The organism is Epibacterium sp. Ofav1-8, from assembly GCF_022348185.1.
In the GTDB taxonomy this organism is placed as follows: domain Bacteria; phylum Pseudomonadota; class Alphaproteobacteria; order Rhodobacterales; family Rhodobacteraceae; genus Epibacterium.
The window spans coordinates 1-56862 of sequence record NZ_JAKRFD010000013.1; the positions used below are offsets into that span (position 1 = coordinate 1).

The window sequence follows — 56862 nt, forward strand, 5'->3', positions numbered from 1 at the left end:
GGCGGGTTTGATAATCACCGCGCAGCCCGCAGCCAGGGCGGGCGCGATCTTGCGGGTGCCCATGGCGGCGGGGTAGTTCCAAGGCGTGACCAGAACCGCCAGCCCCGCCGGTTTGTGCTGCACCATGATGCGCGCGCCCGAGGCGGGCGCATGGGTGAGCATCCCGTCGGCGCGCACGGCTTCCTCGGAAAACCAGCGGAAAAATTCTGCCGCATAGGTGGCTTCTCCCATGGCATCGGCGCGGGCCTTGCCGTTTTCCAACGTGATGTAATGGGCAAATTCCTCCAGCCGCGCGTTCATCAGCTCCCAGGCCTTGCGCAATACCTCGGACCGCTGGCGCGGGGTGCGCGCGGCCCAGTCCTTCATGGCGGCTTCGGCGGCGTCCAATGCGGCGTCGGCATCGCTGATTTCGGCAGAGGCGACCGAGGTGATCACCTCTTCGGTGGCGGGGTTCACCACGTCAAAGCGGGTCTTTTCGGCGCCGGGCACCCATGTGCCGTTGATGTAAAGATCGGTGCATTCCATGACAGTCTCCATGGCTCAGAGCAGATGGCGGACGGGCTGTTCCATCCGCGCTGCAAAATTGGAAAGAAGGGCGACAGCCTCGCGCGCGGTGAGGCTGTGGGCAGCGCATTCCAGCGTCACCACCAGCCCAAAGCCGTCAGCACAGAGCGTCAGCGTTGGGCAGTCCTCGGGTCCGAGGTCAACGCCGCTGATCCGGCTCAGACGCAGATCGCGCAGGCAGAGATCCGGGGGGCTGTCGGGATCGGCCTCGGTGACATCCCCCAAAGGCCCTCGCGGCACCTGATAGAGGCGCTGCGCGCTCAGGGTCTCCACCGCGACAATGGCCGCACGGCCAAGGCTCGCCCCGGCAAAGCCCGCAAGCAGCGCCGCCGCATCGCTGAGGCCCGCAGAGTCTCGCGCCCAGGCGGCAAATTCGGAGAACCCTTCGCTGGCGAGATCGGCGGTCAGACGGCGGGCGCTGGCGGCGGCAGGTTCGGGTGCCTTGGTGGGCAGGGTGCGCAGGGTCTCAAGATCCGCGACGTGATAGGGTTGCGGATGGCCGGCCTCTGCCAGGCGCGCAAAATCAAGGCCCTGCTCCAGCGCCAGCCGCCGGGCCTTGGGCGAGGCCAGAATGCGCCCATCAGTGGCGGGCTCCGGTTGCGCGGGCGCCGAGGTTGGCGCTTCAGTTGCGGTTGGAGCGGCTTTGGCCTCTGGCTCTGCCGGTTGGGCCACGGCGGCGGGTGCCGGGGCGTCGCCGAGGGCGCTGCGGCTCAGTTGCACGGGGGCGTTTGGCTTTTCTTTGGAGATCACCGCGATCACCTCCCCCACCGGGGCCTCTTCACCCGCTTCGGCCAGAAGGGCCGCGACAAATCCGTTTGTATCGGCCTCGACCTCGACGGTGGATTTGTCGGTTTCCACCTCAAAGAGCACATCACCAGAGGCGACCTCATCGCCGGGGCCCTTGTGCCAGGCGACGATCAAGCCGGAGTCCTGGGCCATACCAAGCGCGGGCATGATGACGCCGTGGCCATCGGGGATTTCCTGTGCCTGGGCGGCAGCGTCAGGGGACGGCGTGCTGGCAGCGTCCCCATCGGAGGGCGCGGGCGCAGTGGCCTCGGCAGAGGTGCCGATCATCGCGATCACCTCGCCCACGGGCACATCGGCGCCCGCCTCGTGACGCACCTGACTCAGAACCCCATTGGCCTGTGCCTCGACTTCCATCGTGGCCTTGTCGGTCTCTACCTCAAAGAGCACGTCGCCAGCCGCGACCTCATCACCGGGCGCCTTATGCCACGCCACGATCAAGCCGGAGTCCTGAGCCATGCCAAGCGCGGGCATGATCACCTCATGCGGCATGGATCATCTCCCCCGACATCAGCTTGCGCGCCTTCTCGACCACGGCCTCCGGGGTGGGCACGGTAAGGTCCTCGAGCGCGGGCGTGAAGGGCACCGGCACATCCATCGCGCCCATGCGCAGCACCGGCGCGTCCAGGTGATAAAAGGCCTTCTCGTTGATCCGCCCGGCAATTTCGCCGGTGACGCCATAGCTCTGATGGCCCTCGTCGACGACGATCACGCGCGAGGTCTTCTTGGCGGAGTTGATCAGCGTGTCCTCATCAAGCGGCACAATGGTGCGCGGGTCGATGACCTCGGCGCTGATGCCCTCCTTGGCGAGGATCTCGGCGGCGGCCTCGCAGACCTGCACCATGGATGACGTGCCGATCAGGGTGATGTCGGCGCCCTCGCGCAGGATGTTGGCCTCGCCAAAGGGGATCAGATATTCCTCTTCGGGCACCGGGGCCTTGTCGTTGTACATCAGCTTGTCTTCGAAGATCACAACCGGGTTGTCGTCGCGGATCGCGGTCTTCATCAGCCCCTTGGCTTCATAGGCGGAAGAGGGCATGGCCACCTTCAGCCCCGGAATATGCGCCACTAGCGCGTGCAGCGATTGCGAGTGCTGCGCGGCCGAGCGCCGGGTCGCGCCCAGATTGGTGCGCAGGACCAGAGGCGCGCTCATCTTGCCACCGGACATGTAATGGGTCTTGGCAGCCTGATTGCAGAGCTGATCCATGATCAGATAGATGAAATCGCCAAACATCAGGTCCACAACGGGGCGGGTGCCGGTCATCGCCGCCCCCACGGCAAGCCCCATGAAACCGGGCTCTGCGATGGGGGTATCGACCACGCGGCTGGTGCCGAATTCCTCGACCAGACCGCTCAGCACCTTGAAGGGTGTGCCCGCTTCGGCCACGTCCTCGCCAATGATGAACACGGTCTCATCGCGGCGCATTTCCTCGGCCAACGCCTCGTTAACGGCTTGGGATAGGGTAATCTCTCGCATGTCGCTCTCCTCAGGCCAGCGCGTGTTTGACATCGGTGAAGACGTGCATGTCGACCTCGGACTCGTCGGGGTACCTGGCCTCCAGCGCGTAAGTCACCGCCTCTTCGGCATCCTTGCGCACCGCGTCATTGAGGGCCTCGATCTCGTCTTCGGTGGCGATGCCCTGCTCCACCAGCCAGCCGCGGAATTTGATGATCGGATCGCGGTTTTCCTTCCAATCCTTCTCTTCTTCCTTGGAGCGGTAATATTCGCGGTTGATGTCGCCGACGTGGTGGCCGTGATAGCGATAGGTCATCAGCTCCATGAAAAACGGCCCCTCGCCTTTGCGGGCGCGGGCCACCAGTTGTTCGGTCAGTTCATTGACGGCGAGCACATCCTGCCCGTCCACCTGATGCGCCTCGATGCCAAAGGCCTCGGCGCGGGCGGTGATGGAGCCAGCCGCGATTTCATCGGTGCGGGTGTATTCCGAGTAGCCGTTGTTTTCGCAGGCATAAATCACCGGCAGCTTCCACAGCGCGGCCATGTTCATGACCTCATACATCAGCCCCTGCGCGGTGGCGCCATCGCCAAAGAAACAGACCGTCACATCGTCTTTGCCCAAGAGTTTCGCGGTAAAGGCCGACCCCGTCGCGATCCCCATGGAGCCGCCGACAATCGCGTTGGCACCGAGGTTGCCATTGGACTGATCGGCGATATGCATGCTGCCACCCTTGCCACGGCAATAGCCCTCTTCCTTGCCCAGAAGCTCGCAGAACATCTCCTTGAACGCGGCCCCCTTGGCGACGCAATGGCCGTGGCCCCGGTGGGTCGAGGTGATCTTGTCGGTGATCTTCAGCGCCTCGCAGATGCCAACGGCCACGGCCTCTTCGCCGGAGTACATATGCGTGAGCCCCGGCATTTTGGCCGAAAGGTACAGTTGGTTGGCGTTGTCCTCAAACGTGCGGATGCGAACCATCTGGCGATACATGCGCAGATAGTCTTCGGTGTTCGATGCTGTCTTGGCGGGACTCATGGGATCTCTCTTTAGAAAAAGTGCCCGGACCCGCAGGCCCGAGCAGTCTTCGGGGGAGGTTAGTAACGGTTGGCGATCGGCAGCTCTTCGGCGGGGAAGAGCGAAATCACCTCGCAGCCGGTGTCTGTCACCACCACCTCTTCTTCGATCCGCGCGGCGGAATAGCCGTCGCTGGCCGGGCAATAGGTTTCCAGCGCAAAGACCATGCCGGTCTGGATCTCCATCGGGTTGTCGAGGCTGACCGCGCGCGAAATGATGGGTCGTTCGTGCAGCGCCAGACCCAGCCCGTGGCCGAATTGCAGACCAAAGGCCGACAGCTCGTCCGGGAAGCCAAACTCCTCGGCCTTGGGCCAGAGTTTGGCAACCTGATCGGTGGTGACGCCCGGTTTAATTGCTTGGATCGACGCATCAATCCATTCGCGCGCCTTGACGTAGGCATCCACCTGCGCGGGCGTCGATTTGCCGATGTTGAAGGTCCGATAGTAACAGGTGCGATAGCCCTGATAGCTTTGCAGGATGTCAAAGAACGCCTGATCGCCGGGGCGGAACATGCGGTCGGTGAAGTTATGCGGATGCGGGTTGCAGCGCTCGCCCGAAATGGCGTTGATCGCCTCCACATCGTCCGAGCCCCACTCGTAGAGGAGCTTGTTGGACATGGCGACAATCTCGTTTTCGCGCACGCCGGGTTTCAGCTCCTCGTAGATCATGTGGTAGACGCCATCGACCATGCTGGCGGCCTGCGTCAGCAGCTGGATCTCGTCCCAATTCTTGATCTCGCGCGCCGAGAGCATGATCTGCTGGCCATCCACCACATTGATGCCGGCCTCTTTCAGGGCCTCAAACATGGCGGTTTCGGCATAGTCCACGCCCACCGGCATGCCTTTCATGCCCGCGTCCTCAATGAGGCCCGCGATGTCTTCGGCGTATTTCTTCATCAGGCCAAAGCTCGGCGGGATGGTGCCGCGCATGCCGACAACGCCCGCGTGGCAGTGATCCGGCACCAACCAGTCGGAGTATTTGCGATGATGCACCGCAGCAGAGCCAAAGTCCCAGACATGCGGCGCGTCATCGCCCGTGAGCAGGGCGAAGCGGCACATCTTGTCGCGCTCCCACTCGCCGATCTTGGTCGAGGTCACATAGCGGATGTTGTTGACATCAAACAGCAAAAGCGAGCCTGCGCTGCTTTTCCTCAATGCCTCGCGGGTGCGGCTCAGCCGGTAGCGGCGCAGCCGGTCGTGATCGACGCGGCGCTCAAAATCCACTTGTGTCGGGCCCCATGCGGGCAGGCGGCCTTCCCATTGCCAATTGGGCTCCAGGTCCTGTGGTGTCAGGACGTTCGGGGTCAGTGCGCGAGACATAGCTCCTCCTTCGGGTATGCGCTCGCACACCCGTTTATCGCGTAATTTCAGTTTGTTAGTGTGTTACTGGATGCACCAGCCGCCATCGATGTGGATCATCTGACCGGTCATGTAGTCGCTGTCGTCCGAGACGAGGAAGGACGCGGTGCCGACGATATCCTTGGGGTAGGACACGCGTTTGATCTGCAAGGCATCGCGGGCGATGTCGTCATAAGCCTGACCTTCGCGCTCCTTGAAACCGATCTCGACCAGATCCTTGTCGAGCTGCTCCCAAAGCGGCGTCACCACCACGCCCGGCGCATAACCGTTGACGGTGATATTATGCTCTGACAGGCCAATCGCCCCGCAATGGGTCAGCGCCAGACAGCCGTATTTCGAGGTACAATACACGGTCACATCCACCAGCGGTTTGCGCGACGCGATGCTGCCCACGTTGATGAGCTTGTAGGGGTGATCCGCCATCGGCCCTTGCGCGATCATCTGGCGGGCGGTCTCCTGCATGCCCAGCCACATCGCCTTGGTGTTGACGTTCATGATCATGTCCCAGTTGTCCTCATCGATATCCATGAAGAACCGGGGCTTGTTGAGACCAGCGTTGAACAGGCCGACATTGATGGAGCCAAAGGCATCCACGGTCGCCTTGACGGCGGCGGCGTTGTCCTCGCGTTTGGTCACATCCATCCGAATGGCGATCGCCTTGCCGTTTCCGGCGGCGTTGATCTTGTCGGCCAGCACCTGCGCTTCATCGCCGTCGAGATCACCGATGCAGACATTTGCCCCCTGCGCCGCAAAGGCTTCGGCATTGGTCGCCCCCATGCCACGGGCCGCACCCGTAACAAGAATATTTTTACCTTTCAAGCGGTTGGGGTCCATGATCTCTCCTCCTAAAGTCGCTATGTTCTTTGTGTTGCAATCAGGGCATCGGCCCGTGCCTGTGCCTGTCGCAGGGCCTCGCGCGGGGGGATGACCCCGCGCAGCATGTCGTGAAATTCCTCGCCACAGATGCGGATGATCTGGCCGATTTCCGGCACCGGCGGGCGCGGCCAGAATTGCAGCTCATCACGCCAGGACATCGCGTCGACCGCCTCAAAGATCTGCGAGGTCCGCCGCACCTCAGGGTCCGAACCCACCGAGTACCGCGGATTGGTCCGGCTGCCGTGCTGCACAAAGAGCTTCTGCGCCTCGGGTGAGGTAAACACCATCAGCGCCTCGACAGCGGCAGGAATGCGGTCGGGCGCCAGATTGGCTGGAATGCCCATGACGTAGCCGCCCACCGGGGCAATCGGGTTGCCGCCCGCACCTGCGGGATGCGGCAGATAGCCGGTCTGACCATAAGCGGGCGAGCTTTCGTCCAGTTCGAAATATGGGGCCAGCAGCGTATAGCCGTAGGCCATGGCGATATTGCCCGCCGCATAGGGGCGCACCCGCTCGTACCAGGACATCGACAGGATGTCGGGCGGCGAATATTGCAGCAGTTCCAACAGGTATTCCGCCGCCAGAAGCCCCGCAGGCGTGTCGATGGTGGCGCGGTACGTCCGATCCGCCAGCCCGTCGGTGTCAAACCCGCCGGCGTTGGCAGGCAGGTCCAGAACCGGTTGGCCGAAATCCGCCATCGTCATCAAGGCCGTATGCCCCAGCGCCGTGCCGCGCGCCGCATTCCACGCAATGCCATAGCGGCCATGGCGCGGGTCATGCAGCGCCCTTGCGGCGTGTAACAGCGTATCGGTGGTCGCGGGGGGCTCCAGCCCCGCCTCGGCAAAGAGGTCGCGGCGATAGAACAGCAACTCCGGCGTGGTCTGCGCGGGCACCCCATAGGCCCGCCCGCCCCAATGCGCCGCCGTCCACCCCGCCGTGTGGAAATCCGCCGTATCCAGCCGGGCCACATCCATCACCTGATCGAGCGGCATCAGCACATCTTTGGTGGCAAACTCTCCGATCCAGGGCAGATCGACAGCGATAATGTCGTAGCGGCTGGCGGCGCGGTCCGCATTGCGCAGGGCCTCTTCGCGCAGCCGGTCGATGGAAAACGCGCGCTGGCTGATCTGAACCCCGATCACCTGTTCAAACTGGCGCTTCAGGTTCTCCATCACCATAAAGGTCGGATCCCCATGCACCAGCACCCGCAGGCCGCCCGACACTTTCAACGGCTCGCTGCGCACCCGCATCGGCAGGATCGACTGCGCGGCGGAATAGCTGCCGCCAAAGTAATAGTCCTTGCTCTCTTGTCCGCGATGACGCCCGCCGTAGCGGCCTTCGGCCATGCGCTGCACCCGCCCGGAGAGCTGCATCCACTGGTCCAACAGCTTGTCGCTGGGATGCATCGAGAAACTCTTGCCGGATTTGGTGCGCGGGCGCTGCTCGATAAGGCCCGCCTCCACCATTTCCTTCATCCGGCGGGTGGCGGTTGCATAGGGCACCCGGCTGGCCCCGATCAGCGACGTAGGCGTGATGGTCTTGGCCTCGAAATGCCCCTTGATCAGATGCATCGCCATGCGCAGATGGGCATTTGGCACGTAAACATCGAGCGTATCTTCCAGCTCGTCGCTCAGCTCTTCGAGCAGCGACAACGCCCCAAGCGCCTCGGATTTCGCCTCAGGCGACACCGGGCCGGTCTGGTCATGTCTGGCGAAGGCATTCATCGGCGCGGTGGACCTTTTGCGATACAGAGGATTGCGGGGTTTCGTGATTTTATCCGGATTGGATGATGCGGAGTCGCTCACGGGCTTTCCTTTCGAAGATGTCCAAACTGACACATGCAGCGTAGCGCGAAGGTATCCAGATTGGATATCGAAACATCCAGATTGGATATTTTCGCTACATTTTGGATGACGCAGACTTGGCATTGTGCTCGAAGTCATCCGGTCGTCCGGGTGGTCCATTGGCGTCCGGGAGGGGCGCTCGGGACTGGAGGAAGTCTCGGGAAAAAACGGGAGGAGATCAAAATATGAATATTCGAACCATGCTTGCCGCAAGCACCGCGATCCTGCTGGCGGGTGCAGCATCCGCCGACACCATGAAGATCGGCATCACCCAGAACAACGTGGGTGTGGACAGCTATCAGACCACATACGAGAAGGCCTTCATCGCCGCGGCCGATGCCAATGCGGATATCGAGGCCGTGGTTCTGGATGCGGGCGGCGACGTGGCCCGCCAGATTGCGCAGATGGAAGACCTGATCCAGCAAGAGGTCGATGCGATCATCATCTGGCCCACCAATGGCGAGGCCGTGATCCCCGCTGTGCGCAAGGCGCAGAAAGCAGGCATTCCGGTGGTTGTCACCAATTCCAACATTGCCGAGGCGGGCTTCGACTTCATCAAGTCCTTCTCCGGCCCCGACAACATCACCCAAGGCGCGCGCTCGGCAGAGATCATGTGCGACAAGTTCAAGGACATGGGCATCGCGGATGAGGCTCAGGTGGTCCACATCACCGGCCAGCCCGGCTACACCACCGCCATTGAACGCGCCAAGGGGTTTGAGGACCGCCTGCCCGAGGTCTGCCCGAATGTAACCATCGTCGACACCCAGCCGGGCGACTGGAACCGCGAGAAATCGCAGCAGGTGATGGAAGCCTTCCTTGTGAAATACGACGACATCGACGGCGTCTACGCGGGCGATGACAATATGGGCGTTGGCGCTCTCAACGCCGCCAAGGCTGCGGGCCGTGACGGCATCATCTTTGTCGGGGCCACCAACTTTGCCGTGGGGTATGAGGCCATGGCAGCGGGGGATTACTGGGGGTCGATCTATCAATCTCCGGTGGATGATGCCGAGGCCGCGTTGCAAACCGCCGTCGATATCCTGTCGGGCAAGGACATCCCCTTCCTGAACTACTTCGACACGCCGAAGATCACCCAGGACAATATGGGCGAGTTCACCAAACCCGTCTTTTAAGGCGCATCATCATGTGGGGCGCGTCTGCCGGGTGCAGGCGCCCCATATGGCATTTCCCAAAATCGAGATTTGGAAGGGGCACGCCTATGGGACGTGTATCGGATCGCGTCTGCCTTGTGACAGGGGCAGCGCAGGGCATAGGCCGCGCCATTTCTGAGGCGCTGCTGCGCGAGGGCGCACAGGTCTGTCTGGCCGACATCAACGGCGATAAGGTGGCCGAGGTGGCCCAGAGCTTTGCCGTGGATCATCCCGGTCGCGTCACCTCTGCCCCGGTGGATGTTACTGATCGTGCACAGGTGCAGGCGATGATCGCCCATACGGTTGTAACCTTCGGCCGGCTGGATGTGAAATTCAACAACGCGGGCGTCAACCGGCCAATGAACTTTCTGGACGTGACCGAGGAAAACTGGAACTTCATCATGGGCATCAACGGCTTGGGCTGTATGATCGGCATGCAGGAAGCTGCCCGCCAGATGATTGCCCAAGGTCAGGGCGGTAAGATTATCAACACCGCCTCGGTGGCCAGCCGTCAGGGTTTTGACAATGTTGCCCCCTATTGTGCCTCGAAATGGGCGGTGGTGTCGCTCACCCAATCGGGCGCACGGGATCTGGCGAAACATAACATTACCGTCACCGGCTTTGCGCCCGGTGTTGTGGCCACGGAAATGTGGGAGCAGGTTGATCAGGATCTGATGGAGATCGGCGCGTCCGAGCGCCCCGGAGAGGCGATGGAGACCTTCTCGGCGGATATCCTCAAGGGACGTGTGGCCACGCCCGAGGATATCACCGGAACCACCACGTTTCTGGCCTCTCGGGACAGCGACTACATGACCGGACAGATCGTCATGATCGACGGGGGCATGACCCTCGTGTGACCGGCGACAAGGCAGGAGGAGCCGATGCCCGAGACATCACAACACGCCCAGAATCCAAGGGAGGGGATGATGGCAACACTGAGCAAAGAGCAAATCGGACGTGTCCTTGCCAAGCAAGGCATCCTGATTGCTTTCGCGGTCTTTCTGGTCGCCTTTACCATCGCCAACCCCAAATTCCTGTCCGTTGATAATGTGTTCAGCGTCGTGCGTTCCTCCGCCATTCTCGGCGTGATGGCGCTTGGTGTCACCTTTGTGGTGATCAGTGGCAATCTCGATCTGTCGGTGGGGTCGATGATGTCGTTTTCCACCATCGTGGTGCTGGATCTGCACGACACGCTCGGACCATTGCTGGCGATCCCGGCGATGTTTGCGATGACGATGGCGCTGGGGGCCTTGATCGGGTTTCTGGTGGGCTATCTGCGGCTCAATTCGCTGATCGTGACGCTGGGGATGCTCTCGGCCATTCACGGGCTGACACTCACCTATTCGGGCGGGCAGAACATGGATATCGCCGATAAGGAAGGCACGTGGTTCGGCGTCTTTGGGCAGGGCAGCGCCCTTGGCATCCCGGTGCCGATCCTGATCTTTGCGCTCCTGGCGGCGCTGCTGGGGCTGATCCTCGGCAAGACCCCATTTGGCCGCAAGATCTATGCGGTGGGGGGCAATGGCACCGCCGCGACCTTCTCGGGCATTCGCCGCGCCCGGACGGTGTTCAGCTGCTATCTGATCTCTTCAGCCTGTGTGGCCACCGCCGGGCTCATGCAGGCGAGCCGCTCTCTGGGGTCGCAAAACACCGTGGGCCAGGGGTTGGAGCTTGAGGTGCTCGCCGCTGTGATCCTTGGCGGGGCGTCACTGATGGGGGGATCGGGGACGATCTTCAAAACCGTGATTGGCGTGCTGATCCTCGGGTTCATCCAGAACGGTCTGCTGCTGCTGGGCCTGCAATTCTACGTCCAGTTCGTGGTGACATGGGTCATCATCATCCTTGCTGTCTGGCTCGATATCGCGGCCAAGCGCGGCAAGCTCTGGTCGCCAATCGCATAAGAAGGGAGAGGCCCATGCAACCGGGTGCATTGTCCAAGGCGCTGAAAAACGGCGCTATCTGGGGCTTCATCGTGCTGGAGCTGATCTTCTTCAGCGTCGCGGGCGAGTTTCTGTCGCTCTCCGACAAGGCCTTTATGGATTTTGAAAACATGCTGCTTTTGCTGAAGCAGTCCGCCCCCATCGGGATCATTGCGATGGGCATGACCATCGTCATGGTAAACGGCAATATCGACCTCAGTGTCGGGGCGACCTTTGCCATCGCCGCGATCGTGCTGCTCGACAGTATGACATGGCCGATCTTTGCGGGGCTGGGCGACTGGGTGATCCCGGTGGCGTGGCTCTTGGCGCTGACGGTCGGCACGCTGCTTGGCGCGCTCAACGGGCTTATTGTGTGGAAAACCGGGGTTGATGCCTTCATCGTGACGCTGGGGTCCATGCTGGGCTATCGCGGCATCGTCTTTATGTTCAACGGCGAGAACCCGACCTCGCATCTGAACTGGACGCTGGTGGATTTTGCCGAGGCGCAATTTCTTGGCCTGCACACCGCCACATGGTTCCTGCTGGCGGTGACGCTGGCGATCTGGTTCCTGATGGCGCGCACCGTGCATGGGCGCAACGCCTATGCCATTGGCGACAATCGCGACGCCGCCGTGAACGCCGGTATCCGCGTCGGCCCGCATATGATGGTCAACTTCGCCATCATCGGCTTTCTCGCAGCGCTCTCGGCCGTGGTGTTTTACTCCGAAAGCGGCTCGGTCAATCCCAATGACGGCCAGTTATATGAGCTCTGGGTGATTACGGCCGTGGTCCTTGGCGGCACCAAGATCACCGGCGGCGCGGGATCGGTGATCGGCACCTTCGGCGGTGTCATCGCGATCCAGCTGTTGCGCAAGGGGCTGGGCCATATCGGCGCCGATACCTCCACCGTGAACCTGGTGATCGGCCTCATTCTGATTGCGGTGCTGTTTCTTGATCGTCAGCTCAACGTCAAAGGCAAAGAGGAACTGAAGGTATGAGTGATCCGGTTCTGCGTCTCGAAAACATCGTCAAAACCTTCCCCGGTGTGCGGGCGCTGGACGGGGTGTCCTTTTCGGTGATGCCGGGCGAAGTGCACGCCCTCATGGGGGAAAACGGTGCTGGAAAATCCACCCTGATGAAGGTGCTCGGCGGCATTCACCAGCCCGATGACGGCCACATCTATATGGGCAACAACAAGGCGGTGATGGCAGGCCCCCTTGAGGCCAAGGCCAAGGGCATCGTCTTTATCCATCAGGAGCTGAGCCTCGCCGAGGAGCTCTCGGTGGCGGAAAACATCTACCTCGGGGAGCTGCCGCGCAAGAGCTTTGGCCGGGTGGACTGGCCCCGGCTCGCAGCAAACGCCAATGCGATCCTGAAAAAGCTGAACGTGGGCTTTGATGCCAAGGCCCGTGTGGGTGATCTGTCGATTGCCAATCAGCAGATGGTCGAAATCGCCCGCGCGCTCACCGTGGACGCCAAGGCGGTGATCTTTGACGAACCCACCGCCTCGCTGACGGACGCGGAAAAGGTGGTACTCTTTGACGTAATCGCAGATCTGCAACGCGAGGGCGTCGGGATCATCTATATTTCCCACCGCATGGAAGAGATCTTTAAGATCACCGACCGCATCACCGTGCTGCGCGACGGGCAGTATCAGGGCACAGTCGAGACCGCCGACACCAACGAGGAAGCCGTCACCCAGATGATGATCGGGCGTAAGCTGGACCTCTCTCGCAACGCCGCGCATCACGAATTGGGCGATGTGGCATTGGAGGTGCGGGGCCTCAGCTGCGGCAAACTGTTTCACGACGTGAGCTTTGAGGTGCGCCGGGGCGAGGTTCTGGGCTTTTACGGTCTGGTGGGTGCGGGTCGCACAGAGATTGCCGAGACGCTCTTTGGCCTGCGCGACCCGTCCGCCGGGCAGATCCTGCTCGATGGGCGCGAGGTGCGGATCACCTCCCCGGTGGAGGCCATCAATATGGGCATCTCTCTGGTGCCGGAGGACCGCAAAGGTCAGGGTCTGGTGCTGGGCATGAGCTGTCGCGACAACATGACCCTGCCGCAGGTGGATGACCTGAAGGCCGGGCCATTTGTGGCCGAAGGCGCGGAAATCGCGATCTTTGATCAGTATCGCGACCGGCTCGACATTCGCACCCCCGGCTGGCGGCAGCAGGTGGGCAACCTGTCCGGCGGCAATCAGCAAAAGATCGTCATCGGCAAATGGTTGTCGATGCACCCCAATGTGCTGATCGTGGACGAACCCACGCGCGGTATCGACGTGGGCAGCAAATCCGAGATCCACAAGCTGCTGCGCGGGCTGGCCGCACAGGGCTATGCGGTGATCGTTATCAGCTCCGAGATGCCCGAGGTGCTGCATGTCTCCGACCGGATCGTGGCGATGTATTCAGGCCGCATCATGCGCAGCTTCACCTCTGAAGAGGTCACCGAGGACAGTCTGATCCAGTCAATTTCGGGCTTGGAAGGCGGTCAGGTGGCCTGAGCGCCACGCGTTCAGGCTCCGTCAATAACGGGGGCGCTGACACGCTGTCACCGGATAACATGTCCTGATCCTGTTCATCCCGGCGCGCGCTGCGGTTACCCAATTCGCGCTGATCCAAAGTGTAAGTCAGGGCATGGCCGGGCGCGGCACCGACATGACTGTGCGCCGCTTCCGCCCTGCCTGATCGCATGTCGCTGGCACACCCGTCAGCCCGGCGTGGGGCTGCATTTATTTATTCAAATAACCCGAATTATAACTTCGATAGTTGGCCAATACTCTTGCTTCGCCGGATGACATAGCTTGTCCGCAACAAGGGAAACAGCCTCATGCACCTCGATTATGTGACCATCCGGACTCGAAATCTCGCTGCAACGCGGGCGTTCTTCATTGAGGTCTTCGGGCTGGAAGAACGCCCGCGCCCGCAGGAGATCCAGCGTATTCCGGGCCATTGGCTCTATGCCGGAGACGCGCCGATCGTCCATCTGATCGGATCGCGCGGCCCGAATACGGGCATCTGCCCAGAGGCGTGGGATCACGTCGCTTTCCGCCTCAACGACTATGCCCGGTTCCGCGCCAGCCTCGCGCAAAAGGGCATTCGCTACTCCACCATGGACCTGCCCGAATTGAACGAGCGCCGCCTGTTCTTCCGCGCGCCCTGCGGTCCACTCATCGAAACCGTGTTCCGCGGGAACGCATGCCTCACAGGAGAAGAGAATGACTGATCTAACAGGAACAAAGGCAATCGTGATCGGTGGCACCTCGGGGATTGGCGCAGCCGTTGCCCAAGCGCTGGCAGAGCGCGGAGCCGCATCGACGGCGGCGCCTTGATCAACTGAACCGGAGTCTTCCGATGCCAACAGAAGCTAAACTGCCGTTGCAAGTCTGGATCTTGACCCTTTCCGCATTTGCCATCGGCACCGCCGAATTTGTCATCGCAGGGCTTCTGACCCAGGTGGCAGAGGATCTGGCCATCTCCGAAGGTCAGGCCGGGCAACTCATCACCGCCTATGCGCTGGCGATCGTGATCGGCGGCCCGGTGCTGACCCTTTGGCTGGCCCGGTTCGACAAGCGCAGGGTGTTGCTAGGGCTGATGGGGCTCTTCATCGCCGGCAACCTGCTGTCGGCCTATGCCGATGACTTCTCGACGCTGTTGTTCAGCCGCATCGTCGCCGGGTTAACCCAAGGCCCCTTCTACGGCATCGGTGCCGTCGTCGCGACCCGGTTGGTCCCGGATCGCATGGCGGGTCGCGCCGTGGGCCAGATGTTCGCCGGGTTGACGCTGGCCAATGTTCTGGGGGTGCCAGGTGGCGCCTGGATCGGCAATAGCGCCGGCTGGAACACCACGTTCCAGGTGGTGGCCGCGCTTGGTGTGGTGGCGGCTGCGGCCATTCTCGTGGCCATTCCCCGGCAACCGCGCGAGGTCCCGGCCTCTGTGCGCGGCCAGATCAGCGCCTTTGCAGATCGCAACCTGTTGGCAAGCCTCGCCTTCACCATCCTAGCCTGGACCGGTTTCATGGGGTTCTACGGCTATATTGCCCCGGTGGCCGAACAGGTGGCGGGATTTGCCCGCGCTGATGTGACCTGGGTTCTGGTCATCGTCGGGCTCGGGCTGGTGCTCGGCAATACGCTGGGTGGGCGCTCCGCCGATGCAAACCTGCGTCTGTCCCTGATCGGCTGGCCGATCGCCATGATCGCAGCCCTGCTGGTGGTCGGTCTGCTGGCGCCGGTGCCATGGGCTTTTGTCCCGGCGGCCTTTGTGTTCGGGGTGATGAGCTTTGCCAATGTGCCGGCCATGCAGATGCGCGTCATGCGTCATGGCAGCGCCGCCCCTGAACTGGCCGCAACCGCCAATATTTCCGCCTTCAACATCGCCAACGCCCTGGGCGGCATCATCGGTGCCGCAGTTGTCGACAGCACTTTGGGTGCAGCCGCCATCCCCTATGCCGCAGCGCTGGTGCCCGTACTGGGCGTGCTGTTCATCCTCACGCAGGAGCGCAGATCCAAGCCCGACACCGCCACAGGAGCCTGAGCGCTCGCGCGGCTCCCTCACCTCTTTATCATAACCGGAGACCCAAAATGACACTTCTGTTCGCCCCGACCCGGATCGGCCAACTGGACCTGCCCTCGCGCATCGCGCTGGCCCCGATGACCCGCTGCCGCACGGACCAACCCGGCAATATTCCCAATGAGATGATGGCCGACTACTACGCCCAACGTGCCAGTGCTGGCCTGATCCTGACCGAAGCCACGCAGATCAGCCAGCAGGGCCAGGGCTATTCCTTCACCCCCGGCATCCACACGGATGCGCAAGTGGCCGGTTGGCGCAAGGTCACCGAGGCCGTTCACACAGCCGGCGGGCGAATCTTCAGCCAGCTTTGGCACGTCGGCCGAATGAGCCACCCGATGTTCCATGCCGATGGGCTGCCGGTCGCGCTCTCGGCCATTGCTCCGGAGGCGACGGTCTGGGTGGTCGATGCCCAGACCGGACAGGGGGGCATGGCGGAGTGCCCGACGCCCCGCGCGCTGGAAACTGAAGAGATCCCCGGCATTACCGCCGACTATGTCCAGGCCGCGCGCAACGCCCGCGACGCGGGTTTTGACGGGGTCGAGATCCACGCCGCCAATGGCTATCTGATCGATTCCTTCCTGCGCAGCAGTTCCAACAAGCGCGACGATGCCTATGGCGGCAGCGTGGAAAGCCGCATCCGCTTTGCCGTCGAGACGGTGGCGGCAGTGGCGGCCGAAATCGGGGCTGATCGCGTTGGCATTCGGATTTCGCCCTTCATCACCCAGCGCGGCATGGATGATCCCGAAGCACCCGAGACCCTGCTGGCGCTGGCGCGCGCGCTTGGCCGTATCGGGATCGCCTATATCCATATCGCCGAGGCCGATTGGGACGACGCGCCGGAGACCCCGCGCGATTTCCGTCTGGCCCTGCGGGCCGCGTTCCCCGGCGCCATCCTGGTGGCGGGCGGCTATGACAAGGAGCGGGCCGAGGCCATTCTGGCCGAGGGGCTTGCTGATGTGGTGGCCTTCGGACGTCCGTTCATTGCCAACCCGGACCTGCCGCGCCGCTATGCCGAGAACCTGCCGCTGGCCGCATTCGACGGGGAGACGCTGTTTGGCGGCGACCGGCAGGGCTACACCACCTATGCCGCCTATGAGGACACCGCCCCGGCCTGATCCTGCGGACGACGACTTGCCAGAGGGGACACCGGCGCATTCTTTGGTCGGGGCAAATTCTGATTTCAGAAGCCGCCGATTGTTCCCCCTGGCTTTCCACGCAACCGTTGAGCCGACGCAAAAACGGGAGGACGCCAATGCTGCGCATCGTCGAACAGAACTTCACCCAAGACCTGACACCGGAACAGCGGCTGGAGGAGCTGGGCCTCGAGCTGCCGCCGGTGTCCGGGGCGGTCGGTGCCTATGCGCCCTGGATGCAGGTTGGCAACGTCATCTACACTTCCGGGCAATTGCCCTGGGTCGACGGGGATCTGAAATACACCGGCAAGATGGGTGCGGAGCTGACGGTGCAGGACGGGTATCAGGCCTTTCTTCTGTCGGCCCTCAATGGCCTTGCGCAACTGCAAGACGCGCTGGGATCGCTGAACCGGGTGCGGCGTATCCTGCGGGTCGAGGGTACGGCTCATACCACGCCGGACTTCACTGAACAGCCCGCTGCGCTGGATGGTGCGTCGGATCTAGTCAACGCGGTGTTCGGAGAGCGGGGCCGGCACACGCGGATGATCTACTCCGACACCGCCATGTGCCTGAATTGCGCCACGCTGGTGGTGCTCTGGGCTGAAGTCGATATCTGAAACGAGGTTTCAAAGACATGACACGCGCATTGACGGTCGGCCAGATCGACCTGAGTTTTCACCAGGCAGCGGCGGCGGTGGTCTGCGCGCTACTGACCCGTACCGGCCATCAGGTCGACCTGCGCACCGCCGCGCATGAAGACATGTTTGCCATGCAGGCCGCGGGCGAGGTCGATCTTGTGGTCTCGGCCTGGCTGCCCGCCAGCCACGGGCGCTACATCGCCCCCTACGAGGACCAGTTGCTGAAGCTGTCGATGCTCTACACGCCCTATTGTATCTGGGGTATTTCGGACCGCGCTCCTGCGCATATCCGCTCGGTTCGGGATCTGGCGCAGGAAGATATGGCGCGCCTTTTCAACCGGCGCATCCAGGGCATCGGACCGGGCGCCGGGATCAGCCGGTTCTCCCGCCGGATGGTGGAGGCTTACGACCTCGACGCGCATGGGTTCCACTTTGAAAACGGCACGCTGGCGGACTGTACCGCAGCGGCGCTGGCGGCAGACGAAGGCGGTGATCTGGCGGTGGTGCCGCTTTGGCATCCGCAATGGCTGCACCGGCAGTTGCGGTTGCGCCCGCTGTCGGATCCGCTGGGCCTGCTGGGCGGGCAGGATGCGGCAACGCTGGTCTTGCGGCGCGAGGCGGCGCCGCGGCTGACCCCGGAAGGCCGTGCCCTGCTCGAAACGATGCAGCTTGGCAATGACACCGTGTCACAGCTGGACTATGCGATCTGCGTCGAGGGCCACACCCCGGAGGAAGCGGCGGAGGTTTGGCTATCCGAAAACGCCACCCAGTGGCACGATTGGATCACGCCAAAGTAGCGGGGTCCGGGGTGCGAAAGGCCACCACCAGCGCATCGATCAGCGCTCGGACGCGCCGGGGCTGACTCCGCGAGGCGGGCCAGACCATTTGCAACCCCAGCGCTGGCACCTCGTATTCTCGCAGCAAGGGCACCAGTCGCCCTTCATCCAGATCCGCTTTCACATCCCATTGTGACTTGCGCACGATGCCACAGCCCTTCAGGGCCCATTGCCGGATCAGATCGCCATCGTTGGCGATGCGATTGCCTCGTACCGTGATCGCCTGGCGTTTGCCGTCGATTTCGAATGGCCAGGTTTGATCCGTATCGGTGCCAAAGCGCATCAGCAGACAGTTGTGGTGTTCGAGGTCGTTCGGGTGCCGCGGCGTGCCTGCGTGGCGCAGATACTCCGGTGCGGCACAGACGATCCGGGCACTGTCGGCAAGACGTTTCACGATCAGGCTGCTGTCGGCCAGATCGCCATAGCGCAGCGCCAGGTCGAGCCCCATCGCCGCCATGTCGACATAACCGTCGCTGAGATGCAGATCGACCGACACTTCGGGATGCTGCTCCAGAAAGCGGTCGATGATCGGCGCCAGCCGGTTGCGCCCCAGATCCGACGGCGCGCTGAGCCGGATCGGCCCGGCGATCCGGTCCACACCCAGACGCACGCGGGATTCCAGCTCTTCGGCTTCTGCCAGCAGGCGCTGCGCGCCGGCGATCAGTTCGCGCCCTTCCTCTGTCAGGCTGATGGAGCGGGTCGTGCGGTTCAGCAGCCGGGCGCCGTAGTGGTTTTCCAGCGCTGCAAGGCGTTCGGATACCGTGGCGGGCGACAGGCCCATTTCTCTCCCGCCCGCCGCCATGCCACCCTTTTCCACGATGCGCAGGAACAGCGCGAGATTGTCGAGCAGCATGGGCTTCCGTCTCCAAGTTGGTTTGGCGGAACTGTCTCAATTCCGCCGTTGCCGCGCAAGGTTGCCGATCCGGGGCCGTCGCCTGTGCAGGCCTCGCGCGGCGGGATCAGGATTTGAACTCCACGGTCACAAAGACCAGTGGAGTGGTGCCGGTATTTTCCAGGTCGTGAACAAAGAACTCTCCCGCGCCGAGTTGGAAGTGCCGGGTATCGCCTGCCGTGTAGACCGTGTCCCGCACGCTGCCGTCATGATAGTGCGAGCGCGATTTTCCCGGGCCGGTGACGGTCCAGAAATAGGTTTCCTCATGTCGATGGAACGGCGCGCGCTCCCCGGGCTGGAGGTGCAGGTGCCAGATTCGCAGTGTCTCGGTTTCCGATGCCAAATGCGACCCAACTCGGCAATTGGTCCAGTTTTCGGTGATTTCCTGCTGCAGTGTTTCGGGCCAGGCGTCGAAGCGGTCGGAGCGAGATTTATCCAGCATGATAGCCTCCTATAAGTGATCATATGAGTAATAGAATCGTCACATAGCACAATGTATGCTGAAAAATAAGGATTGACCGACGTACTGATGTCATTTTAATGATCGAGTGATCGATAAGATCCAAGGGAGGAAACGTGATGACATCCAATCTGACTCGCCGTCGGTTTTTCAGGACGGCAACTCTGGGGACCGCCGGTGCAGCGCTGGCAGCGCCGGCGCTGGCGCAGGGCGGGACTGAGTTGAAGATGCTGACCTGCTGGCCCAAGAACTTTCCGGGTCTCGGCACCAGTGCAGAGCGATTTGCACAGCGCGTCGCCGCGGCCAGCGACGGCAAGCTGCGTATCAAGGTCTACGGCGCCGGCGAGATCGTCGCCCCTTTCGAGGTGCTCGACGCGGTTGCCACCGGTGCGGGCGATCTGACCCATGACACCTCCTATTACTGGTTCGGCACGGACCCGGCCTTTGTCTTTTTTGCGGTGGTGCCCTTTGGCCTGACCGCGGATGAACACTTCACCTGGCTCAAATTCGGTGGTGGTCAGGAGCTGTGGCGAACTGGGGGCCGCGCATGGGGTGAAGCCGCTGGCGAACCTCAACACCGGCGCCCAGATGGGCGGATGGTTCAAATCCCCGATCAACAGCGCCGCCGACCTGCAAGGGCTGCGGGTGCGCTATCCCGGTCTCGGCGGCCAGATGCTGTCCCGCCTTGGGGCAACGCCGGTCAATATCCCCGGCGGGGAGTTGTTCACCGCGCTGCAATCGGGAACCATCGACGGGTTGGAGTGGATCGCACCGTGGAACGACCTCGCCTTCGGCTTTCACCGCACTGCACAGCACTATTATTACCCGGGTTTCCATGAAATGGGGCACACGCTGTCGTCTTATGTGAACGCCGACGTCTGGTCGGGGCTCAGCAGCAGCGAACAGGCGATCATGCAGTCGGCGGCGGATGCGGAATATGTCACCTCGCTGGCGGAGTACAACGCCCGCAACCTCGATGCGCTGACCACCCTTGTCGACGATCACGACGTTCAGCTGCACGAATGGCCCATCGACATCCTGGTGGAGATGAAGCGCATGGCGCCCGAGGTGCTGGCCGAAAGCGCTGCCAAGAGCCCGATGGCGACCAAGGTGCACGAGAACTGGCTTGCCTTCCGCGAGACCCAGCGCCGGTGGGGCGACATCGGCGATTATGCCAACGCGCGGCTCAAACAGGGCTGAGCGCCCCCGAACAGCTGGCCCGTCCACCCATTTGTGGCCAGTTGATCCGGTCCGGTGACCCAACCTCTGTTGCCGGACCGGATCGCAATTCTCCAGGAGATGCCCCGCGCAGCGGCCCCGTTCGGGCCGGGTGGGTGGCGTCGGGAAGACGGAAATGGAAAACACCTACACACATATGAAGGGCTCCGGCCCGCTGGCCCGGGGCATCGACTTGATAGGGCAGGTCAGCCGCTGGCTAGCGGTTGCCATGGTGCTGTTGCAATTCGCGGTGGTCGTGGCGCGCTACCTGTTCGATGCCGGTGCGGTGATGGCGCAGGAGGCGATCCTCTATCTCTTTGGCACCATGTTCATGCTGGCGATGGCGGATACGCTCGCCTCGGACCGGCATGTGCGGGTCGACATGATCTACCACGGGCTGTCCCCGCGGTGGCGGCGCAGGATCGATGCGGCGGGTATCCTGCTGTTCCTGCTGCCGTTGTGCCTGTTCATGCTGTGGACCTCGCAGGACTATGTGCTCAGCAGCTGGGCTGCGCGCGAAGCCTCGCGCGAGGCGGCGGGGCTGCCCGGGGTCTTTGTCTTCAAGACGGTGATCCCGGTGGCGCTGACCCTGGTGATCCTGCAAGCACTGGCGGTGCTTTTCCGCTGCCTGCGTGCCGGGGGGCGAGCTGATGGCTGACGTGCACACGCTCTATCTGATCGCGCTCTTCGCCGGGCTGCTGATCTGCCTGATGTCGGGGTTTCCGGTGGCCTTCGTGCTGGGCGGGGTGTCGCTGCTGTTGGCTGGGCTTGGCGTTCTGCTGCAGCACTTCGATGCGTCCTTTCTGTCGGCGATCCCGCAGCGGATCTACGCGGCGATGACCAATGACGTGCTGCTTGCGGTGCCGTTGTTCGTGTTCATGGGGGCCATGCTGGAACGCAGCGGCATTGCCTCCGAACTGCTGGACGGGATTGGTCGTCTGTTTGGCCCGCGCCGCGGCGGGCTTGGCTTTGCGATCACCCTCGTGGGGGCGCTGCTGGCGGCCTCCACCGGTATCGTCGGCGCCACGGTGACCACCATGGCGCTGTTGTCGCTGCCGGTGATGATGACCTGGGGGTACTCGCCGCGGCTGGCGGCCGGATCGATCTGCGCGGCCGGCACTTTGGGTCAGATCATCCCGCCCTCGCTGGTGCTGGTGTTGCTGGCGGACACGATTTCCTCGGCCTATCAGAAGGCGCAGCTGGCGATGGGAAATTTCTCGCCCGATACTGTGTCGATCTCCGATCTGTTTGCTGGTGCGATGGGGCCTGGCCTTTTGATGGTTGTGGTGTTCCTGCTCTATCAAATCGCCATGGCGCAGCTGAGCCCTGCAAGCAGCCCGGCCCCGCAAGAGCGCGCGGCGGAGGAAATGACCATCACGGCCCGGGTGCTGCTGGCCCGACTGGTGCCGCCGCTGGCGCTGATCCTCGGCGTGCTCGGCTCCATCCTCGGCGGCGTGGCGACACCAACCGAATCCGCTTCGATCGGGGCGGCGGGGGCGGTCCTTCTGGCGGGCTTTGGTCCCAGCCATCGCCGCCACGCCAATACGGCGCTGCTGATCCTGGGGCTGACCGTGGCGGTGAAACAGGGGCTCCTGCCCGGCCTCGACCTGCCGATCCAGACGGAACGCTACATCATCGCGGTGCCCGCACTGGTGGTTGGCGGCTATTTTGCCCTGGCCCTGGTCCGGTGCCTGCGCGCTGGCGCGCTCTCCAGCGCCGCCATCGAGACTGTGCGGCTGAGCGCAATGGTCTTTATGATCCTGATCGGGGCGGCCATGCTGTCGTTGGTGTTCCGCGGCTTTGGCGGCAACGAGGCGGTGCAGGCACTGATCTCCGGTGTGCCCGGCGGGCCCTATGCGGCCCTGGCGGTGGTGCTGGCGGTGATGTTCCTGCTCGGGTTCATCCTCGACTTCATCGAGATCATCTTTGTCATCGTGCCCACCATCTCGCCGGTGCTGCTGATGGCGGGACTTGATCCGATCTGGCTGGCGATCCTGATTTCCCTGAACCTGCAAACCTCATTTCTGACGCCGCCGTTTGGATTTGCCCTGTTCTATTTCCGCTCTGCGGCCCCGCCCGAGATCGCCACCCGCGACATCTACGCCGGGGTGCTGCCGTTCATCGGCTTGCAGGTGCTGGTTCTGATCGTCGTGGCGTTGCTGCCGGGCATTTCCACTTGGCTGCCCTATGCGCTAAGGTAAGCGCCGGAGCCCGCCCGCCGCGCCGGATCACACGCAGTGGGCGGGCCTCGCTCCGACAAGATTTCCACCAGACCGCAAGGGCTCAATGACACACGATCCCGCCGCCCCGCCTGCTGCCAAGAAGAAACGCACGCGCCTGTCACCGCAGGACCGCGAGCATCTGATCCTGACCGGGGCCATCGAATATGTCGCCGACCACGGCTTTGCGTTTTCCACCCGGGAACTGGCACGCCATCTCAACGTCAGTCAGAGCCTGCTTTATCGCTATTTCGCGACCAAGGAAGAGATCGTCGAGAAGATCTATGATCGGGTCTATGTCGGGCGCTGGAACCCGGAATGGGACGAGATCCTGCGCGACCGCAGCCTGCCGCTGTCCGACCGGCTGGAGCGCTACCTGGTGGATTACGCAAAGGTGGTTCTGCAAAAGGACTGGGTGCGGATCTTCCTCTTGTCCGCCTTTGACGATCCGGTGATCTCGCAGCGGTATACCGCGATGCTGCGGCGCCGGATCTTCGAGCCTTTGCTGCAAGAGCAACTCGCCCACATGGGACGGGGCGATCTGGTCCGGCCAGAGGATCATGAAATGGCGATGGAGCTGATCTGGGGGTTTCACGCCAGCATTTTCTACCTCGGGGTGCGGCAATGGGTCTACAAGGTGCCCAGCCAGGTGGAGATACAATCGCTGATCCGCTGCCGGGTGCGCAGCTTCCTGTTGGGGTTTGAGGATTTTCTGCACAACGCGGAAGCTGGCTAAATCTTATTTAACCCGCAGTGGCATCACCGGAAGTGTATTATCCGTGTTGTCCGTCGAATGTCGCGGAGCACTTTGCGCGGGTGATTGGGCTGGATTCCTGCCAGTGATAATGAGAAACAGAGGCTCTGATGGCAGGTGATGCAGAAAGGCCGACGCGTGGCTGAAACCAAGATACCCTTCAACCGCCCCTCTTTTGTAGGCCGCGAACTGCATTGGGTGACCGAGGCCATCAACCGTGGCCAGCTGTCCGGCGATGGCCATTTCACCCGTCTCTGCCACCAGCAGATCGAGGCCGCCACGGGGGCCGGCGCCGCGCTGCTGACCCATTCCTGCACCGCGGCGCTGGAAATGGCGGCGCTGCTGTGTGATCTGGCGCCGGGGGACGAGGTCGTCATGCCCTCCTTCACCTTTGTGTCCACCGCCAATGCAGTAGTACTGCGCGGCGCGGTGCCGGTGTTTGTCGACATCGATCCCCGCAGCCTCAATATCGACCCTGCCCGGGTCAGCGCCGCCATCACGCCCCGCACGCGCGCCATCTTTGCGGTGCATTACGCCGGATTTCCCGCCGATATGGATGCGCTGGCAGAGATTGCCCGGGCGCATGACCTGATGCTGGTGGAGGATGCGGCCCAGGCCTATGGGTCCACCTACAAGGGGCGGCAGGCGGGCACCCTGGGCGACATGGGCGCTTTCAGCTTTCACGAGACCAAGAACATCATCAGCGGCGAAGGCGGCGCGCTCACCCTGAACCGTCCGGACCTGGTGGAGCGCGCCGAGATCATCCGCGAGAAGGGCACCAACCGCTCCCGTTTCCTGCGCGGTCAGGTGGACAAATACACCTGGGTCGACCTGGGCTCCTCGTTCCTGCCGGGCGAATTGATTGCCGCCTTCCTGCATGGGCAGTTGGAACTCCAGGACGAGATCCGCCAGCGCCGCTGCGCCCAGTTCGATCACTACATGGCTGCTTTTGCCGATCTGGAGGCCCGAGGCCAGCTGCGCCGCCCCGTGATCCCGGCGCACACCACCGGCAATGGCCACATGTTCTACCTTCTGCTGCCGGATCAGGCCCGCCGCGATGCGCTGATTGCCGCCCTCAGGGCGCAAGGCATCATTGCGCCATTCCACTATGTGCCGCTGCATTCCGCCCCCGCCGGCCAGACCTACGGGCGCACCGCCGATCCGCTGCCGGTGACTGACCGGACCTCCGCCTGCCTGCTGCGACTGCCGCTGTTCTACACGCTCGGCGACGACATCGACGCGGTGATCGCGGCGGTGCATGACTTTTTTGCGGAGGCGCGCTGACCCATGGCCTATCTGACCCAGGAAACTCTGGAAAACATGGGCTTTGCCGCGCTGGGGCGCAATGTGCGGATCAGCGAGAAGGCCTCTCTGTACGAGCCGGAAAAAATGTCGCTGGGCGATCACACCCGCATCGATGACTTCTGCGTGGTCTCGGGACGGGTGGTGACCGGGCGCAATGTGCATATTGCGCCGCTCTGCCTGGTCGCGGGGGGATCGCTGGGCATCACCTTCGGCGACTTCTCGGGCCTGGCCTACGGGGTCAAGGTGTTTTCGCAATCCGACGATTATTCCGGCGCGACGCTGACCAATCCGACGGTTCCCGCCGCATACAAGGCGGAGCACAAGGCGCCGGTGTCGCTGGGACGCCACGTGATTGTCGGCGCCAATGCGGTGATTGCGCCGGGGGTCGAGCTGGGCGAAGGCGCGGCGGTCGGCGCGGGTGCGGTGGTGCTGCGGTCCTGCGCGCCCTGGACCATCCTCACCGGGGTGCCCGCGCGGCCCGGCAAGACCCGCGCACGCGATCTGCTGGCGCAGGAGCAGGCGCTGTTGCAAGCCGAAGCTGAGGCGGAAGACGCCGCCGCCAAGCCCCGGCCGTCGCCTCCCACTTCCTGACCCCTCCCTTGCTGCCAAGGCCCCTGCCCTATGCCTGAAACGCCCCGCGCCAACTACCTGATCTACGCCCCGGCGTATGACCCCGACAGCGGCGGGTCGATCTTCCTGCATCAACTGGCCCATGCGCTGACCACCCTGGGCGAGGATGCTGCGCTCTGGCCCTGGTGGGAGACGCCCAGGCCACCGCTGCGCAAGCGCCTGCGCCGGATGCTGGGCAAGCCCATGCGGCTGCCGCAGGACCCGACCCTGCGCACCCGGGTGGCCCGACCCGCGGATCTGCGCTCCGAGACCGTGGTGGTCTACCCCGAAGTCACGCTCGGCAATCCGCTCGGCGCGGCGCATGTGGCGCGGTGGCTCCTCTACAAGCCGGGACTGAAGGACCCCTATGACTTTGGCCCCGGGGAGATGTTCTTTCGCGCGGGCGAGATGTCTGACCTGCCAAAAATCACCGGCGGCGCTCAGGACCTGTTCCTGTGGCGGCGCAATCCGGTCTATCGCAACGAAAACCGTCCCGAACGCAAGGGCGCCTGCTACATGGTGCGCAAGGGCCATGAAAAGCCGCGCATCCCGGAGACCGAGGACGCGATCTGTGTCGACGGTCTCTCGCATGAAGAAACCGCGGCCGTCTTCAACCGGTGCGACACGTTCTACAGCTACGACGAGGCCACCTTCTATTCGCAATATGCCGCCATCTGCGGCTGCGACAGCGTTATCGTGCCGGGCTATTTCGCGGATCGTGCCGACTGGGTGGCCGCGCATCCGATCGGTCGGGTTGGTGTCGCCTACGGGCTGGACGACCTCGCCCATGCCCGCGCCACCCGCGACCAGGTTGCGCCGCTTCTGGACGCGCAAGAGCAGGCCGGGCTGGAAACGGTCAAGGCCTTTGTCACCCGCACCCAGGCGCGCCACAGCAGCGCCTGACTGGGGGCCGAAACCCCCTGCCCTCCTTGACCCCCAGGATCTGCCCCTAGGATCCGAGCACGGCGTCTATCCGGGCTTTGGTCTGTGGCATCCGGTCCAGGCTGGCTGCGATGCGCGCGCGCCACTTGGGACCACGTTCCAGCGCATCCGCATAGGCGTCATGCAATTCATCTGGGCGGTCCTCTGCCAGCGCCGCAATCAGGAACGCCGCCTGACGCCGGTCTTTTTCCGCCTTCAGCGCATCCGCCGCCGCACGCCGCTCCGCGACGATCAGCTTGTGAATGGCAAACCGCTCCGGCTGCGGGATCTGCACCAGCACGCCGCTGCGGTAGGTGATCGCCGCCCGGATCGGATCGGCGATGAGATAATTCAGATGATGCAGCCCCTGCGCATCCACCCCCAGCGCCGGCAAGGGGCGCAGGCTCTCATCCTCGCCAAAGGCCGGTGTCAGGAACTCGACCAGCGTATCCCCCCGCGTCTGTTTCCAGCGCCAGCTGCGCCCGGCCTGTAGGCTGGGTTGCGGGGCAAAGCTGAAATCCCGGAACACCTGTTCCAGCGGTGGGGCGGCAATATCCTCCAGCGCCAGCGACAGATGTGAAAAACTCGCCACGTCGATGTCATCGGTCTGCGCTGCCATATCGGTGCCGAACCGCAGCCCAAGCTCGCCTTCATAGAGCCGAAAGGCATGTGTGCCGACGATCGTGCCACCCAGCCGGAACACGCCCGATTTCGCCAGCGCCGCCAGCAGGCTCCCCGTCGCCGCATCCAGCCCCAGAAACCCCTCTGCCCGCAGCAAGCGCACCAGCCGCGTCCGGTTGCGTCGGCGGGTGTCCTGCTGGGCCTTCAGCGCCTCATGCTGATCCAGTCGCGCGCGCAGCTCCGCGCTGTCCTCGCCGATATAGCGTTTTTTCACGTCGGAACCGATGCGGTAGCTGTCATACCAATAGCTGCGCCCGTTGCGCAGCACTTTGGTCGGCGTGCCCCGGATCTCCGACACCGCATCGTCTTGCAGTGACCGTAGCAGGTCGTGGTAGGCCGCATGGGCAAGCGCAGAATGGCGATCCAGCATGGCCTCCTCGCGTGTTCAACAAAACTTTATTCTGTTGATCATAGCGCATGTTCAACAAAAAGATAGTCCGTTGAACATCACCTGTTCTTCAGCACCAAACGGGCATCACCTGTGCACATGCCGGCGTCCGCAGCCGGGGGCTAGGCTCACTCCGCGAACATATCTTGATAGCGCTCCCGCAGAATATTCTTCTGCACCTTGCCCATGGTGTTGCGCGGCAATTCGTCCAGCACCAGCAACCGGCGTGGGTGTTTGAAGCGCGCGAGTGCCTGCCCTGCCGTTTCCGCGATCACCTCCAGATCGGGGGCTTTGCCCGGTTCAGGCACGATGAGGCCCAGCACGGTTTCCCCGAAATCAGGATGCGGCACACCGATCACCGCGCTCTCCAGAACGCCCGGCTGCTGATCCAGCACCAGTTCGATTTCCTTGGGGTAGATATTGTAGCCGCCCGAGATTATCAGATCCTTGTTGCGTCCGACGATATGGACATAGCCGTCCTCATCCACGCGCCCCAGATCACCGGTGATGAAGAACCCATCGGCACGCAGCTCGGCGGCTGTTTTCTCGGGCATCTGCCAATAGCCTTTGAACACATTTGGCCCGCGCACTTCGATCAGGCCCACCTCCCCTTGTGGCAGCGTGTCACCACTTTCAGGGTCGGTGATCTTCAGATCGACCCCGGGCAAGGGAAAACCCACGGTCCCTGCCCGGCGCTCGCCCGCATAGGGGTTGGAGGTGTTCATGTTGGTTTCGGTCATACCGTAGCGTTCCAGGATCCGATGACCGGTCCGCGCCTCGAATTGCGCATGGGTGTCGGCCAGCAGTGGCGCCGAGCCGGAGACAAACAGCCGCATTCGCGCGGCAAGATCACGCGTGAACCGCTCATCCCCCAGCAACCGGGTATAGAAGGTGGGCACCCCCATCATCGTGGTGGCCTGCGGCAAGTGCGTCAGCACCAGGTCGAGATCGAACTTCGGCAGGAAGATCATGCTTCCGCCCGACACCAAGGTGATGTTCGTGGCGACGAACAAGCCATGGGTGTGAAAGATCGGCAGCGCGTGCAACAGCACGTCATCTGCGGTGAAACGCCATTCCCGGACAAGAGTCTCGGCATTGGACAACAGGTTGTTTTGGGTCAGCATCGCCCCCTTGGAGCGCCCGGTCGTCCCGGAGGTATAGAGAAAGGCTGCCAGATCCTCAGCGTCGCGGGCAACGGTGGCAAAGGATGTCGGCATACCCGCGGCCTGATCCATCAAGGTGCCGGTGCCATCGGCGTTCAGCGTCGCCAGCGCAGCGCCGAGTTGACGGGCAATCGGCAGCAGCGTCGCCTCGTTGCGGCGGTCACAGACCACCACGGATGCACCGCTGTTCTCGATGAAATAGCTGAGTTCCTCGGCGGTATAGGCGGTGTTCAGCGGCAGGAAGATCAACCCGGCCTGTACGCAGGCGGCATAGAGTGCCAATGCCTCGGGGGACTTCTCGACCTGCGCCGCCACCCGGTCTCCCGGTTTCAGGCCCGAGTGTGTCAGCACATGTGCGATTTGTGCTGCCCTGCCAAGGAAATCCTGATGGCTTATCACCGCCCCGGATTGCAAATGCAGAAAAGGCGTGGACTTGCCGGCGTGGATGCCGAACAGGCGGTCATATAACGGGTTTGCCATGGTGCGCTGCCTTTCCTGAACCTGCCCGCTGGCGATGGAGGCCGCGAGGGGATGCTCATTGCATGTGTCGTCGACCGCATGCGGCACAAACGTTGCGGGCAGACGCTTTGCCGACGGGGTCATCTTGCGGCCTCCAATACCAGATGGGGCAACCAGCTGACCAGTCTCGGAAGTCGATCTGGCAGGAACAGTTCAATCGGAGAAGGGCCAGGGGCCGGAAAAGGCGCCGATCGGTATTACATCGGATACGAAACCTGGACTGGGCGTCTCGACCCAGCGGTGCACCGTGATTGCGCCGGGTTCCAGGACCAGCTGCGGGTCGCGGGCAGCGTGGTGGTCGGTCAACACTGCGTGGCAGGTGGCGGGTCCGATCTGACAGGTGATACGACCGATTTGACCGACGACAGCGCGATGGACATGGCCCGAAATCATCCGAATGGGGCCGGGATAGGCCTCCAGTCGCGCCATCAATTGCGCACCGTCATGCAGGTTATCGGTATCCATCGCGGGAATCCCGGCATGTATCCAAGGGTGATGCGTGGCGACAATGACTGGTTTATCGCCCAAATCATCCAGCGCCGTATCAAGAAACGCCAACCCCTCGGAACCGAGCGCTCCATGGCGCGCACCCTCCTGCAGGGTGTCGAGACCGACAATGGTGAAGGGCCCGAGTTCGCGCACCCAGTGGATAGGCCCCTGCGTTGGCATCCACGCTGCATCGGGAAAGGCTGCGCGCATCGGTTCGCGCGTGTCATGATTGCCAGGCACCGCCAGCCAGGGCCGTTTCAATTCAGCCATGATGGAGGTGAAATGGGCGTATTCCTCAGGCGCGCCGTGATCCGTCAGGTCGCCGGTCACGATGACGCAGTCGATCCCGTCCAGACTGGGGAGCTTTGCATTTATCGTCGCAACTGCGCGGCGCAGGGCCTCGGCCGTATCCGAACGCCCGCAAGCGAGCGCGCCCGGGGCGACGATGTGGGTGTCGGTGATCTGGATGAAACCGGTCATCAGGCAGCCCCTGCCTTTGGTAGGATCAAGAGCGCTTCGGTCGGGATCGACAGACGGACATCCTCGCCCGGTCTGGGTGCGGACAGGCCGGTATGCAAGGCAAAAAGCGGTGCCTCGGTCGCTCCGGTCAGCGCGATGCGGTAATGCGTGCCAAGAAAAGTCACGGCTTCGACGCGAGCGGTCACAGCCCCCTGCGGCTCGATCCGGACATCCTCGGCCCGCACCAGGACCTCCTGACCGTCGGCGGGTTTCGGCAGGTCAATCACCCCACCCGGCAGGTGCAATCGACTGGCCTCGATCCGTCCACCGAGTGGCATCGCATCGCCGACAAAGCGCGCCACAAAGCCGGTGGCGGGGTTGCGATATAGCGCCTCGGGCGTGCCGATCTGTGCCACTGCGCCCTGACTCATGACCGCGACACGGTCGGCGATGGCCATGGCCTCGTCCTGATCGTGGGTGACAAAGATCGCGGTTATGCCGAACTGGCGCAGCAGGATCGCCAATTCGTCCCGCAACTGGCCACGCAGGGCAGCATCCAGCGCCGAAAGCGGCTCATCCAGCAGCAGCACCCGCGGACGGGGGGCCATGGCGCGGGCCAGAGCCACGCGCTGACGCTGACCGCCTGACAACGCGGTGATCGCGCGGTCGGCATAGGCCTCCAGGCGACACAGGGCGATGACCTCGTCCACCCGCGCGTCGATGTCCGCGCGCGACAATTTCTGCATCTTGAGGCCGTAGCCGATGTTACCGCGCACCGACATGTTGGGAAACAATGCATAGGACTGAAACACCATGCCAATCTTGCGCGTTTCAACGGACTGATGCGTTACCTCCTCGCCGTCAAAAACGATCGACGCGCCGGGATCGGGTGTTTCAAGCCCGGCAATGATGCGCAACAGCGTGGATTTTCCGCATCCGGACGGACCAAGCAGCGACAGGATCTCGCCCTTGGCGATCTCCAGGTCGGTGGGCAACAGCGCCCGTGTGCCGCCGGGAAAGGTCTTGGCGATATTGGTTAGTGTCAGTGTCATTGCATGATCCTTTGAGCGCGTGCGCTGGCCCATTGCATGGCCATCAGAAGCGGCACAATCATCACGAAGAAGACCAGCGTGTAGGCCGACGCCACTTCGAGCCGCATCGAGGCGTAGCTGTCAGCCAGGCCCACGGGCAGGGTTTTTAGATAGGGTACGTGCAGCATCCATGTCAGGTTGAACTCGCCGATCGACAGGGTGACCACGGTGAGCGCCCCGGCAAGGATGCCGGGCATCGCATTCGGCACAACGATGTCAATGAAACGCCGCGCCGGCCCCGCGCCAAGGCTGGCAGCCCCTTCCTCCAGCGTCTTGAGGTCAATGGCCGCCAGCACGGACAGGACCGAGCGCACCATGAACGGCAGCGTGTAGAGGACGTGACCGACAAGGATAAACAGCCAGCTGGTACGAAACTCGGTCCAGCCGCCATAAAGCTGCAAAAGCGCCAGAGCCAAGGCCAGACCCGGAATGGCCAGGGGCAGCGAAATGAACTCTTCCAGCACGCGCGAGGCACGACCGGGATTGCGCGCCAGAGCATAGGCGGCAGGCACACCCAGGACCAGAGTGACGATCAGACAGGCCAGTGCGAGCCCGACCGACAAGAAGATGCTACCGGAATAGAGCATCCAGACCTCGCCGATCCATTTCAGCGTCAACCCCGAGGACAACCCGCGAAAGTAGTTCACCGTCAGCCCGGCAAGAACCGATTGGATGATCGGGATCAGGAGAAACGCGCAAGTTAGCAAAGTGACCAATAATGGTATGATTTTGGTGAAGGATTTCATCGTCCTATCCTCCTGCCGCAACGTTTGTTCCCGACAGGCTTCGCGCGATCAGCAGCAGCGCCCAGGTCACCAGCCCCAGCACCACGGACAGAGTAGATGCCATGGCGATATTCGCTGACAGCGTGAATTCGGTATAGATCACCATCGGCAGCACATCGATGTCGGTGGCGAGCGTGAAGGCCGTGCCGAAGGCGCCCATGGCTGTGGCAAAGGCGATCGCCCCGGCGGCGATCAACGCAGGCGCCAGCGCCGGCAGCAAAACGTCAATGACAATACGCAACGGCGGCGCGCCCAGGGTCCGGGCCGATTCCTCCAGCGCCGGGTCGATCTTTTCCGCTGCAGCCATGACCGTCAGCAATACGCGCGGGATCGAGAAATAGAGATAGCCCAGAAACAAGCCCGTGATCGAATAGGCAAAGGTCCAATGACCGGGCAGGATCTGGTTCACCAACCCTTGCCGTCCGCCCAGCAGGATGATCATGAACCCCACGACAACGCCGGGAAAGGCCAGCGGCAACGTCAGGATCGACAGAAGCGTATTGCGGCCCACGAACCGGTTGCGCACCAGGAACAGCCCGGCGGTGGTGGAAATCGCCAGCGCCGCCACGGTGACGGCCAGCGACACCACGACGGTCTGCCCCAGCGTCGACAGGTACCGTGGGGTTTGCAGAATCTGCAGGTAGATGGCCCAGCCTGCGTCACCCTCGCCCGCAGCGAGGACCAGGCGACCCAGCGGGATCGCCAGAAAGGCGAGAGTGAAAATCGCCAGCGGCAGCAGGCACAGCGTCAGGAAATGGCGTTGGATCATCAGCGGCTCCGATGCAAGAGACGGCCGGGCAGGACCACTGTCCGCCCGGCCTGAAGAGCGACGTTACTTGACCTCGTTCAGATACCGCTCGCCAAACGCGGCCTGCGCCTTTTCCATCTCGGCGTAGTCGACCGCGACGGCGCGCTCGTACTCGGCGGCTGGCAGAAATTTGGCCGCCACCTCGGCAGGCAGATCTACCGGCCGCGCGGGCTGCAGATAGGCGTTGGTCCAGATCGCCTGCCCCTCATCCGACAGGATGAAATCCAGCACCTTCTTGCCGGCATCGGGGTTCGGGGCGTCGGCGACCAGGCTCATGACATAGGGCACCCGAACCGAGCCTTCGCAAGGCAATACAAACTCGAAATTGCCGTCTTCCTCGTATTTCCCGCGATAGGCATTGAAGTCGTAGTCGAACAGGATCGGGATCTCGCCCGACACCACCCGCGCGAAAGAGGTCTGTTTGGGTACGATCGGATCGTTTTCGGCCAGCGCGTTGAAATAGGCGATCGCTGGATCGAAATTTTCGAGATCACCGCCGTTGGCCAGATTCACGGACACCGCACCGGCATAACCGACAAAGGCCGACGACGGATCGAGATAGCCGACCATGCCACGATATTCCGGCTTGGTCAGGTCGGCCCAGCATTGCGGCACCGGCGCACCGCCCAAGGCATCGACATTCACAAACAGGCCCAGTGTGCCGTAGTGAACAGCAAACCAGCGGCCTTCGGGGTCCTTGAGGCCTTCGGGGATGTCATCGAAGCCTGCGGGCTTGTACGGCTGCGCGACGCCCTCATTCCCGGCCTTGATACCGGTGGTCACACCATAATAGGCAACGTCGGCAACGGGGCTTGCACGTTCCGCCAGCAATTGGCTCAGGGTCTGGCCGGAGTTCTTATTGTCATGCGGCATCTGAATGTCGAGGCGGTCGTCGATGGCCTCCAGCATCGAGGCCCAGTCCGCCCATTGTGGCGGGCAATTGTAGCAGACAGCATCCTCGGCAGAGGCAGGTGCAGCGATCGCGGTTGCGAAGGCTGCGGCAAGAACAGTATGTTTCATGGGTTCATCCTTGTTTGAGATCGGTCTTGAGCGAGTGAACAGACGGCGGCCAGGCGGCAACCTGGTCGTCGTCACGGCTTTCCGTCCGGGGGCGTGCTAGCGTGGCCCCTGCACGGAAATCGAATGGCAACGGGGGTCGCTGCGCGCAGCCCCCACCTTGCATCATGTCCAGTAGAGTCTGCGCGGCCTGGCGCCCCATGGCCTCCGGTGCCGTCTCGATCGTCGCCAGAGGCACGTCCAATAACCGCCCGACGTCGATCCCGTCGAAGCCGACAACCGACAGGTCCCTCGGGACGCTTTTCCCCACCAGGCGGGCGGCCTTTTGCACGGCGATGGCCAAAAAGTCGTTTGAAGCGAAGATCGCCGTCAGCCCGCCAAGCGAGGAGAGAACCTCGGCCAGAATAGCAGGCGTATTCGCCTCGGCTTCGTCGAGTTCGATCAGGGCCGGATCCGGCAGGCCTCGTGCCCTGCACTCGGCATGAAATCCCGCATAGCGGTTGCGCGACCGGTCCGAACTGGAGAACCGCAGCGACAGAAAGGCCGTGCGCTGGTGACCAAGATCGGCAAAGCGTCGCGCGACCTCTCGCGCGGCCTCGAAATTGTCCACATGAGCGGTCACGAACCCGTCCAGCGGATCGTGGAACATCAATGACACCGGCACACCCCGGTCACGCGCCTGGTTCAGGGCCGCGCTGCGTTCGGGGGCGACCATGGTCACGATCAGCCCGTCAACTTCCTTGGCGACGAGGGTCGCGATGGCCTCGTTGTCGGCATCACCGTCATAATTCGAACTGGCAATCAGCAGCTGGTAGCCCGCGCCCGACAACACCTCCTGCGCGCCTTGCACCGCCTCTGCAAAGACCGGATTGGTCAGCGAGGGAACCAGGCAGCCGATCGTCATGCTGCGCCCGCCCTGCAACGCGCGTCCGATGGCGCTGAAAGAGAACCCCAGATCGCGCGCTGCGGTCTCAACCCGCGCACGCACCTCAGCACTGGCCGGACCGGATTTGTTCAGAACCCGGCTTGCCGTTGCGATCCCGCAGCCGGCGGCGCGCGCGACGTCCTTGATGGTCACTCTTTGCTTCTGGTCCATTCGTCAGACTCGATTGGAAACGTTTCCATACCTGATAAAGAGGATTCTTTTCAGGAATATGACAAAGGCCGAGGTCGCCGGCGGATCGTTTGACACTTCCGCTGCGCGTTGCCGGTGGCCGTTCCGAATAGGATTTTCACGCGTGGAGGATGCGGTTGCGCAGATCGCGGGATCGCGGCAACAAAAAGGGCTGCCCCGGTCGATACCGGAGCAGCCTCTCTGTTTTAGGTCCGCGTCAGTTTATTTGGCGGCCTGGTGCGCACCGGTGGGTGCCTGTTCGCCGGTCTCTTCTGCCTTGGGCGTAAAGAAACCCGTCCATGCGTAGAAGATGCCAAACACCGGCGCCAGCCAGCAGGCAAAGGACAGCGGGATATAGAGAAGATTCTCCATCTTGCCCTCCGAGATCCCCAGCGCCAGCGCCGAGATTACAAAAGCACCGCCTGCGTTCCATGGGATCAGCGGCGAAATGATGGTGCCGCCTTCTTCGGTGGCGCGGGCAAGGTTCAGGCGCGAATAGCCGATACGGTCATAAACCGGCTTGAACATCCGACCCGGCAGCGCAATCGACAGATAGGGGTCGCCTGCCACGGTGTTGGTTGCCATCGACGACAGGATCGCCGAGGTCTGCACGCCAGCGATGGATTTGACCCGCTTGGTCAGCAGCTCGATGATCGCGGCCAGACAGCCTGTGCGCTCCAGCGCGCCACCAAACCCAAGCGCAATCAGGATCAACGAGATGGTCCACATCATCGACTGAATGCCGCCCCTGTTCATCAGCGCATCCATCGCCTCCACCCCGGTTTCAACCGAGTAGCCGTAGTTGGCATAGGTAAAGACGTCATGCACCGATGCGCCCTGCACAAAGATCGCAATCAACGACGCCACCATAACACCAATGAACAGCGTCGGAATTGCGGGCATCTTCAACATCGCAAGCCCGATCACCAAAAGAGCGGGCAACAAGAGCCAGGGCGTGATGTCAAAAGAGCCATCCAGCGCGGTCTTAAAGCTCTCGATCCGTTCAAAGGACGGCTCCCCTTCGCCAAGGTTGAAGCCCATCACCGTATAGATCGCCAGCGCAATCAGCATGGCCGGAACCGTGGTCGGCAGCATGTTGCGGATGTGGTCAAACAGCTGCGTATCGGTCACGGCGGGCGCAAGGTTGGTGGTGTCCGACAGGGGCGAGATTTTATCGCCAAAGAAGGCCCCCGAAACCACCGCGCCTGCGGTCCAATATGCAGGAATGCCAAAGCCTTCGCCAATGCCCATGAGCGCCAGACCCACGGTGCCCACGGTGCCCCAGCTTGTCCCAAGCGCCAAGGAGACGATGGAACACAGGATCATGCCCGCAGCCAGAAACAGCTGCGGCGACAGCAGCGACAGCCCGTAATAGATCAATGTCGGAACCGTACCCGAGGCGATCCATGTGCCGACGATCATGCCGACAAGGATCAGAACCGAGACGGCGGGAAAGGAGACCGCGATCACATGGAATGCGCCTTTCTCGATCTCATCCCAGCTCAGGCCTTCGATCAGGCCCACGACGGCCGTCAATGCGATACCAATGGCCAGCGGGATATGCGGGGTAAAATCCCCAAAATAGAAGATCTGCACCCCAAGGATGCCGAGCGTCAGCACAATCGGCAGCAGCGCCAGACCGATTGATGGACGAACGTCCGTTTTTTGTAATGGCATGAAACATGTCCTCTCTGTTGGGTGGCGAACCGTGACCTGGCCTCAATGAGGGCATCACCGAGTGCAGCGGGGTCCGGTGCCGGTTGTCGTCTCTTTGGGATCAGCTGGTGGATCTGTAGGCGAGTATTGCGGCCGACAGATCCTCAATCGCGGTACCGACCCCTTTGAAAAGGGTAATTTCCTCTGGCGACTGGCGCGGGGACAGATCCCCTTCGCACAGGTCCTTGAGCGTAGCGCGAATGTCGCTTTCGACGAGCACGCCGGTTTCCAGCGGGGTCTTGATGTCGCCGCTTTCCACCAGCGCATCCATCGTGTCCACATAGACCGTGGCACGGGTCAGCACCGCGTCGTCCGCTTCGCGCATGGTTGGAGTAAAACTGCCGATCAGGTCGATGTGCTGGCCGGGGTGCAGCCACGCGCCCTGCAGCACCGGTGTCTGCGACAGGGTCGCGCAAGAGATCACATCGGCCTCTGCTGTGGCGGCCTCGACGCTTTCGGTGACCTCGGCGGCAATGCCCATATCGTTCAGGTTTGCCACCGTGCGCGCCGCATTGTCCGGCATGATGTCATGGACCAACGTGCGCGTTACCGGCAGCACCTCGCGGTAGGCCTGCGCCAGATTAAAGCCCACGCGCCCGGCGCCTATGATCAGATGCGTGGCGCTTTCGGGGCGGGCCAGCCGCCGTGCCGCCAGCGCCGAGGCGGCTGCGGTGCGCCGCGCTGTCAGCTCTCCGCCATCTGCCAGCAGCAGATGCGCGCCGGTTTCGCGGTCAAACAACACATAGCTCGACGACAGCGCCGCGCGGCCACGTTTGCTGTTGCCGGGCACCACATTGACCAGTTTGATGCCGCCAAAGCCCTCCGCACGCCATGCTGGCATCAGCAGCAGCACATCGTCTTCTTCTTCGGCGTTTTCCAGATAGTGGTGATGACGCAGCGGCGCTTCATACGCGCCGCAAAATCCCTGATCCAATGCATCAATCAATTCCGCGTAAGGCAGGGCGGCGCGGGTCTGTTCCTGGTCGAGAATTTTCACTGAACGATCCTAACTGTGAAGAGGAGGCAGCGCCGGGCGGATAACGCCCGTGCCTAGGCGGCGATCAGCCAGCGGGCTGTCTCGGAAACGCCGTATGAGGGAGATTGAGCGCCATGCAGCCGCTCGGCGAGGAGCTGTCCTGCGCCCGCCGCCATGGTCCAGCCAAGCTGGCCATGACCGGCGTTGAGCCAGACATTTCTGTGGGTGCGCAAACGGCCCAGATAGGGCCGCCCGCTGGGGGTGGTGGGGCGCAGACCGGCCCAATGTGTGACCGCATCCAACTCGACCGCGCAGCCAAAGTGGCGCGCCACATAGTCATCCAGATACGCCGCGCGCTCCGGGTTGGGGCTGCTGTCGTGACCTGCAAATTCGGCAATGGCGGTGACGCGCAGGTAAGACCCCAGCCGGGTGACTGCGATCAGATTGGTTTCATCGACCAGCGGGCGGGCTGGCATATACGCCCCATCCCGTATCGGGTAGGTCGCCGAATAGCCTTTGACCGGGTAGATCAGCGGGCGCACGCCAAGCTGTTTGCCGAGCGCGACCGTGCCAACACCTGCCGTGATCACCAACTGGTCGCAGGGCACTGGCCCGTTTGTGGTCTGCACCGTCGACACGCGCCCCTGCGCACGCGCGAACCCGGTGACCGTTGCGCCATAGTGGAACGTGACCTGTCGGTTCTGCTCCAGCCACTGCGCCAGCGCTTTGGTGAACCGACGGCAATCGCCCTTACTGTCGACCGAGGACAACAGCCCGCCTTTCAGCCTGTCGCCATAAACCTTCAGCGCCGGGTCCCATTGGGTCAGTTCTTCGGCGCTCATGGGAGAGAAGCCTTCGAGATGATCCGACGCCTTGCGCGCGGCAAAGGCGCTCTCTTCCCCATAAAGATAATAGGCCCCGTCATGCCCCTGCTCGAAAGCAAGCCCAGTGGCTTGCTCCAAGGCCTGCAACTCTTGCCGCCCATGGCGGGCGAGCCACGCCATCGCGCCGGAATTTTCTCGATGCGCCCGCGCCGAGCACTGACGCAAGAACGCCAGCCCCCAGCGCCAGAGCTGCGGGTCCATCAGCTTGCTGATCTTCACGCTCGGGGTACGGCCCAGCAGAGCATCTATCATTTGCGCAGGCGCGGCAGGCCCGGCCCAGCTCTCGGCATGACCGACGGCAATGATCCCCGCATTGGCAAAGCTGCAGCCCTCGGCAGGGGCCTTTGCGCGCTCGATCACGGTCACGTGGTGGCCGCGTTCCGCGAGGTGGTAGGCGGAGGCCATCCCAACCACCCCCGCTCCGATCACGGCAATTCGCTGGCCACGCTTCTGCTGGTCATGCATACTTTCATCCAAATAGCTCGGGCACATGGCCTATGGGCAATTTTTTGGTAAAATAAGAAAAATCATGTCGCAAACAACAAAAAAAGACTCTCCCTTTGTCTCTGATGCACAAACGGCATTGCTGGATGACAGTGAAAAGCAGCAGATCAGGCTTGAACTCGGCAGGCGTGTCAAAGGCTTACGCAGTTCGGCCGAGATGACACTGGAACAAGCGGCAGAGCGCACGGGCCTTGCGGTTTCGACCATTTACAAGATCGAAAACGGCAAAGTGTCCCCGAGTTTTGAGAATCTGCTGCGACTCGCACGGGGGTATGGCGTCGGCTTGGAGAAGCTGATTGCAGAGCCGGAAGGCGAGGTCACGACGACGCGCCTCACGGTTACGCGCGCGGGCCAGGGGCGTTCCGTAGAGGGCAAAGCCTATGCCTATGAAATCTTGTGCAACGGCCTCACCGGCAAGAAAATCATCCCGCTCATCGGAACTGTTGGCGCCGCAGGCGGGACCACGCCCGAGCATCTTGACCGGCATGATGGCGAAGAGCTCCTGTTCATACTTGCAGGAGAGGTCGAATTGCGCGTGGAACATTATGAGCCGGTGATCTTGAAGGCCGGAGATTGCGCCTACTATGACAGTACCATGCGGCATGGGGTGCGCAGTACAGGGGCCGAGGATGCGCGTGTGTTCTGGGCCTGCACGCATATCGAGGGGCTTGATTGAGCATCCTCACGGCCCTCTGGGGACATGGAAGTTGATCTCAGGCTATGTGGCCTGATCCACTTTAGCCTTGATTTCCGCACCCTGTTGCACGAATGTGCAATAAATCGTGGGGTCTGGAATGTCTGACAGCAAACCTAAATTTCGCCGGGAAAGCCCGGAGCTGCGCCGTGAGCAGCTTGTCGAAGCCACACTGCGGGTGATTGCGCGCAAGGGGGTTTCGGCAGCGACCGTGCGCGAAATCTCAGCTGAGGCCGGCGTTGCCTTCAGCCTGATCCGGCATCACTTTCGCACCAAAGAAGATCTGATGTATGCGGCCTATTCCTTTCACATGCAGAAGATGGCGCATCTCTCCCTGTCGTCGGCGACAGATACAGACCGGACACTCGCGGACCGATTGCGCCAATGTATTCGGGACACGCTCTCTCCGCCGGTGACCAACGGGGCCGGTTTGCAGATCTGGGCGGGTTTCATTCAGATGGTTCCGCATGATGAGCGGATGAAACAGATCCACATCGATACCTATCTCGGCTTTCGCAATGCACTGGAGCCGCTGATCACAGAAGCGCTCGAAGCCCGTGGCGCGCCCGTCGACCCGGCCTTGGTCGAACAGAAGGCGATCGCCTGCAATGCGGTCCTCGACGGGCTTTGGCTCGAAGGGTCGATGCTGCCGGACATGCTGCCGCCGGAACGGTTGATCGCAGTGGCGGAGGCGACCCTATTCGCCATTCTGGGGTTGCCAGCAAATAGCTGACCCCGACCAAGGAAGATACAAGGAGAAAGCATGCCAACGATCGGTCAAGCCCTGGCGCAGAACCTCGTTGATCGCGGGGTTGAGGTGGTTTTCGGCATCCCCGGGGTGCATACCATTGAACTCTACCGTGGGATCGAAGCTGCCGACATTCGCCACGTTACACCGCGTCATGAACAGGGGGCGGGCTTCATGGCGGATGGCTATGCGCGTATCTCCGGCAAACCTGGCGTCGTGTTCGTGATTACCGGCCCGGGGTTGGTCAATACGCTGACGCCCATGGCGCAGGCACGTGCCGACAGTTCCCCCATGATCGTGGTAACGGGTGTCAACCGCCGCGACAGCCTTGGCAAGGGGCTGGGCCTGCTTCATGAACTGCCCGATCAGTTGGGGTTGTCGAAAACAGTATCAAAGCACGCCGAGCAGGTTGAGGACGCAGCCGGGCTCGACGGGGCGCTGGGTCGTGCGTTTGCCGGGCTCGCCGGACGGCCGGCGCCAGTGCATATCGAGGTACCGACGGACGTCATGGGCCTGCAAGGTCCGGATGATCTGTCGCTGACCGATGCCCCCGCCCCCGATGACCCGGATCTTGCACCCATCCTGGCACGTCTCACAGAGTGCGCGCGCCCCGTCATCATCGCCGGTGGTGGTTGCCGCAGGCAGGACGCGGCGCTCACACAATTGGCGGAGAAACTCGACGCACCCGTGGTGCAAACCGTCAATGCGCGCGGATTGATGCATGGGCATGCGCTCACCGTCGCCGCCAGCCCGTCGTTGCACGCCGTCCGGGAGCTGATCGAAGACGCCGATTGCGTGCTTGCGCTTGGCACTGAGCTTGGTCCGACCGACTACGATATGTACGCGACAGGAAGCTACCCGAGAATGGCGTCTTTGCTGCGCATCGACATATGCCCCGAGCAACTGCGCCGCCACCCAGCAGAGGTCGCGGTGACCGGTGATCTGGATCGGTGTCTGTCGCGACTGGCTGCCGAGATCGACAGCAAGCCCGGGACTGGTGGCGCGGGCCGCGCAGAGGCTGCACGCAATGCGGCGCTGCGCGAAATCGACACCACCGCACCTGGCTATAGTGCGTTGATCGAGCAGATCGAAACCCTGCGGGATGCGGCCCCGGGCGCGATCATGGTCGGGGATTCCACGCAAGCGGTGTATGCCGCAAACCTGGCTTACGACCACGACCGCCCCGGCGGCTGGTTCAACGGGGCCACCGGATTTGGTGCGCTCGGGTTTGCGATCCCGGCCGCGATCGGGGCCGCCATCGCCGATCCGACCGCACCTGTCATCGCGCTCATGGGCGATGGCGGCGCTCAGTTCACCTTGCCGGAACTGGGTGTGGCCAGCGACGAGAACATCCCCATTCTGTTCGTGGTCTGGAACAACAACGCATTCCTCGAGATCGCGAACTCCATGGAAGCCGCAGGCATTAAGGCCACTGGATGCCACCCCGGAGCACCGGATTTCGAGGCGGTATCCGCCGCCTATGGTCTCGGTTTCAAACGCACATCTCCAGATCAGCTGCGTGCCGCGCTTGCTGACCTTTTTCCTCTCTCGGGTCCGATGCTGCTGGAAATCGAAATGTAGGGACCCACACCAGGGCGGGCCTCGCCCACCGCCTCGTGAGGATATGACCTGCCCTCAACGACAGAAGCCGCGCTCGTGGACCCGGGCGCGGCTTCTTGCCAATCCGACAGGTGAAAGGCGGCTCAGACTTCGACCGACACCTTGCCGATCGGGTTCGAGCAGCAGGCGAGAATGTAGCCTGCCTCTATGTCATCATCCGAAATCCCGCCGTTGTGCACCATATGCACATCGCCGGAGGTTTTCTTCACCTTGCACGTGCCGCAGACCCCAAAGGTGCAGCCGGATGGGATATTGAGGCCATTTGCACGCGCGGCTGCCAGAACCGTATCCGTCTCGGCCACCTTGGCAGTGACACCGGAAGTTGCAAAGGTGATTTCGGCCTTGGTGTCATCATCAAGCACAACATCATCGAGATCCGGCTGATCAGCTTCATTCGCGACCGGCGCGTGAAAGCTCTCCTGATGATAGTTGTCCATGTCAAAGCCGAGACCGGCCAACGCGTCCCGGACCGCCTGCATGAATGGTTCCGGACCACAGCAGTAGACCTCGCGCTCCAGATAGTCCGGCGCCATCAGGCCCAGCATCAACTGATTGAACACGCCCTGGTAGCCTGTCCAGGGGCGGTAGAGATCAGGCTCTTCCACCACGAACTTCAGGTCGAGCCCTTCGGAACGGCTGGCCATCTGCTCCAGGCGTTGCCGGAAAATGATCTCCGACGGCCGCTTGGCACAGTTCACGAACACGATGTCCAGATCATCCCCGTCGTCCCACATGCTGGTGGTCATCGACATCATCGGCGTGATGCCCGATCCGGCGGAAATGAAAAGGAACTTCTTTGACTGGCTGCCGGCGTTCGTAAACAACCCTGCCGGGCCGATGCCTCTGATCCGCACCCCCGGCTTCAGGTTGTCGAGCATCCAGCGCGTTCCGATGCTGTCCGGCTGCGCCTTCGCGGTGATGGTGATCGTGCGCGGGCGCGATGGCGACGAGGAGATCGTGTAGGTGCGGTGCACGGGGCCACCGGGAACCGGAATCTCAAGCGTCATGAACTGGCCGGGGTCAAAGTCGAACAAGGCACCGGACGGCGCCTTGAAGGTGAAGGACGCGGTATTGTCCATCTCCGGTATGATGGAGACACATTCCAGCATCTCCGTATCATTCCAGATCGCGCGTTCACTCATTTTGGGCATTTGGTCTTACTCCGCCGCGATGGCTTGGGGATCGCGGTTGCGCTTAAGGGTATTGAGGTACCACTCCACGAATTGCAGCACGCCGCTTTCCTGCACCGCGGAATACGGCCCGGGCTGATAGGCGGGAGAGTTGATACCCATCTGGTTGTACTCGACGACCTCGCGGTCCTCGTCATTGGTGGCGATCCAGACTTCGGTCAGGCGATTGAGATCGTAGTCCACGCCCTCGACCGCATCCTTGTTCACCAACCATTTGGTGGTCACTTCGGTTTCCGTCGGGCTGATCGGGGTGACGCGGAACACGATGGAGTGGTCCGACAGGAAGTGGTTCCAGGTGGTCGGATAGTGGAATTTCAACAAGGAGCCGGCATCGGCAAACGCCGCCCGCCCCAGCCAGCGCCGCACCGCCGTCTTGCCGTCCAGGGTATAGCTTTCAGCGCCTTCCTTGAGCGGCATGCGGGCAATCCGAAACTGCCCGTCGTCGTTCAGGAAGAAGCTTGACGGCATACCGGCCCCTTCGCAACGGTCGAAATGCGCTTGCAGGTTGGCGGGGGTTTCGCCGCCCTCGATACCGGTGATCGACGGATCATCGGGGAAGGTCCGGCACAGGGAGGGGTGGTTGCCGCCGCAGTGATAACACTCGCGGTTGTTCTCCCAGACCAGTTTCCAGTTGCCCTTCTCAACGATCGAACTCTCGTAGGCCACTTTGGCGTTCGACAGGTCGTGCACGTCCAGATAGGGGCGAACCGTGTCGGCAAACGCGTCAAAGCTCGGGGCGTCCTCCGCAAGACAAATATAGACCAGCCCCGACAGTTCGCGGCAGTGGACTGTCTTGAGCCCGTGTTGTGCAGGGTCGAAATCCGGTCCCATATCCCGAGCCCAAAGCAGACGCCCGTCCAGCTCGTAAGTCCACTGATGGTAGGGGCAGACCAGTTTCGGATTGTTGCCCTTCTTCGCCTTGCAGATGACAGACCCGCGATGGCGGCAGGAATTGTGGAACGCCCGGATGACATCATCGCTGCCGCGCACGATGATGACGTTGAAGGCCCCAACCTGATGGGTCACATAGCTGCCGGGCTTTTCCAGTTCGCAGGCGGGAATGGCAAAGAGCCAATCCTTGTAGAAGATCTCTTGTAGATCGGTCTCGAACACCTCGGCGTCGGTATAGAACGCCTGCGCGAGCGCATGACCCGGCGTATGATTGGCGATCAGCGCATTGAGATTGCTGTTCATTCCCTGACTCTCCTGCCGCCTGCTCGCGATCCTGAGACGGAGCGTCACGCGGTTGGTTTTTGTGCAGATGGCAATGGGAATCCGTCAGGTCGCAACGGAGGAAGCCGCGCCCTTCAAGATGCCCAAACCGCCACCCGCGGTTGACGATATCTTTCGAGGCTGGTTTCCGGGCTCAGGAGAAGACCAGATGGTCCAAGTGCGACGCCTTCCCGGGTTCCTCCCCCCAGTGGCCGATGTCGCACCCGCTGTCTCCATGACCGTTGCGGGGGCAGCGCCGGATTTACACCGGCTTCCCAATTCTCCACCCGGACACGCCGGGCGGCACCTCTGGGACCGAGTTGTACCGAGATTCGCAAATCCCGATCTGCGATTTGCGACATTGTTTATTTGGTTCGAGACAAGGCGCGGATTCCCGGTGCGCTGCAGCGGCCCTGTCGAGAGGGTCTTACCCCGACGGCCGCCGGCTGGTGCAGGCTAAGTCCAATCCGCAACGAGGTTCTTCTCAATCCACTGTGGAACGCCTTGCTACGCAGCGTCTGCCGCGTCCACCGATGATCGGATCCAACTTTTGGGTTGGCAAACCGGGGCATAATGGTGATCCTGCGCCCATACCGCGCACTTCAGATGCGTAATTGGGGAGGAAATTATGAAAAATGTCTTGGGGCTTACCGCCCTCGCAACCCTGACCTGTGCCTTTGCCGCCGAAGCCATGGCGACCGAATGGAACGTGTCCGTCTGGGGCAAACGCCGCGCCTTTACGGAACACGTCGAAAAACTGGCGGAGTTGGTTTCGGAAAAGACCGATGGCGCGTTCACCATGAACATCAGCTACGGCGGCTTGTCCAAGAACCGCGAAAACCTCGATGGTATTTCCATTGGTGCGTTCGAGATGGCGCAATTCTGCGCGGGATATCACCGCGACAAGAACCGCGTCATTACCGTTCTGGAGCTGCCCTTCCTCGGTGTTTCCAACCTGGAGGAAGAAGTTGCCGTTTCCGCGGCCGTCTATGGCCACCCGGCAGCCACTGACGAGATGGCGCAGTGGAATGCGAAGCTGCTGATGACGTCTCCGATGCCACAGTACAATATCGTCGGCACCGGCGAAGCGCGCGACGAGCTGGCCGAATTCGAAGGCATGCGCGTGCGTGCCACGGGCGGGATCGGCGAAGCCTTCAAAGCTGTTGGCGCAGTGCCGACCTCGGTCACCGCAACCGAAGCCTACCAGGCCATGGAGTCTGGCGTCGTCGACACGGTCGCATTCGCTCAGCATGCGCATCTGTCCTTCGGCACCATCAATCGCGCCGACTGGTGGACGGCAAACCTGAACCCTGGCACCGTGAATTGCCCTGTTGTGGTGAACATCGACGCCTATGAGAGCCTGTCCGACTCCGAGCGCGAGGCCCTCGACAGCTCGATCCCGGAAGCGCTGGATCACTATCTGGCCAACTATGGCGAACTCCTGAAGAAATGGGACGCCGTTCTGGAGGAAAAAGGGGTCGAGAAAGTCGAGATCTCCGATGAGGTCCTGGCTGAGTTCCGCGCCACCGCAGCGGATCCGATCCGCGAAGCCTGGATCAAGGACATGGAGGCGCAAGGGCTGCCCGGGCAGGAACTGTATGATCTTGTTCAGAAAACCCTGAGCGACCATCGCAACGGCAGCTGATCGCATTGCGATCACATCGGGCCCGGATCTTCAGAGCCGGGCCCGTACCTATTCTATTCACCGATAAAGACAACAACCGGGGGCAGGAATGGCAGGTTCATCAACCGTGCTCAGTGATTCCAGTGTAATCTCGCGGCTGGACAGGGCGTTGCTGCCGATCGAAAGAGCAACAGCCCTCCTGTCCGGACTGGCCGCTTTTTCGCTGATGTTCCTTGCCGCGTATTCCGTGGCCGGTCGCCAATTGGACCGGACGTTTCTGGCACCTGTTTTCGACCGGCTTGGTCTGATGGACGGCCCCCTGCCCGGCTACGTTGACTATATTGAGGCCCTGATGCCGCTGATCGCCATTCTGGGCGTGTCCTACGTGCAGCGGGAGGGTGCGCATATCCGCATGGATATTCTTGTGGGACGGTTGCATGGACGGGCACTTTGGTTGTTCGAATTTGTCACCGTGCTGTGCATGCTTGTACTGGTGTTTGCGCTTGTCTGGGGATCCTGGGCGCATTTTGACAGATCATTTGATTGTGCCCGCCCGCTGTGTTCACGCGACAGTTCGATCGACATCGGTCTGCCGATCTGGCCGTCGAAACTGGTGGTGCCTGTCGCCCTCGCCGTCTTGAGCGCCAGACTGCTGTTGCAGCTCGTGGCCTATGCCCGTGCCTTCGTCCTGGGGCTGCAAAGCCCGGCCGCAGTACCGTTGATTCAATCTGTCGCAGAGCAGGCCGCTGCCGAAGCCGATCAACTCAAGGAGCACGATAAATGAGCGATATCGAGATCGGTCTCTGGGTCAGCGGGGCAATGCTGGTCCTGGTCGTGCTCGGCATGCGGGTGGCTTTTGCAGCTGGCCTGGCGGGGTTTGCAGGCCTGGTATGGCTGCGCTGGAACGGGTTCGACTACGATCCTGAGCGCTTTGGAAAATCTGTCGAAATCAGCGTCAAGATCGCCGGCCAGGTCCCGCATTCCAAGGTGTCCAGCCAGGCGCTGAGCCTGATACCCACCTTCATCCTGATCGGGTATCTTGCCTATTACGCGCAAATGACCACGGCCCTGTTCGAAGCCGCCAAACGCTGGGTTGCCTGGGTCCCCGGCGGGCTCGCGGTCTCGACCGTGTTTGCCACAGCGGGCTTTGCCGCCGTGTCCGGCGCATCCGTCGCCACAGCGGCGGTGTTCGCGCGTATCGGCATTCCCGAGATGCTGGCGGTGGGATACAACAAACGGTTCGCTGCGGGCGTTGTGGCCGCAGGCGGAACCCTTGCCTCACTCATCCCCCCCTCTGCGATTCTGGTGATCTATGCCATTATCGTCGAGCAGGATGTGGGCAAGCTTTTGCTGGCGGGCTTTATCCCAGGGGCATTCTCGGCGGTTGTCTATGCGGGTCTCATCATCGCCATTGCCATGATCTTTAAGACGGTCGGACCTCCTGTCACGGGCTTCACCTGGCGTGAACGGCTGGTGTCCCTGCCACCGGCATTGCCGATTCTGGCAGTCGTGGTGATCATCATTTTCTTTGTCTACAATCCCTTTGGCGAGGCTTGGGGCACTCCGACCGAGGGCGGCGCGGTCGGCGCCTTCATTGTCTTCATCATGGCCCTGATCCGCGGCATGCGTCTGCGCCAGTTGCGGGACGCCTTGCTGGAAACGGCCAAGCTCACGATCATGATCTTCACCATCATCTGGGGTGTTCTGATCTACGTCCGTTTCCTCGGTTATGCAGACCTGCCGCATGCCTTCGCGGATTGGATTTCCTCTCTGTCCGCGCCTCCGATGCTGATCCTGATCTGCATTCTCCTCGCCTATGCCGTGTTGGGCATGTTCATGGACGCGATCGGAATGCTGCTTCTCACCTTGCCCGTGGTCTACCCCGCCGTGATGGCGCTGAACGGCGGCGAGCTGGTGTCCGCGTCGGATTCGGCGTTCGGCATGTCCGGGCCGATGTGTGCCATCTGGTTTGGCATTCTGGTGGTGAAAATGGCAGAGTTCTGCCTGATCACACCACCGATCGGCCTGAACTGTTTTGTCGTCGCAGGCGTGCGGGAGGATCTTTCGGTACAGGATGTGTTTCGCGGGGTCATGCCCTTCTTTATCGCCGATGCCGTCACCATCGCGCTTCTGGTTGCATTCCCGATGATCGTTCTCTGGCTCCCCGGCCTCGCCAGTTGAACGCCTTTGCGCCCGCTTTATTGTTTCTGCCCTGGGCGCAAAGGCGGCGCAAAAAATACATTCCACATCCACAATTCCATGTAATCCACCCCTTTCGCCATGGCGCGAAAGGGGTTCATTAATTCAATTCGACAAGTCTTTCCTTTGAAGCAGCCCAAACACCAATGATACCATTGGTTGTGAAAGTTGGTCATTGTACCGCAGGCTAGAACAGCCGCTTTGTGTGAGTAAAAGGTCAAGAAATGTCGAATATGCATGTTCACGATTACCCGTTGACGACGGGAGCAAAACCGATGCTCCTGAACGTCCTTTCCATTGATGACGACGAAATCGACCGGATGCGATTGCTGAAGATCTGCAGGAAAGCCGGTCTGATGGTCGATTTCACCGAAGCTGCCAATCTCGATGAAATGCGGGAATGCCTGGAGATTGACTGCTACGACCTTGTCTTTATCGATCATGACCTTGGCATGGACACCGGCCTGGATGCCCTCGGGATCCTGCTGTCCCACGAAGAGCAGGTCAACGCGGTTCCGATCATGCTGACCTCCTCCGTCGACTATCATATTGCGGTCGAGGCCATGCGGCGCGGATGTGCCGACTACATCGTGAAGGACGAGCTGACGGTCGACTCCCTGATCAAATCGGTAACATCCGCGATCGAACGGCGCGCGCTCTATGGTGCGCTCACCGATGCCCGGGCCTCCGAATCGGAACTGAAATCAGTCTTTGAAAAATTCATGGTCAGCTGTGGCCCGGAAATGCGTGAATTGCTACGCCGCAGCATGATGGGAGTCAGAGCCGTCAAGATGCAGGCCCGCAGCGACGATGCCGTTGACCCGACTTTGTTGTCAAACTTGTCCATGTTCGAGCGCAGCGCAAAAGACCTGGTCGCGTTTATGGATGATCTAGAAAGTGTTGTTGGCGCTGGTCGGCGTTTGACAGTCAACGAATTGCGCAAACGCATTCAATAAAGTCTGAGCTCAGCCGTTGCAGGAATGAACAGAAACGTGGTTCGACAATTGATCCGAACCAATCCCGCCAAAGACTTGCCGAGGAGATGGCAGGCGTGTCACTTAAATGGATTTCAATCAAAACCAAAGTTGCATTGGGTGTATGCTTTATTCTAGGCGTCTCTTTTGCCGTGTTCTTCTCGCTCAGCTATCGAGACACCAGCCAGCGCATTCGTCAGCACACTGAACAGCTGATCGCTCAAAACCATCAGACGCATTCACGGTATATTCTCGATACGCTGACAACCATGTCTCAAGATGCAGAGACGATTGTGGGATTTCCGCCCATTGCGGGGATATTTCGCTCCTTGATGACGCCCTCGGGCATAGATCCGTATGACGGATCGAGCCTGACGCATTGGCGGAAACGGCTGGAAACGCTTTTTGTCAGCCTCATTCAGAATCGCGATGCCTATAGTCAAATTCGGCTTTTGCTCCCACAGCGCAACTGGCGAGAATTTGTCCGCGTAGACAGCATCAACGGCTCGGTGCGGATTACATCGCAGGATGAGTTGCAGGCCAAGGGCGATGAGCCTTATGTCCGGACGCTGGTTTCCGGGTCCTCGGAAGAAAGTCAGTTCTCTCATGTCACACGCAATCGGGAACATGGGGTCGCATCAGGACCGCCCACCCTGAGATCGTTGAAGCGGATCGCCGATATCGACGGCAACCTGATCGGCGCGATTGTCATAAACGCGCATATCGCTGAGCTTTTTGCCTTGCCAAAGACTGGCAACGAGATCGGTCAAACGTATTATGCCATCGAAAACAAGACCTCAGCAGGGACACTTCTTGGCCCTGAGGACATGCGCTTTGCCGTGCAGGCAGAAAGCGGAGAAAGCCTGGAGGCAGTCGACGACATATTCACGACAGGAGAAGGTCAGCTGGTCGCCGGTGACAGCAACACCGGTATCTTTGTCACCCGCGTCGATCTCAGTTCTCACAACATCCCGTTCACAATCCGCATCGCTTCCTTTGTGGACCTGCGTCAAATGCTGGCAGCGGCTCGAACGGCACTTCTCCATAATGTTCTGAATGCGCTGGGATTAACCCTCTCCGCGTCCTGCATGGGTTATTTTTTGACCTCGCGGCTGCTTGCGCCCTTGGAAAAACTCCTAACTGATATTCGATCCAGCAGCAGCTCCTTGCGCCCCGTTCCCGAAGAGTTTGACGGACACGATGAAGTTTCTGTTATTGCAAAAGAATTTTCACATCTCACCAATGATCTCATTCGCGAAACACAGCGCCTGGAAATGGTGCTCAGCAATGCTGCAGAGGGCGTTGTCACGCTTCGCGAAGACGGATCAATCGAAGATGTGAACCCGGCAGCGACGCAGATCCTCGGCCTCGCTGCCCCGCGCCTGATCGGGCGCAGGCTGGCGGATGTTCTGCACTGCGACCCAAAGTTGACGAGGTCCAATCTGATGCACCGCGCAGACTCAGATGAGCCTCTGCGCTTTTCTGTCACCTGCCGACACGGAGCGTCAGAAAACACCATTTTGCAAATCGCGGTGCAGCGCGCACTCTACGCTGAGGGAACGCGCTTTATTGTCATGCTCCGTGACATCACGACAGAGACCTTTGCCGCGCAAAAAGCGGACGCGCTGATTGCTGCGTTGAAGAGGTCAAATGCGGAGTTGGATCAATTTGCATATATCGCGTCCCACGACCTAAAGGCGCCATTGCGGGTTATTAATAATGCCATTTCCTGGCTTGAAGAGGATTTGGAGCCCTATCTCAATGACGACACCCGAGAGAGCATGCATCTGCTGCAAAGCCGCGCCAATCGTATGGAGCGCTTGCTTAACGATCTCTTGCAGCATTCTCGGATCGGCCGGGTGGCTGAACCGGAGACACAGATCTCGGGACGTGAGCTGGCGGACGAATTGCTTGGATTGCTCGAAGTGCCTGACGGCATGACGGTCAGGTTCGCAGAGAGCTTTCTCAAGCTGCGATTCCGCAAATTGCCGCTCGAAACGGTTCTGGTCAATCTGCTGAGCAACAGCATCCGACATCACGACCGCCCCCATGGCGAGATCGAAGTGTCCGTGGAAGAAGAAGCCGGGTTCCTGCGGTTCCGGGTCGAAGATGACGGCCCGGGTATTGAGCCCATCTACCATGATCGCATCTTCGAGGTGTTCCAAACCCTTCAGTCCCGAGATCAACTGGAGGGCAGCGGTATGGGTTTGGCCTTTGTTAAGAAACACATCGAGGTTGCAGGTGGAGAGATTCAGGTGATCTCCGATGGAATCCGCGGAACTGTATTCGAATTCCGTTGGCCGCGTGACCTACGGCAACAAAACGAGGCTGCATAATGTCTTCTTCCCACCCCGCAGGTCACCGCGACATCAAGATCATTCTCGTTGAGGATGATGACGGTGATGCCAAGGCGATCCATCGCGCGTTCAAGAAAGCTCGGATTGCGAACCCATTGACCCGCTTCAAGAACGGGTCAGACGCGTTGGCCTATCTCAAGGGGGAAACGGATCGCCAGCCTCCTCAGCAGTTTATTGTGCTCAGTGATATCAACATGCCGCGCATGTCCGGTATCGAACTTGTGGAAGCCCTGCGCGACGACCCGGCTCTGTGTCGCACATTGTTCTTCGTGCTGACCACGTCCGATGATGAACGTGACATCTCGGCTGCCTATTCCAACAATGTCGCGGGGTATATTCTGAAGTCCCGGGCTGGCGACATGTTCATCGAACTCATGTCGGTCATGGACAGTTTCTGGCGGTATGTCGAACTGCCCGTCATCGATGTTCGGAGAGGCTCACATGGTTGATAAAAGCATACTGATTGTTGACGACGACCGTGGTGATCGCAAACTTATGCAGCGATACCTATCAAGCCTTTACCCCGAGGCTACAATCCTCGAGGCAGAAAACGGCGAGGCCGCCACCGCGCATGCGGATCAGGATGTGGAAGTCATCTTTCTTGACTATCTCCTCCCGGGGGTCTCGGGGTTGGATCTGCTGTCGAGTTTCCTTCGCTGCTGGCCGCATTCCGTCATCTTCATCATGACCGGCCAGGGGGACGAAGAAGTCGCCAAGAGCGCGATCCTGAGTGGCGCAGCGGATTATATCGCAAAATCAACCATTACCCCCGATGCGCTCAACCGGATGATTGGCAACGGGCTGCAGGTTGCCCGGATGAAGTGGCGCATCGAGGAACACCAGAAAGAGCTGCAGCAATTCTCGGATGTTCTCGTACACGACCTCCGCGCCCCCATTCGCGCGATCAAGTTTCTCAGCGACCAAATTCTCGAAGATTTTGAAGCCGGGGACCTGGACGAAGTTAAGCGAGAATTCGATCTGATGAAACGCTCGGTCTCCAAGATGTCGGATCTCATCGAACGGCTCGCCAGTCACATCAATCCGCATACCGAAGGCATGCCAGAGCAGGTAAGTGCCGAAAGCCTAGTCGAGGCCGCCAGTCTGGCCCTGGCGCAGGATATCTCCAATTCCGGTGCAGTGGTCGAGACCAACCTATCTGATGTCGACGTGCTGTGTTTTCCGCCAGACGTGTCCCAGCTTTTGCAAAACTTGATCGGCAACTCCATAAAGTACCGCGGTGACGCAACACCGAGGATAGATATTTCCGCCAAATCAGTTGGGGAGGGCGTTCAGTTTTCGATTTCCGACAATGGTATCGGTGTGCCCAAAGAATACCGAGCACGGATATTCGAGCCATTCAAACGCCTTCAGCGCAGCAGTGACCTCCCGGGAACCGGGCTGGGTCTGGCCACCTGCGCCAAAATCGCCAAACGGCACAATGGCGCGATCTGGTGCGATACCGCAGTTGAGCAGGGGACCACCATACATTTCACACTGAAGATGCGCCCAAACATGTCGCGGATACAGAGGCGGGCGTGAATGCAGCGATCTGCCCCGATATTGTAATCCAACAAACCGCGCGCACGGCGTTGGGACCGCTCCGGGACACACCGTCAATCGCACCAGTCGCTTTGCTCGACCCGGTAACGGCGACGTGACTCGGCCTCCCTCAGGAAGAGTGCGTTCTTCGCAAACCGCTTAAAACAGGGTATCGTTGCGGCAATTGATTTCTCAAACCCCCGTGAGTCCTTGCATGTTTGTGAACTTTCGCACCCTGGTCCGTCAGCCTTTGGTCCTGCTGTTTTTCCTAAGCTGTGTCGCGACACTGTCATCCGTGGTTCGGGTGGCTGCTGCCAATGATCGAATAGCATTGATCATTGGCATGTCCGAATATGCGCATCTCCCCGCACTCACCAATACCCGCAACGATGCAGAAGCGATCTCGCGGACATTGGAGACCATCGGCTTTGACGTGACTCTCTCGGTCGATGCCAGCAGCGCCGAAATGGAACGTCTGTTGGACGAGTTTGCATTCAAATCCGAAGTGGCCGACCTTGCGTTGATCTATTTTGCCGGACATGGAATCGAGGTTCAGGGCGAGAATTTTCTGATCCCGGTCGACGCGAAAGTGTCCTCGAACAAGGATGTTCAGGACCAATCTCCGTCACTGAAGGACCTGCTTGCAGCGGTTGACCGCGCCCGCAAGATGAGGATCGTCATCCTCGACAGCTGTCGCGATAACCCGCTGGGGGATGCGATCGACCTGGCAGCCGTGGAAGCTGCAAACGGAAACACTCCAGAAGAGACCACACGCGGCGGAGGGGGCCTGGCCGCGGCCAATCCGGATCGCGGGACATTGGTTGCCTTTGCCGCCAAGGACGGACAGGTCGCTTTGGACGGCAAAGGCAACAACAGCCCCTTTGCCCTTTCTCTGATGGAGAAGATGACCCAACCCGGACTGGAAATCAGCCTGATGTTCCGTCAGGTGCGTGACAGCGTTCTGGACCGAACCGGCAACCTGCAAGAACCGCATACATATGGCTCTTTAACCGGCATTCCGTTCTACCTGGCCGGCCCGGCCGAGGGGGACGACGGTCTCGATGCGGGTGATGCCTCCAAAGCCTGGTCTCGTCTGCGCCCCGATCAGGAAGCGCAATTGCTGGCGCTTGCGGATCTCGGGGACACGCGGTCCATGCTGGGCCTGGCCTATATGCGGCTCAACCCGAATGAGGGCCGGTTCGACCCCAAGGCCGCAGTGGATTTTCTGACGCGCGCCGCGGATGCGGGCTCTCCAGAAGCGCAATTCGAACTTGCCAAGCTGTATGAACGTGGAACCGGAGTTGCTCAGGATGAAGCCAAGGCACTGGAACTCTATCGCTCTGCAGCAGAACAGAATTTTGCCGACGCCATCAATGATCTGGGCTTTATGCACTACCAGGGGGGGCTGGGGCTGCCTGCTGATCCGGGCAAGGCGCTCCGGTATTTCGAACGGGCCGCGGATCTGCGCCACCCCCAAGCCCAGTTCAATTTCGCGGCGTTGATTGATGATGGGCATATTCCATCAAAAGGTCCGGAAGACGCGGCAAAATACCTCTATCAGGCGCTCAGGTCCGGAAGTCAGGATGTGCTGAAACTGCTGAGCGAACGACCCCGCATGTTCACGGCGGAAACCCGGCGCGCGCTTCAGGTCCGACTGCGCGACAACAAGTTCTATGCTGGCGCCATTGATGGCGATTTTGGACCGGGGACCCAACGCGGCATCAGAAAGGCATATGGAATAGAGGACGGATAGGCCGCAGAAGCGGGAACTTTTCAGCCTGCATTCGGGGTCAGATTGATCGTGGGCTGGATGCAGCGTGATCAATCGCGAACAGTGGGCCCTGCCCTACAGTCGACCTTCCGCCAGCCAAAGGTCCAGCTGGCGGCGGCTGATTTCAAAATGCATGCTGTCCTCGCGACCAAAGCCTGCGCCCCAGACCCAGCCTTCGTCCTTGAAGAAATCGGCGAGGATCGTCAGACCAAGCTGGGTCTTGCCATCGCCCAACGTATCCAACCGGCCGTCGATATTGAGGTCGACAGCCAAACCGTAGCTATGGGTTGAAAGCGAATTCTGCGTCCCTCGGATACGGCGCACACAGAGCGATCCTGCCGTATTGATCCGCTCATAGAGATCCGGATCCGCTTTTTGAATGTTGTCAAAAACGACCTTGAGGCTCTCGATGGCGGGCGCGAGCATTCGCACCCGGATCGGCCCGACCTGCTCCAGAACAAGCTTTTCCTTCAAGCGGGCGTTGGTCATCGGCTGACAGTCATCGGTCAGATCTTCGCGTGGACGGCCGAGCTTTTCGGAAAGATATGTGCCGCCGGCAACCTTGAGGCCATCATTCACATTGCGCCGATCCGCGATCAGCACGACCTGCGCATATGAGTCCAGAATCGCGTTCGGACCGGTTTGCCGAAGCAGGGAATCCTCTTCGTCCTGAAGATTCGCCGAGGGCGCGACCGACCGGTTCTGGTTTGCGAGCGAGGACAGTTCCTTTTGCAGATCGTCCAGCTTCAGTTGGGTGTCTTCGACCTGCTGACGGAGCAATTCGATCTCGATCCGCGCTTCGGAGTCCACAGCACCGCTGCCGTAGCCTTGTTCTTTGAAAAGATAGGACAATCCGAACCAGAGCGCAGGAGCAGCCAACAAACCAAGCGCGATGATGATAGCGGGTAGAACCTTCATGGCATTCCTTTATCGACAGCTCACTCTTGAATACGGAGGGTCTACCCCCAACCTATCAGCTACAAAAGTGAATTTTATCTTGGAATTCGTGTTCACCGGGATTGCAGCCATTGGCACCAACTGGGGCGTAGTATAAACTCGGCGTAACATTAGAGGAATGATAAGGGAGGGCACATAGATGGTCCGTTTCCGTACCTTGGCAATGTCGTTGTTTACCGCTGCTATCTGCCTGAGCGCCCCCGTTTCCGCACAGGATCTGTCAGTCGAAGAGATCACTGAAGCCTTCAAAAAGCAAAAGACGCGTGGCCTGGTTATCGTTCCCAACGCGGCAGAGGGCAGTGTCGCCGAAGACACCGAAACTGCGACCGTCGCCACGGCGGCCGAGGCCTACAATGCCCTCGACGAAGCATCGCAGATCAACGTCCAGATTTCCTTCGATTTCGACAGCGCGACGCTCCGCGACGACCAGAAACCCAAACTTGCCAATATGTGCGCGTCGATGAAGGCGATGGACGACACCGTGTTCCAGATCATCGGCCACACCGACAGTTCCGGATCGGCGACCTACAACGAACGGCTCTCGCTGCTGCGTGCACAGGAAGTGCGCCGGCATTTGGTCAGCGATTGTGGGGTGAGTGCCGACTCGCTCAAGGCGATCGGCATGGGGGAGACCGCGCCATTCAACGCGGAGGACCCGCGCGCGGATGAGAACCGCCGGGTGGAATTTCAGGCCCTGGGCTAACCGTATGAAAAACCGTGTGAAACTATCCAGGCTGGAGAGGCCCGAATGATCGACTCCCGGCCCGGGGACATGTTTCAACCCGG

General features: G+C 61.4%; 53 protein-coding genes, 1 pseudogene and 1 riboswitch (1 of these 55 only partly in view). Of the genes and pseudogenes, 31 read left to right on the forward strand and 23 right to left on the reverse strand.

What is annotated here, in order from left to right; all coding sequences use genetic code 11:
• The 7 genes from MHM97_RS18260 to MHM97_RS18290 all read right to left on the reverse strand — a co-directional run.
• On the reverse strand, positions 1 to 525 hold a 525-nt coding region (locus MHM97_RS18260), incomplete at its 3' end, for an aldehyde dehydrogenase family protein (protein ID WP_239324147.1).
• Between the two features lie 15 nt (positions 526 to 540).
• Positions 541 to 1860 carry a biotin/lipoyl-containing protein gene (locus MHM97_RS18265; RefSeq protein ID WP_239324148.1) on the reverse strand — a complete coding sequence of 440 codons (1320 nt, stop codon included), beginning with the start codon at positions 1858 to 1860 and terminating at the stop codon, positions 541 to 543.
• Positions 1850 to 2845: an alpha-ketoacid dehydrogenase subunit beta gene (locus MHM97_RS18270; RefSeq protein WP_239324149.1), complete on the reverse strand. Its 996-nt coding sequence runs from the start codon at positions 2843 to 2845 to the stop codon at positions 1850 to 1852. The genes MHM97_RS18265 and MHM97_RS18270 overlap by 11 nt, the downstream gene beginning before the upstream one ends.
• Positions 2846 to 2855: 10 nt before the next feature.
• Entirely contained in the window at positions 2856 to 3857 is a 1002-nt protein-coding gene (locus tag MHM97_RS18275) for a thiamine pyrophosphate-dependent dehydrogenase E1 component subunit alpha (RefSeq protein WP_239324150.1), read from the reverse strand.
• A 59-nt stretch (positions 3858 to 3916) separates the two neighbouring features.
• Positions 3917 to 5215 carry a M24 family metallopeptidase gene (locus MHM97_RS18280; protein WP_239324152.1) on the reverse strand — a complete coding sequence of 433 codons (1299 nt, stop codon included), beginning with the start codon at positions 5213 to 5215 and terminating at the stop codon, positions 3917 to 3919.
• A 63-nt stretch (positions 5216 to 5278) separates the two neighbouring features.
• Positions 5279 to 6088, reverse strand: a complete 810-nt coding sequence (locus MHM97_RS18285; RefSeq protein WP_239324155.1) for an SDR family NAD(P)-dependent oxidoreductase — start codon at positions 6086 to 6088, stop codon at positions 5279 to 5281.
• 20 nt (positions 6089 to 6108) lie between these two features.
• Positions 6109 to 7854, reverse strand: coding sequence for an ABC transporter substrate-binding protein (locus MHM97_RS18290; RefSeq protein ID WP_239324156.1), 1746 nt, complete (start codon positions 7852 to 7854; stop codon positions 6109 to 6111).
• A gap of 305 nt (positions 7855 to 8159) precedes the next feature.
• Here MHM97_RS18290 and MHM97_RS18295 point away from each other — a divergent pair, with 305 nt between their 5' ends.
• The 10 genes from MHM97_RS18295 (at position 8160) to MHM97_RS18340 (ending at position 18180) form a co-directional block, all read left to right on the forward strand.
• Positions 8160 to 9107 (forward strand): sugar ABC transporter substrate-binding protein, encoded by a 948-nt coding sequence (locus MHM97_RS18295; protein WP_110365551.1) that lies wholly within the window; start codon positions 8160 to 8162, stop codon positions 9105 to 9107.
• An 86-nt stretch (positions 9108 to 9193) separates the two neighbouring features.
• Positions 9194 to 9982, forward strand: a complete 789-nt coding sequence (locus tag MHM97_RS18300) for an SDR family NAD(P)-dependent oxidoreductase (RefSeq protein ID WP_239324158.1) — start codon at positions 9194 to 9196, stop codon at positions 9980 to 9982.
• Positions 9983 to 10051: 69 nt separating this feature from the next.
• On the forward strand, positions 10052 to 11026 hold the full coding sequence (locus MHM97_RS18305; protein ID WP_239324165.1) for an ABC transporter permease: 975 nt from the start codon (positions 10052 to 10054) through the stop codon (positions 11024 to 11026).
• A 14-nt stretch (positions 11027 to 11040) separates the two neighbouring features.
• The gene (locus MHM97_RS18310) at positions 11041 to 12042 is read left to right on the forward strand and encodes an ABC transporter permease (RefSeq protein WP_005625641.1); all 1002 of its coding nucleotides are present in this window, start codon (positions 11041 to 11043) and stop codon (positions 12040 to 12042) included.
• On the forward strand, positions 12039 to 13544 hold the full coding sequence (locus tag MHM97_RS18315; protein WP_239324169.1) for a sugar ABC transporter ATP-binding protein: 1506 nt from the start codon (positions 12039 to 12041) through the stop codon (positions 13542 to 13544). The genes MHM97_RS18310 and MHM97_RS18315 overlap by 4 nt, the downstream gene beginning before the upstream one ends.
• A 326-nt stretch (positions 13545 to 13870) precedes the next feature.
• On the forward strand, positions 13871 to 14266 hold the full coding sequence (locus MHM97_RS18320; RefSeq protein WP_239324172.1) for a VOC family protein: 396 nt from the start codon (positions 13871 to 13873) through the stop codon (positions 14264 to 14266).
• Between the two features lie 128 nt (positions 14267 to 14394).
• Positions 14395 to 15573, forward strand: a complete 1179-nt coding sequence (locus tag MHM97_RS18325; protein ID WP_239324176.1) for an MFS transporter — start codon at positions 14395 to 14397, stop codon at positions 15571 to 15573.
• 47 nt (positions 15574 to 15620) lie between these two features.
• The gene (locus MHM97_RS18330; protein ID WP_239324179.1) at positions 15621 to 16727 is read left to right on the forward strand and encodes an alkene reductase; all 1107 of its coding nucleotides are present in this window, start codon (positions 15621 to 15623) and stop codon (positions 16725 to 16727) included.
• Positions 16728 to 16864: 137 nt separating this feature from the next.
• A complete protein-coding gene (locus tag MHM97_RS18335; RefSeq protein WP_239324182.1) occupies positions 16865 to 17362 on the forward strand; it encodes a RidA family protein in 498 nt (165 codons plus the stop codon).
• Between the two features lie 17 nt (positions 17363 to 17379).
• Positions 17380 to 18180: a glycine betaine ABC transporter substrate-binding protein gene (locus MHM97_RS18340; RefSeq protein WP_239324189.1), complete on the forward strand. Its 801-nt coding sequence runs from the start codon at positions 17380 to 17382 to the stop codon at positions 18178 to 18180.
• Here MHM97_RS18340 and MHM97_RS18345 read toward each other — a convergent pair.
• Together MHM97_RS18345 and MHM97_RS18350 are read right to left on the reverse strand one after the other, a co-directional pair.
• Complete coding sequence (locus MHM97_RS18345) at positions 18167 to 19072, reverse strand: LysR family transcriptional regulator (RefSeq protein ID WP_239324190.1); 906 nt, start codon at positions 19070 to 19072, stop codon at positions 18167 to 18169. The genes MHM97_RS18340 and MHM97_RS18345 overlap by 14 nt on opposite strands.
• 106 nt (positions 19073 to 19178) lie before the next feature.
• On the reverse strand, positions 19179 to 19553 hold the full coding sequence (locus tag MHM97_RS18350) for a cupin domain-containing protein (protein ID WP_239324191.1): 375 nt from the start codon (positions 19551 to 19553) through the stop codon (positions 19179 to 19181).
• Positions 19554 to 19798: 245 nt separating this feature from the next.
• Between MHM97_RS18350 and MHM97_RS22895 the strand changes: the two are divergent.
• The 8 genes and pseudogenes from MHM97_RS22895 to MHM97_RS18390 form a co-directional block, all read left to right on the forward strand.
• Positions 19799 to 20026: pseudogene (locus tag MHM97_RS22895) on the forward strand (ABC transporter substrate-binding protein); the annotation flags it as partial.
• A gap of 28 nt (positions 20027 to 20054) precedes the next feature.
• Positions 20055 to 20771: a TRAP transporter substrate-binding protein gene (locus tag MHM97_RS18360; RefSeq protein WP_239324194.1), complete on the forward strand. Its 717-nt coding sequence runs from the start codon at positions 20055 to 20057 to the stop codon at positions 20769 to 20771.
• 154 nt (positions 20772 to 20925) lie between these two features.
• Positions 20926 to 21447, forward strand: coding sequence for a TRAP transporter small permease subunit (locus MHM97_RS18365; protein WP_239324196.1), 522 nt, complete (start codon positions 20926 to 20928; stop codon positions 21445 to 21447).
• On the forward strand, positions 21440 to 22990 hold the full coding sequence (locus tag MHM97_RS18370; RefSeq protein WP_239324198.1) for a TRAP transporter large permease: 1551 nt from the start codon (positions 21440 to 21442) through the stop codon (positions 22988 to 22990). The genes MHM97_RS18365 and MHM97_RS18370 overlap by 8 nt, the downstream gene beginning before the upstream one ends.
• A gap of 85 nt (positions 22991 to 23075) precedes the next feature.
• Positions 23076 to 23744 (forward strand): TetR/AcrR family transcriptional regulator, encoded by a 669-nt coding sequence (locus tag MHM97_RS18375; protein ID WP_239324200.1) that lies wholly within the window; start codon positions 23076 to 23078, stop codon positions 23742 to 23744.
• Positions 23745 to 23900: 156 nt separating this feature from the next.
• Positions 23901 to 25046: a dTDP-4-amino-4,6-dideoxygalactose transaminase gene (gene rffA, locus MHM97_RS18380; protein WP_239324202.1), complete on the forward strand. Its 1146-nt coding sequence runs from the start codon at positions 23901 to 23903 to the stop codon at positions 25044 to 25046.
• 3 nt (positions 25047 to 25049) lie between these two features.
• Positions 25050 to 25658, forward strand: a complete 609-nt coding sequence (locus MHM97_RS18385; protein ID WP_239324204.1) for an acyltransferase — start codon at positions 25050 to 25052, stop codon at positions 25656 to 25658.
• A gap of 30 nt (positions 25659 to 25688) precedes the next feature.
• The gene (locus MHM97_RS18390) at positions 25689 to 26579 is read left to right on the forward strand and encodes a hypothetical protein (protein WP_239324206.1); all 891 of its coding nucleotides are present in this window, start codon (positions 25689 to 25691) and stop codon (positions 26577 to 26579) included.
• 46 nt (positions 26580 to 26625) lie between these two features.
• Here MHM97_RS18390 and MHM97_RS18395 read toward each other — a convergent pair whose 3' ends face one another.
• The 11 genes from MHM97_RS18395 to MHM97_RS18445 form a co-directional block, all read right to left on the reverse strand.
• Positions 26626 to 27648 (reverse strand): nucleotidyltransferase family protein, encoded by a 1023-nt coding sequence (locus tag MHM97_RS18395; protein ID WP_239324208.1) that lies wholly within the window; start codon positions 27646 to 27648, stop codon positions 26626 to 26628.
• 146 nt (positions 27649 to 27794) lie between these two features.
• Positions 27795 to 29309 (reverse strand): malonate--CoA ligase, encoded by a 1515-nt coding sequence (locus MHM97_RS18400; protein ID WP_239324383.1) that lies wholly within the window; start codon positions 29307 to 29309, stop codon positions 27795 to 27797.
• Between the two features lie 192 nt (positions 29310 to 29501).
• Entirely contained in the window at positions 29502 to 30317 is an 816-nt protein-coding gene (locus MHM97_RS18405; protein WP_239324210.1) for a phosphodiesterase, read from the reverse strand.
• On the reverse strand, positions 30317 to 31348 hold the full coding sequence (locus MHM97_RS18410) for an ABC transporter ATP-binding protein (protein ID WP_239324212.1): 1032 nt from the start codon (positions 31346 to 31348) through the stop codon (positions 30317 to 30319). Before MHM97_RS18410 ends, MHM97_RS18405 begins: the two co-directional genes overlap by 1 nt.
• Complete coding sequence (locus MHM97_RS18415) at positions 31345 to 32133, reverse strand: ABC transporter permease (RefSeq protein ID WP_239324214.1); 789 nt, start codon at positions 32131 to 32133, stop codon at positions 31345 to 31347. Before MHM97_RS18415 ends, MHM97_RS18410 begins: the two co-directional genes overlap by 4 nt.
• A 4-nt stretch (positions 32134 to 32137) precedes the next feature.
• Entirely contained in the window at positions 32138 to 32941 is an 804-nt protein-coding gene (locus MHM97_RS18420) for an ABC transporter permease (protein ID WP_239324216.1), read from the reverse strand.
• A gap of 63 nt (positions 32942 to 33004) precedes the next feature.
• Positions 33005 to 34000 (reverse strand): ABC transporter substrate-binding protein, encoded by a 996-nt coding sequence (locus tag MHM97_RS18425; RefSeq protein WP_239324218.1) that lies wholly within the window; start codon positions 33998 to 34000, stop codon positions 33005 to 33007.
• Between the two features lie 4 nt (positions 34001 to 34004).
• Complete coding sequence (locus MHM97_RS18430) at positions 34005 to 35093, reverse strand: LacI family DNA-binding transcriptional regulator (RefSeq protein WP_239324220.1); 1089 nt, start codon at positions 35091 to 35093, stop codon at positions 34005 to 34007.
• A 240-nt stretch (positions 35094 to 35333) separates the two neighbouring features.
• Positions 35334 to 36788, reverse strand: coding sequence for a Na+/H+ antiporter NhaC (gene nhaC / locus MHM97_RS18435; RefSeq protein ID WP_239324222.1), 1455 nt, complete (start codon positions 36786 to 36788; stop codon positions 35334 to 35336).
• Between the two features lie 100 nt (positions 36789 to 36888).
• Positions 36889 to 37824, reverse strand: coding sequence for an ornithine cyclodeaminase family protein (locus tag MHM97_RS18440; protein ID WP_239324224.1), 936 nt, complete (start codon positions 37822 to 37824; stop codon positions 36889 to 36891).
• A 53-nt stretch (positions 37825 to 37877) separates the two neighbouring features.
• Positions 37878 to 39152, reverse strand: coding sequence for an FAD-dependent oxidoreductase (locus MHM97_RS18445; protein ID WP_239324226.1), 1275 nt, complete (start codon positions 39150 to 39152; stop codon positions 37878 to 37880).
• Between the two features lie 25 nt (positions 39153 to 39177).
• Between MHM97_RS18445 and MHM97_RS18450 the strand changes: the two genes are divergently transcribed.
• The 3 genes from MHM97_RS18450 to MHM97_RS18460 all read left to right on the forward strand — a co-directional run bounded on the left by MHM97_RS18450 (position 39178) and on the right by MHM97_RS18460 (position 42214).
• Positions 39178 to 39867 (forward strand): helix-turn-helix domain-containing protein, encoded by a 690-nt coding sequence (locus MHM97_RS18450; protein WP_239324229.1) that lies wholly within the window; start codon positions 39178 to 39180, stop codon positions 39865 to 39867.
• Positions 39868 to 39985: 118 nt separating this feature from the next.
• Positions 39986 to 40618 carry a TetR/AcrR family transcriptional regulator gene (locus MHM97_RS18455; RefSeq protein WP_239324231.1) on the forward strand — a complete coding sequence of 211 codons (633 nt, stop codon included), beginning with the start codon at positions 39986 to 39988 and terminating at the stop codon, positions 40616 to 40618.
• Positions 40619 to 40648: 30 nt separating this feature from the next.
• Positions 40649 to 42214 (forward strand): 5-guanidino-2-oxopentanoate decarboxylase, encoded by a 1566-nt coding sequence (locus MHM97_RS18460; RefSeq protein ID WP_239324233.1) that lies wholly within the window; start codon positions 40649 to 40651, stop codon positions 42212 to 42214.
• Between the two features lie 122 nt (positions 42215 to 42336).
• On the opposite strand, the gene MHM97_RS18465 is transcribed toward MHM97_RS18460, so the two are convergent.
• Both MHM97_RS18465 and MHM97_RS18470 read right to left on the reverse strand, forming a co-directional pair.
• Positions 42337 to 43404: a hybrid-cluster NAD(P)-dependent oxidoreductase gene (locus MHM97_RS18465; RefSeq protein ID WP_239324235.1), complete on the reverse strand. Its 1068-nt coding sequence runs from the start codon at positions 43402 to 43404 to the stop codon at positions 42337 to 42339.
• A gap of 6 nt (positions 43405 to 43410) precedes the next feature.
• Entirely contained in the window at positions 43411 to 44637 is a 1227-nt protein-coding gene (locus MHM97_RS18470; RefSeq protein WP_239324237.1) for an aromatic ring-hydroxylating oxygenase subunit alpha, read from the reverse strand.
• Between the two features lie 140 nt (positions 44638 to 44777).
• Positions 44778 to 44981, reverse strand: a riboswitch (cobalamin riboswitch).
• Positions 44982 to 45283: 302 nt separating this feature from the next.
• Between MHM97_RS18470 and MHM97_RS18475 the strand changes: the two genes are divergently transcribed.
• From MHM97_RS18475 to MHM97_RS18510, 8 genes are all read left to right on the forward strand, one after another.
• The gene (locus MHM97_RS18475) at positions 45284 to 46300 is read left to right on the forward strand and encodes a C4-dicarboxylate TRAP transporter substrate-binding protein (RefSeq protein ID WP_239324239.1); all 1017 of its coding nucleotides are present in this window, start codon (positions 45284 to 45286) and stop codon (positions 46298 to 46300) included.
• An 88-nt stretch (positions 46301 to 46388) separates the two neighbouring features.
• On the forward strand, positions 46389 to 47063 hold the full coding sequence (locus MHM97_RS18480) for a TRAP transporter small permease subunit (protein ID WP_239324241.1): 675 nt from the start codon (positions 46389 to 46391) through the stop codon (positions 47061 to 47063).
• Entirely contained in the window at positions 47060 to 48460 is a 1401-nt protein-coding gene (locus MHM97_RS18485; RefSeq protein WP_239324243.1) for a TRAP transporter large permease, read from the forward strand. The genes MHM97_RS18480 and MHM97_RS18485 overlap by 4 nt, the downstream gene beginning before the upstream one ends.
• A gap of 293 nt (positions 48461 to 48753) precedes the next feature.
• The gene (locus MHM97_RS18490; protein ID WP_239324250.1) at positions 48754 to 49434 is read left to right on the forward strand and encodes a response regulator; all 681 of its coding nucleotides are present in this window, start codon (positions 48754 to 48756) and stop codon (positions 49432 to 49434) included.
• Between the two features lie 86 nt (positions 49435 to 49520).
• Complete coding sequence (locus MHM97_RS18495) at positions 49521 to 51788, forward strand: sensor histidine kinase (RefSeq protein ID WP_239324251.1); 2268 nt, start codon at positions 49521 to 49523, stop codon at positions 51786 to 51788.
• Positions 51788 to 52258: a response regulator gene (locus MHM97_RS18500; protein WP_239324252.1), complete on the forward strand. Its 471-nt coding sequence runs from the start codon at positions 51788 to 51790 to the stop codon at positions 52256 to 52258. The genes MHM97_RS18495 and MHM97_RS18500 overlap by 1 nt, the downstream gene beginning before the upstream one ends.
• A complete protein-coding gene (locus tag MHM97_RS18505) occupies positions 52251 to 53348 on the forward strand; it encodes a sensor histidine kinase (RefSeq protein ID WP_239324253.1) in 1098 nt (365 codons plus the stop codon). Before MHM97_RS18500 ends, MHM97_RS18505 begins: the two co-directional genes overlap by 8 nt.
• A gap of 214 nt (positions 53349 to 53562) precedes the next feature.
• Positions 53563 to 55101: a caspase family protein gene (locus tag MHM97_RS18510; RefSeq protein WP_239324255.1), complete on the forward strand. Its 1539-nt coding sequence runs from the start codon at positions 53563 to 53565 to the stop codon at positions 55099 to 55101.
• 93 nt (positions 55102 to 55194) lie between these two features.
• Here the strand turns inward: MHM97_RS18510 and MHM97_RS18515 are convergent, their stop codons facing one another.
• Entirely contained in the window at positions 55195 to 56037 is an 843-nt protein-coding gene (locus tag MHM97_RS18515) for a M15 family metallopeptidase (RefSeq protein ID WP_239324257.1), read from the reverse strand.
• Between the two features lie 178 nt (positions 56038 to 56215).
• Here MHM97_RS18515 and MHM97_RS18520 point away from each other — a divergent pair, with 178 nt between their 5' ends.
• Both MHM97_RS18520 and MHM97_RS18525 read left to right on the forward strand, forming a co-directional pair.
• Positions 56216 to 56779 carry an OmpA family protein gene (locus MHM97_RS18520; protein ID WP_239324259.1) on the forward strand — a complete coding sequence of 188 codons (564 nt, stop codon included), beginning with the start codon at positions 56216 to 56218 and terminating at the stop codon, positions 56777 to 56779.
• A 69-nt stretch (positions 56780 to 56848) separates the two neighbouring features.
• Positions 56849 to 56862, forward strand: the start of a protein-coding gene (locus MHM97_RS18525) for a serine/threonine protein kinase (RefSeq protein WP_239324385.1). 2146 nt of this gene lie beyond the right edge of the window; the window shows 14 of its 2160 coding nt (coding positions 1-14); the start codon lies at positions 56849 to 56851; its stop codon lies off the right edge, out of view.

What these genes read in the sequence shown, in the direction of transcription:
- MHM97_RS18420 (WP_239324216.1), bottom strand. Translation starts at nt 32,941, where the DNA reads ATGATCCAACGCCATTTCCTGACGCTGTGCCTGCTGCCGCTGGCGATT.
- MHM97_RS18415 (WP_239324214.1), bottom strand. Translation starts at nt 32,133, where the DNA reads ATGAAATCCTTCACCAAAATCATACCATTATTGGTCACTTTGCTAACT.
- MHM97_RS18275 (WP_239324150.1), bottom strand. Translation starts at nt 3,857, where the DNA reads ATGAGTCCCGCCAAGACAGCATCGAACACCGAAGACTATCTGCGCATG.
- MHM97_RS18265 (WP_239324148.1), bottom strand. Translation starts at nt 1,860, where the DNA reads ATGCCGCATGAGGTGATCATGCCCGCGCTTGGCATGGCTCAGGACTCC.
- MHM97_RS18505 (WP_239324253.1), top strand. Translation starts at nt 52,251, where the DNA reads ATGGTTGATAAAAGCATACTGATTGTTGACGACGACCGTGGTGATCGC.
- MHM97_RS18325 (WP_239324176.1), top strand. Translation starts at nt 14,395, where the DNA reads ATGCCAACAGAAGCTAAACTGCCGTTGCAAGTCTGGATCTTGACCCTT.
- MHM97_RS18320 (WP_239324172.1), top strand. Translation starts at nt 13,871, where the DNA reads ATGCACCTCGATTATGTGACCATCCGGACTCGAAATCTCGCTGCAACG.
- MHM97_RS18360 (WP_239324194.1), top strand. Translation starts at nt 20,055, where the DNA reads ATGAACACTTCACCTGGCTCAAATTCGGTGGTGGTCAGGAGCTGTGGC.
- MHM97_RS18430 (WP_239324220.1), bottom strand. Translation starts at nt 35,093, where the DNA reads ATGGACCAGAAGCAAAGAGTGACCATCAAGGACGTCGCGCGCGCCGCC.
- MHM97_RS18400 (WP_239324383.1), bottom strand. Translation starts at nt 29,309, where the DNA reads ATGGCAAACCCGTTATATGACCGCCTGTTCGGCATCCACGCCGGCAAG.
- MHM97_RS18365 (WP_239324196.1), top strand. Translation starts at nt 20,926, where the DNA reads ATGGAAAACACCTACACACATATGAAGGGCTCCGGCCCGCTGGCCCGG.
- MHM97_RS18295 (WP_110365551.1), top strand. Translation starts at nt 8,160, where the DNA reads ATGAATATTCGAACCATGCTTGCCGCAAGCACCGCGATCCTGCTGGCG.
- MHM97_RS18285 (WP_239324155.1), bottom strand. Translation starts at nt 6,088, where the DNA reads ATGGACCCCAACCGCTTGAAAGGTAAAAATATTCTTGTTACGGGTGCG.
- MHM97_RS18270 (WP_239324149.1), bottom strand. Translation starts at nt 2,845, where the DNA reads ATGCGAGAGATTACCCTATCCCAAGCCGTTAACGAGGCGTTGGCCGAG.
- nhaC (WP_239324222.1), bottom strand. Translation starts at nt 36,788, where the DNA reads ATGCCATTACAAAAAACGGACGTTCGTCCATCAATCGGTCTGGCGCTG.
- MHM97_RS18520 (WP_239324259.1), top strand. Translation starts at nt 56,216, where the DNA reads ATGGTCCGTTTCCGTACCTTGGCAATGTCGTTGTTTACCGCTGCTATC.
- MHM97_RS18470 (WP_239324237.1), bottom strand. Translation starts at nt 44,637, where the DNA reads ATGAACAGCAATCTCAATGCGCTGATCGCCAATCATACGCCGGGTCAT.
- MHM97_RS18485 (WP_239324243.1), top strand. Translation starts at nt 47,060, where the DNA reads ATGAGCGATATCGAGATCGGTCTCTGGGTCAGCGGGGCAATGCTGGTC.
- MHM97_RS18450 (WP_239324229.1), top strand. Translation starts at nt 39,178, where the DNA reads ATGGCCTATGGGCAATTTTTTGGTAAAATAAGAAAAATCATGTCGCAA.
- MHM97_RS18465 (WP_239324235.1), bottom strand. Translation starts at nt 43,404, where the DNA reads ATGCCCAAAATGAGTGAACGCGCGATCTGGAATGATACGGAGATGCTG.
- MHM97_RS18510 (WP_239324255.1), top strand. Translation starts at nt 53,563, where the DNA reads ATGTTTGTGAACTTTCGCACCCTGGTCCGTCAGCCTTTGGTCCTGCTG.
- MHM97_RS18480 (WP_239324241.1), top strand. Translation starts at nt 46,389, where the DNA reads ATGGCAGGTTCATCAACCGTGCTCAGTGATTCCAGTGTAATCTCGCGG.
- MHM97_RS18280 (WP_239324152.1), bottom strand. Translation starts at nt 5,215, where the DNA reads ATGTCTCGCGCACTGACCCCGAACGTCCTGACACCACAGGACCTGGAG.
- MHM97_RS18310 (WP_005625641.1), top strand. Translation starts at nt 11,041, where the DNA reads ATGCAACCGGGTGCATTGTCCAAGGCGCTGAAAAACGGCGCTATCTGG.
- MHM97_RS18515 (WP_239324257.1), bottom strand. Translation starts at nt 56,037, where the DNA reads ATGAAGGTTCTACCCGCTATCATCATCGCGCTTGGTTTGTTGGCTGCT.
- MHM97_RS18410 (WP_239324212.1), bottom strand. Translation starts at nt 31,348, where the DNA reads ATGACACTGACACTAACCAATATCGCCAAGACCTTTCCCGGCGGCACA.
- MHM97_RS18350 (WP_239324191.1), bottom strand. Translation starts at nt 19,553, where the DNA reads ATGCTGGATAAATCTCGCTCCGACCGCTTCGACGCCTGGCCCGAAACA.
- MHM97_RS18395 (WP_239324208.1), bottom strand. Translation starts at nt 27,648, where the DNA reads ATGCTGGATCGCCATTCTGCGCTTGCCCATGCGGCCTACCACGACCTG.
- MHM97_RS18345 (WP_239324190.1), bottom strand. Translation starts at nt 19,072, where the DNA reads ATGCTGCTCGACAATCTCGCGCTGTTCCTGCGCATCGTGGAAAAGGGT.
- MHM97_RS18405 (WP_239324210.1), bottom strand. Translation starts at nt 30,317, where the DNA reads ATGACCGGTTTCATCCAGATCACCGACACCCACATCGTCGCCCCGGGC.
- MHM97_RS18385 (WP_239324204.1), top strand. Translation starts at nt 25,050, where the DNA reads ATGGCCTATCTGACCCAGGAAACTCTGGAAAACATGGGCTTTGCCGCG.
- MHM97_RS18330 (WP_239324179.1), top strand. Translation starts at nt 15,621, where the DNA reads ATGACACTTCTGTTCGCCCCGACCCGGATCGGCCAACTGGACCTGCCC.
- MHM97_RS18500 (WP_239324252.1), top strand. Translation starts at nt 51,788, where the DNA reads ATGTCTTCTTCCCACCCCGCAGGTCACCGCGACATCAAGATCATTCTC.
- MHM97_RS18490 (WP_239324250.1), top strand. Translation starts at nt 48,754, where the DNA reads ATGCTCCTGAACGTCCTTTCCATTGATGACGACGAAATCGACCGGATG.
- MHM97_RS18335 (WP_239324182.1), top strand. Translation starts at nt 16,865, where the DNA reads ATGCTGCGCATCGTCGAACAGAACTTCACCCAAGACCTGACACCGGAA.
- MHM97_RS18390 (WP_239324206.1), top strand. Translation starts at nt 25,689, where the DNA reads ATGCCTGAAACGCCCCGCGCCAACTACCTGATCTACGCCCCGGCGTAT.
- MHM97_RS18425 (WP_239324218.1), bottom strand. Translation starts at nt 34,000, where the DNA reads ATGAAACATACTGTTCTTGCCGCAGCCTTCGCAACCGCGATCGCTGCA.
- MHM97_RS18375 (WP_239324200.1), top strand. Translation starts at nt 23,076, where the DNA reads ATGACACACGATCCCGCCGCCCCGCCTGCTGCCAAGAAGAAACGCACG.
- MHM97_RS18305 (WP_239324165.1), top strand. Translation starts at nt 10,052, where the DNA reads ATGGCAACACTGAGCAAAGAGCAAATCGGACGTGTCCTTGCCAAGCAA.
- MHM97_RS18495 (WP_239324251.1), top strand. Translation starts at nt 49,521, where the DNA reads ATGGCAGGCGTGTCACTTAAATGGATTTCAATCAAAACCAAAGTTGCA.
- MHM97_RS18445 (WP_239324226.1), bottom strand. Translation starts at nt 39,152, where the DNA reads ATGCATGACCAGCAGAAGCGTGGCCAGCGAATTGCCGTGATCGGAGCG.
- MHM97_RS18315 (WP_239324169.1), top strand. Translation starts at nt 12,039, where the DNA reads ATGAGTGATCCGGTTCTGCGTCTCGAAAACATCGTCAAAACCTTCCCC.
- MHM97_RS18455 (WP_239324231.1), top strand. Translation starts at nt 39,986, where the DNA reads ATGTCTGACAGCAAACCTAAATTTCGCCGGGAAAGCCCGGAGCTGCGC.
- MHM97_RS18290 (WP_239324156.1), bottom strand. Translation starts at nt 7,854, where the DNA reads ATGAATGCCTTCGCCAGACATGACCAGACCGGCCCGGTGTCGCCTGAG.
- MHM97_RS18460 (WP_239324233.1), top strand. Translation starts at nt 40,649, where the DNA reads ATGCCAACGATCGGTCAAGCCCTGGCGCAGAACCTCGTTGATCGCGGG.
- MHM97_RS18370 (WP_239324198.1), top strand. Translation starts at nt 21,440, where the DNA reads ATGGCTGACGTGCACACGCTCTATCTGATCGCGCTCTTCGCCGGGCTG.
- MHM97_RS18475 (WP_239324239.1), top strand. Translation starts at nt 45,284, where the DNA reads ATGAAAAATGTCTTGGGGCTTACCGCCCTCGCAACCCTGACCTGTGCC.
- MHM97_RS18300 (WP_239324158.1), top strand. Translation starts at nt 9,194, where the DNA reads ATGGGACGTGTATCGGATCGCGTCTGCCTTGTGACAGGGGCAGCGCAG.
- MHM97_RS18340 (WP_239324189.1), top strand. Translation starts at nt 17,380, where the DNA reads ATGACACGCGCATTGACGGTCGGCCAGATCGACCTGAGTTTTCACCAG.